This window comes from Zhongshania aquimaris, assembly GCF_019312595.1.
Lineage (GTDB): Bacteria > Pseudomonadota > Gammaproteobacteria > Pseudomonadales > Spongiibacteraceae > Spongiibacter > Spongiibacter aquimaris.
This window is the reverse complement of record NZ_JAHWDQ010000002.1, coordinates 345195-402865: the sequence shown is the minus strand read 5'-3', so window position 1 is coordinate 402865 and position 57671 is coordinate 345195. Positions and strand designations below refer to the sequence as shown.

Annotated in this window: 53 protein-coding genes (2 of these 53 cut by a window edge); 27 read left to right on the top strand and 26 right to left on the bottom strand. The window is 50.3% G+C overall.

What is annotated here, in order from left to right:
* Positions 1–941, bottom strand: partial view of a glycosyltransferase family 4 protein gene (locus tag KXJ70_RS10655; RefSeq protein ID WP_219043485.1) — the 5' portion only. 379 nt of this gene lie to the left of the window's left edge; the window shows 941 of its 1320 coding nt (coding positions 1–941); its start codon is at positions 939–941; its stop codon lies off the left edge, out of view.
* Between the two features lie 307 nt (positions 942–1248).
* Between KXJ70_RS10655 and KXJ70_RS10650 the strand changes: the two genes are divergently transcribed.
* Entirely contained in the window at positions 1249–1644 is a 396-nt protein-coding gene (locus KXJ70_RS10650) for a hypothetical protein (protein ID WP_219043484.1), read from the top strand.
* Between the two features lie 41 nt (positions 1645–1685).
* On the opposite strand, the gene KXJ70_RS10645 is transcribed toward KXJ70_RS10650, so the two are convergent.
* From KXJ70_RS10645 to tfpB, 3 genes are all read right to left on the bottom strand, one after another.
* Positions 1686–2612 carry a branched-chain amino acid transaminase gene (locus KXJ70_RS10645; RefSeq protein ID WP_219043483.1) on the bottom strand — a complete coding sequence of 309 codons (927 nt, stop codon included), beginning with the start codon at positions 2610–2612 and terminating at the stop codon, positions 1686–1688.
* A gap of 36 nt (positions 2613–2648) precedes the next feature.
* The gene (gene glnE / locus KXJ70_RS10640; protein WP_219043482.1) at positions 2649–5570 is read right to left on the bottom strand and encodes a bifunctional [glutamate--ammonia ligase]-adenylyl-L-tyrosine phosphorylase/[glutamate--ammonia-ligase] adenylyltransferase; all 2922 of its coding nucleotides are present in this window, start codon (positions 5568–5570) and stop codon (positions 2649–2651) included.
* Positions 5571–5902: 332 nt separating this feature from the next.
* The gene (gene tfpB / locus KXJ70_RS10635; RefSeq protein WP_219043481.1) at positions 5903–7681 is read right to left on the bottom strand and encodes a type IV pilus assembly ATPase TfpB; all 1779 of its coding nucleotides are present in this window, start codon (positions 7679–7681) and stop codon (positions 5903–5905) included.
* A gap of 163 nt (positions 7682–7844) precedes the next feature.
* Here tfpB and KXJ70_RS10630 point away from each other — a divergent pair, with 163 nt between their 5' ends.
* From KXJ70_RS10630 to argE, 3 genes are all read left to right on the top strand, one after another.
* Complete coding sequence (locus KXJ70_RS10630) at positions 7845–8522, top strand: TIGR00153 family protein (RefSeq protein ID WP_219043480.1); 678 nt, start codon at positions 7845–7847, stop codon at positions 8520–8522.
* Positions 8523–8554: 32 nt separating this feature from the next.
* On the top strand, positions 8555–9817 hold the full coding sequence (locus KXJ70_RS10625; protein WP_219043479.1) for an inorganic phosphate transporter: 1263 nt from the start codon (positions 8555–8557) through the stop codon (positions 9815–9817).
* A 102-nt stretch (positions 9818–9919) separates the two neighbouring features.
* The gene (gene argE, locus KXJ70_RS10620) at positions 9920–11080 is read left to right on the top strand and encodes an acetylornithine deacetylase (RefSeq protein ID WP_219043478.1); all 1161 of its coding nucleotides are present in this window, start codon (positions 9920–9922) and stop codon (positions 11078–11080) included.
* A 111-nt stretch (positions 11081–11191) separates the two neighbouring features.
* Here the strand turns inward: argE and KXJ70_RS10615 are convergent, their stop codons facing one another.
* Complete coding sequence (locus tag KXJ70_RS10615) at positions 11192–12232, bottom strand: AraC family transcriptional regulator (RefSeq protein ID WP_219043477.1); 1041 nt, start codon at positions 12230–12232, stop codon at positions 11192–11194.
* A gap of 166 nt (positions 12233–12398) precedes the next feature.
* Between KXJ70_RS10615 and KXJ70_RS10610 the strand changes: the two genes are divergently transcribed.
* The 3 genes from KXJ70_RS10610 (at position 12399) to KXJ70_RS10600 (ending at position 17484) form a co-directional block, all read left to right on the top strand.
* Positions 12399–14009 carry a GMC family oxidoreductase gene (locus tag KXJ70_RS10610; protein WP_219043476.1) on the top strand — a complete coding sequence of 537 codons (1611 nt, stop codon included), beginning with the start codon at positions 12399–12401 and terminating at the stop codon, positions 14007–14009.
* Positions 14010–14063: 54 nt separating this feature from the next.
* The gene (locus KXJ70_RS10605) at positions 14064–16559 is read left to right on the top strand and encodes a TonB-dependent receptor (RefSeq protein ID WP_219043475.1); all 2496 of its coding nucleotides are present in this window, start codon (positions 14064–14066) and stop codon (positions 16557–16559) included.
* Between the two features lie 313 nt (positions 16560–16872).
* Positions 16873–17484: a histidine phosphatase family protein gene (locus tag KXJ70_RS10600; protein ID WP_219043474.1), complete on the top strand. Its 612-nt coding sequence runs from the start codon at positions 16873–16875 to the stop codon at positions 17482–17484.
* 23 nt (positions 17485–17507) lie between these two features.
* Here KXJ70_RS10600 and KXJ70_RS10595 read toward each other — a convergent pair whose 3' ends face one another.
* From KXJ70_RS10595 to KXJ70_RS10585, 3 genes are read right to left on the bottom strand one after another with little or no spacing between them, the layout of a single operon-like run.
* The gene (locus KXJ70_RS10595; protein WP_219043473.1) at positions 17508–17825 is read right to left on the bottom strand and encodes a hypothetical protein; all 318 of its coding nucleotides are present in this window, start codon (positions 17823–17825) and stop codon (positions 17508–17510) included.
* 2 nt (positions 17826–17827) lie between these two features.
* Positions 17828–18271 (bottom strand): hypothetical protein, encoded by a 444-nt coding sequence (locus KXJ70_RS10590; RefSeq protein WP_219043472.1) that lies wholly within the window; start codon positions 18269–18271, stop codon positions 17828–17830.
* A 5-nt stretch (positions 18272–18276) separates the two neighbouring features.
* Positions 18277–18570 (bottom strand): ElaB/YgaM/YqjD family protein, encoded by a 294-nt coding sequence (locus KXJ70_RS10585; protein WP_219043471.1) that lies wholly within the window; start codon positions 18568–18570, stop codon positions 18277–18279.
* A 156-nt stretch (positions 18571–18726) separates the two neighbouring features.
* Here KXJ70_RS10585 and KXJ70_RS10580 point away from each other — a divergent pair, with 156 nt between their 5' ends.
* From KXJ70_RS10580 to KXJ70_RS10570, 3 genes are read left to right on the top strand one after another with little or no spacing between them, the layout of a single operon-like run.
* Positions 18727–18903 (top strand): DUF1328 domain-containing protein, encoded by a 177-nt coding sequence (locus KXJ70_RS10580; protein ID WP_219043470.1) that lies wholly within the window; start codon positions 18727–18729, stop codon positions 18901–18903.
* A 55-nt stretch (positions 18904–18958) separates the two neighbouring features.
* Complete coding sequence (locus tag KXJ70_RS10575) at positions 18959–19159, top strand: CsbD family protein (RefSeq protein WP_219043469.1); 201 nt, start codon at positions 18959–18961, stop codon at positions 19157–19159.
* 48 nt (positions 19160–19207) lie between these two features.
* Positions 19208–19765: a BON domain-containing protein gene (locus KXJ70_RS10570; protein WP_219043468.1), complete on the top strand. Its 558-nt coding sequence runs from the start codon at positions 19208–19210 to the stop codon at positions 19763–19765.
* A 102-nt stretch (positions 19766–19867) separates the two neighbouring features.
* On the opposite strand, the gene rpmG is transcribed toward KXJ70_RS10570, so the two are convergent.
* From rpmG to radC, 3 genes are all read right to left on the bottom strand, one after another.
* Entirely contained in the window at positions 19868–20038 is a 171-nt protein-coding gene (gene rpmG, locus KXJ70_RS10565; protein WP_008252729.1) for a 50S ribosomal protein L33, read from the bottom strand.
* A gap of 11 nt (positions 20039–20049) precedes the next feature.
* The gene (rpmB, locus tag KXJ70_RS10560; protein ID WP_219043467.1) at positions 20050–20286 is read right to left on the bottom strand and encodes a 50S ribosomal protein L28; all 237 of its coding nucleotides are present in this window, start codon (positions 20284–20286) and stop codon (positions 20050–20052) included.
* Between the two features lie 337 nt (positions 20287–20623).
* On the bottom strand, positions 20624–21298 hold the full coding sequence (gene radC / locus KXJ70_RS10555) for a RadC family protein (RefSeq protein ID WP_219043466.1): 675 nt from the start codon (positions 21296–21298) through the stop codon (positions 20624–20626).
* Positions 21299–21408: 110 nt separating this feature from the next.
* Between radC and coaBC the strand changes: the two genes are divergently transcribed.
* The 4 genes from coaBC to slmA all read left to right on the top strand — a co-directional run bounded on the left by coaBC (position 21409) and on the right by slmA (position 26743).
* Positions 21409–22614, top strand: a complete 1206-nt coding sequence (gene coaBC, locus KXJ70_RS10550; RefSeq protein WP_219043465.1) for a bifunctional phosphopantothenoylcysteine decarboxylase/phosphopantothenate--cysteine ligase CoaBC — start codon at positions 21409–21411, stop codon at positions 22612–22614.
* A gap of 91 nt (positions 22615–22705) precedes the next feature.
* The gene (locus KXJ70_RS10545; protein WP_219043464.1) at positions 22706–25156 is read left to right on the top strand and encodes a phosphomannomutase/phosphoglucomutase; all 2451 of its coding nucleotides are present in this window, start codon (positions 22706–22708) and stop codon (positions 25154–25156) included.
* Between the two features lie 41 nt (positions 25157–25197).
* Positions 25198–26109, top strand: coding sequence for an acetylglutamate kinase (argB, locus tag KXJ70_RS10540; RefSeq protein ID WP_219043463.1), 912 nt, complete (start codon positions 25198–25200; stop codon positions 26107–26109).
* A 49-nt stretch (positions 26110–26158) separates the two neighbouring features.
* Entirely contained in the window at positions 26159–26743 is a 585-nt protein-coding gene (slmA, locus tag KXJ70_RS10535) for a nucleoid occlusion factor SlmA (RefSeq protein ID WP_219043462.1), read from the top strand.
* 14 nt (positions 26744–26757) lie between these two features.
* Here slmA and KXJ70_RS10530 read toward each other — a convergent pair whose 3' ends face one another.
* The gene (locus tag KXJ70_RS10530) at positions 26758–27411 is read right to left on the bottom strand and encodes a hypothetical protein (protein ID WP_219043461.1); all 654 of its coding nucleotides are present in this window, start codon (positions 27409–27411) and stop codon (positions 26758–26760) included.
* Between the two features lie 48 nt (positions 27412–27459).
* Positions 27460–28113: an orotate phosphoribosyltransferase gene (pyrE, locus tag KXJ70_RS10525; protein WP_219043460.1), complete on the bottom strand. Its 654-nt coding sequence runs from the start codon at positions 28111–28113 to the stop codon at positions 27460–27462.
* A 336-nt stretch (positions 28114–28449) separates the two neighbouring features.
* Between pyrE and KXJ70_RS10520 the strand changes: the two genes are divergently transcribed.
* Positions 28450–29232, top strand: a complete 783-nt coding sequence (locus KXJ70_RS10520; RefSeq protein ID WP_219043459.1) for an exodeoxyribonuclease III — start codon at positions 28450–28452, stop codon at positions 29230–29232.
* 101 nt (positions 29233–29333) lie between these two features.
* On the opposite strand, the gene rph is transcribed toward KXJ70_RS10520, so the two are convergent.
* Positions 29334–30059, bottom strand: coding sequence for a ribonuclease PH (gene rph, locus KXJ70_RS10515; protein WP_219043458.1), 726 nt, complete (start codon positions 30057–30059; stop codon positions 29334–29336).
* A 242-nt stretch (positions 30060–30301) separates the two neighbouring features.
* Between rph and KXJ70_RS10510 the strand changes: the two genes are divergently transcribed.
* Positions 30302–31153 carry a YicC/YloC family endoribonuclease gene (locus KXJ70_RS10510; protein WP_219043687.1) on the top strand — a complete coding sequence of 284 codons (852 nt, stop codon included), beginning with the start codon at positions 30302–30304 and terminating at the stop codon, positions 31151–31153.
* Positions 31154–31178: 25 nt separating this feature from the next.
* Here the strand turns inward: KXJ70_RS10510 and KXJ70_RS10505 are convergent, their stop codons facing one another.
* On the bottom strand, positions 31179–31946 hold the full coding sequence (locus tag KXJ70_RS10505) for an HNH endonuclease (RefSeq protein ID WP_219043457.1): 768 nt from the start codon (positions 31944–31946) through the stop codon (positions 31179–31181).
* 323 nt (positions 31947–32269) lie between these two features.
* Here KXJ70_RS10505 and gmk point away from each other — a divergent pair, with 323 nt between their 5' ends.
* The 4 genes from gmk (at position 32270) to KXJ70_RS10485 (ending at position 35923) form a co-directional block, all read left to right on the top strand.
* Positions 32270–32887, top strand: coding sequence for a guanylate kinase (gmk, locus tag KXJ70_RS10500; protein WP_219043456.1), 618 nt, complete (start codon positions 32270–32272; stop codon positions 32885–32887).
* Positions 32888–32970: 83 nt separating this feature from the next.
* On the top strand, positions 32971–33234 hold the full coding sequence (rpoZ, locus tag KXJ70_RS10495) for a DNA-directed RNA polymerase subunit omega (protein WP_219043455.1): 264 nt from the start codon (positions 32971–32973) through the stop codon (positions 33232–33234).
* A 24-nt stretch (positions 33235–33258) separates the two neighbouring features.
* Complete coding sequence (locus KXJ70_RS10490) at positions 33259–35442, top strand: RelA/SpoT family protein (protein WP_219043454.1); 2184 nt, start codon at positions 33259–33261, stop codon at positions 35440–35442.
* Positions 35443–35539: 97 nt separating this feature from the next.
* On the top strand, positions 35540–35923 hold the full coding sequence (locus tag KXJ70_RS10485; protein WP_219043453.1) for a RidA family protein: 384 nt from the start codon (positions 35540–35542) through the stop codon (positions 35921–35923).
* A 38-nt stretch (positions 35924–35961) separates the two neighbouring features.
* Here KXJ70_RS10485 and KXJ70_RS10480 read toward each other — a convergent pair whose 3' ends face one another.
* Positions 35962–36828, bottom strand: coding sequence for an NAD(P)H-binding protein (locus KXJ70_RS10480; RefSeq protein WP_219043452.1), 867 nt, complete (start codon positions 36826–36828; stop codon positions 35962–35964).
* 122 nt (positions 36829–36950) lie between these two features.
* Here KXJ70_RS10480 and KXJ70_RS10475 point away from each other — a divergent pair, with 122 nt between their 5' ends.
* From KXJ70_RS10475 to KXJ70_RS10460, 4 genes are all read left to right on the top strand, one after another.
* Positions 36951–37940 carry an NAD(P)H-quinone oxidoreductase gene (locus KXJ70_RS10475; RefSeq protein WP_219043451.1) on the top strand — a complete coding sequence of 330 codons (990 nt, stop codon included), beginning with the start codon at positions 36951–36953 and terminating at the stop codon, positions 37938–37940.
* Between the two features lie 222 nt (positions 37941–38162).
* On the top strand, positions 38163–39089 hold the full coding sequence (locus KXJ70_RS10470; protein WP_219043450.1) for a hydrogen peroxide-inducible genes activator: 927 nt from the start codon (positions 38163–38165) through the stop codon (positions 39087–39089).
* The gene (gene recG, locus KXJ70_RS10465; RefSeq protein WP_219043449.1) at positions 39089–41179 is read left to right on the top strand and encodes an ATP-dependent DNA helicase RecG; all 2091 of its coding nucleotides are present in this window, start codon (positions 39089–39091) and stop codon (positions 41177–41179) included. Before KXJ70_RS10470 ends, recG begins: the two co-directional genes overlap by 1 nt.
* Positions 41180–41272: 93 nt before the next feature.
* On the top strand, positions 41273–41689 hold the full coding sequence (locus KXJ70_RS10460) for a hypothetical protein (RefSeq protein ID WP_219043448.1): 417 nt from the start codon (positions 41273–41275) through the stop codon (positions 41687–41689).
* Here the strand turns inward: KXJ70_RS10460 and KXJ70_RS10455 are convergent.
* The 10 genes from KXJ70_RS10455 to KXJ70_RS10410 are packed head-to-tail and all read right to left on the bottom strand — an operon-like array spanning position 41683 to position 50171.
* Entirely contained in the window at positions 41683–42402 is a 720-nt protein-coding gene (locus KXJ70_RS10455) for a hypothetical protein (RefSeq protein ID WP_219043447.1), read from the bottom strand. The genes KXJ70_RS10460 and KXJ70_RS10455 overlap by 7 nt on opposite strands.
* A complete protein-coding gene (locus KXJ70_RS10450) occupies positions 42392–43204 on the bottom strand; it encodes an FTR1 family protein (protein WP_219043446.1) in 813 nt (270 codons plus the stop codon). Before KXJ70_RS10450 ends, KXJ70_RS10455 begins: the two co-directional genes overlap by 11 nt.
* 33 nt (positions 43205–43237) lie before the next feature.
* Complete coding sequence (locus KXJ70_RS10445; RefSeq protein WP_369409770.1) at positions 43238–43591, bottom strand: cupredoxin domain-containing protein; 354 nt, start codon at positions 43589–43591, stop codon at positions 43238–43240.
* Entirely contained in the window at positions 43588–44952 is a 1365-nt protein-coding gene (locus KXJ70_RS10440) for a sensor histidine kinase (RefSeq protein ID WP_219043445.1), read from the bottom strand. Before KXJ70_RS10440 ends, KXJ70_RS10445 begins: the two co-directional genes overlap by 4 nt.
* Positions 44949–45611 carry a response regulator gene (locus KXJ70_RS10435; protein WP_219043444.1) on the bottom strand — a complete coding sequence of 221 codons (663 nt, stop codon included), beginning with the start codon at positions 45609–45611 and terminating at the stop codon, positions 44949–44951. Before KXJ70_RS10435 ends, KXJ70_RS10440 begins: the two co-directional genes overlap by 4 nt.
* Before the next feature lie 26 nt (positions 45612–45637).
* Positions 45638–46309 carry a tetratricopeptide repeat protein gene (locus KXJ70_RS10430; RefSeq protein ID WP_219043443.1) on the bottom strand — a complete coding sequence of 224 codons (672 nt, stop codon included), beginning with the start codon at positions 46307–46309 and terminating at the stop codon, positions 45638–45640.
* A gap of 30 nt (positions 46310–46339) precedes the next feature.
* Positions 46340–47131, bottom strand: coding sequence for an SDR family oxidoreductase (locus KXJ70_RS10425; protein WP_219043442.1), 792 nt, complete (start codon positions 47129–47131; stop codon positions 46340–46342).
* Between the two features lie 28 nt (positions 47132–47159).
* Positions 47160–47831 carry an iron-containing redox enzyme family protein gene (locus tag KXJ70_RS10420; protein ID WP_219043441.1) on the bottom strand — a complete coding sequence of 224 codons (672 nt, stop codon included), beginning with the start codon at positions 47829–47831 and terminating at the stop codon, positions 47160–47162.
* 11 nt (positions 47832–47842) lie between these two features.
* On the bottom strand, positions 47843–49408 hold the full coding sequence (locus tag KXJ70_RS10415) for an AMP-binding protein (protein WP_219043440.1): 1566 nt from the start codon (positions 49406–49408) through the stop codon (positions 47843–47845).
* Positions 49401–50171: a thermostable hemolysin gene (locus tag KXJ70_RS10410; protein ID WP_219043439.1), complete on the bottom strand. Its 771-nt coding sequence runs from the start codon at positions 50169–50171 to the stop codon at positions 49401–49403. Before KXJ70_RS10410 ends, KXJ70_RS10415 begins: the two co-directional genes overlap by 8 nt.
* Before the next feature lie 233 nt (positions 50172–50404).
* On the opposite strand from KXJ70_RS10410, the gene KXJ70_RS10405 reads away from it, so the two are divergent.
* The 3 genes from KXJ70_RS10405 to KXJ70_RS10395 all read left to right on the top strand — a co-directional run.
* Entirely contained in the window at positions 50405–52579 is a 2175-nt protein-coding gene (locus KXJ70_RS10405) for a molybdopterin-containing oxidoreductase family protein (protein WP_219043438.1), read from the top strand.
* A 532-nt stretch (positions 52580–53111) separates the two neighbouring features.
* On the top strand, positions 53112–56111 hold the full coding sequence (locus KXJ70_RS10400; protein WP_219043437.1) for a chemotaxis protein CheB: 3000 nt from the start codon (positions 53112–53114) through the stop codon (positions 56109–56111).
* 9 nt (positions 56112–56120) lie between these two features.
* Positions 56121–57671, top strand: partial view of a sensor domain-containing protein gene (locus tag KXJ70_RS10395; protein ID WP_219043436.1) — the 5' portion only. It continues 528 nt past the right edge of the window; only the first 1551 of its 2079 coding nucleotides appear in the window; its start codon is at positions 56121–56123; its stop codon lies beyond the right edge, outside the window.

Genomic DNA, 57671 nt, shown 5'->3' with positions numbered 1-57671 from the left:
GCTAAGCCTAGCTCACTAATTAATTTTCCGCTTTCGCCATCTTCTTTTGGTGTACCGACCAACAGCAACTCAAGGTCGGGATAATTTGGCACCACCGCCGCCACCGCCTCTAATAAATAACGCATACCCTTAAGCGGCTGATCAGAGGATACCGTGGCCATGATTCGATTCGGGTTTTTCTGGACATTCTCGAGGGGTCTGAACTCCTCGGTATCAATACCGCAGTGTACTAAACTGATCCCCGCTGGCTGAATATCGAATGCCGCGGCAATATCCGTTCGCGAACGCTCAGACACTGTCACAACATGATGCAGCTCACGGGCAACCTTGCGCTGCATAATTAAAAAACTGTGCCAGCGACGAATAAGTAGGCGCTCCGACCAGGATTTAGCGGCGCTCAGCGCAATCTTCAGGTCACTTGTTATGGGGTGATGAATGGTAGTGACTAAAGGGAAGCCCTGCTTTTGAATATCTAACATGCCATAACTCAGGCACTGGTTGTCATGAATAATATCGTAGTGACGGCCATGCTTTTTAAGGTATTTCAATACCCGCCGACCAAAGCAATATGGCTCAGAAAAGGCGCCGGTGAGCTTACCCATCCACTCATATATATTCGTTAACGAGGTCAGATGATGCGGGCGAATTGACATTAAGCCGGTTTCAAACAAGTTCATACCCGGCATTTTGATCAGATTAACTCTTGGATCGAGGTGCGGGTAGGGCTGACCTGAGATTACGTCAACCTGATGCCCTGCCTCTACCAACGCCTTACTTAAATACTTTAGATAAATTCCCTGCCCGCCACCATAAGGGGCGCTGCGGTAACCCAGTAAACACACCTTTAATGCGCGACGAGGTTTAGTATCAGGCAAGTGGGTGACACTGGCCGGAACAATATTGAGATGGGGCGCACTAGCAATGGCTGGTTCTGACGGCATAAAACGGAGTCACTATTATTCGAATTAAAGTATTTGGACTACTATTTTTAGGGCTATTGTTGCTGGAATAGTAAGTACCGTGGAATTCCCCTGTGCCTGCAACCTGTTAGGTACTTTGCGGTCATACCCACGCCATGTCGACGTTATAAGGTAAAAAGGAAGAATGCCGTTCGTCTAGTAACAGGATTCTAACCACGGGGTGAGCATAAATCCACCGGCGATGGTCGGGGACGCCCTGTTCTGGCATTAAGACTTTGTCATGTTAAACTCGCCAAGGCCCGAATTTAGCCACGAGAATAAGATATCTATGCGGACACACGCCTATTTTAACACGTTATTTAGCCTCATTTTAATATTGAGCACCCTCAACGGCTGTGCCAGTGGCCCCACCCAGAAAAAACCTATCGGCAAATTTGAAACCACGATAAAAGCCAGCGATATCCGCTTATTTAGCTATAGCCAGCCACTATTTCGAGAAAAGGCACGCCCGATAACAGCAAACAATCGGCGAGAAGACGGCACCAGCAAACCCATGGAAGACAGCGAGTCACAGCTAAAGCGGACCCTGCACGACTTAGAGCAAGACAGCCGACTGAAAGAGTATTGCCCACTGGGCTACGTGATCATTGATCAATACGCGGTATTGAATGACGTGGTTATTCGCGGAGAATGCCGATATACCGAGGCGCAGGCAAAACAATAAACGCCGCAACAGCGCTGCTGTCACGGCGTTTTGAGGAGGACCTAGTTAACTGACGTCAACCATTCAGGAAACTCTTCACGACGACCCTTAACTTGGTCAAAATACATATTTTGCAGCAGGTTAGTTACGGGACCACGCGAGCCCGAACCTATGATACGACCATCGAGTTCGCGGATTGGCAAAACTTCAGCGGCAGTACCGGTAAAGAAGGCCTCATCTGCCACGTACACTTCATCGCGGGTAATGCGCTTCTCTTCAACCTTCAAACCCAGCTCATTGGCAAATTCAAAAATAGTATTACGGGTAATACCATCCAAGCAGCTGGTCAGCTCAGGGGTGTAAAGCTTGCCGTTGCGAACGATAAAAACGTTCTCGCCACTACCCTCAGCAACATAGCCTTCGTTGTCTAAAAGCAGGGCTTCTTCACAACCGCTATCGAGTGCCTCGCGCAGCGCCAACATCGAGTTGATGTAATGGCCATTGGCCTTGGCTTTGCACATAGAGATATTGACGTGGTGGCGCGTGTAAGACGAGCAACGCACTTTAATACCCTTGTCACGAGCCTCCGGGCTCATATAGCTAGGCCAATCCCAGGCGGCGACAATCACGTGCATTTTGAGGTTGTCGGCACGCAGACCCATGCCTTCTGAACCATAAAAACACATTGGGCGCAGATAGGCTTCTTCTAAGCCGTTTTCACGCACAACCGCGCGCTGCGCTTCGTTAACCTGCTTTTTGGTCACCGTCATTTCCATACGCATAATATGCGCAGAGCGGAACAAGCGGTCTGTGTGCTCGTTCATACGAAAAATGCAGGTGCCACGGTCATTTGTTTTGTAGGCGCGAACGCCCTCAAAAACACCCATTCCGTAGTGCAAAGTATGGGTTAAAACATGCACCCGCGCATCACGCCAAGGTACCATTTCACCGTCGAACCAAATCAGGCCGTCACGATCAGCCATAGACATCGTGTGTTACTCCTCAACAAATTCAGGCAAATACCATTATGGAGACAACATCAGTTGCTGCCAGAAACGGCTGACAATTTCCCGCTCTGTACCCAATGCCGTTTCGGCTATCAACCCTTTTTGCTCTTGTAAGCTGAGGCGATGCGCCTGACTGCGGAACGCCTTGTAAGCGTCAATCAGTGTCCGGGTATCCGATGCTAAAATTAGGCCCTGTTCAGCCAGTGATTCCAGTATACGAATATTATCAGTGTAGTAGGTAAGCGGTGGGTGCTGTTGCGACCATGCTAAAACCGCATATTGCACCATAAATTCAATATCAACGATACCTCCAGCACCCTGTTTAATATCAAATTCCGCATTTTTATCGCCGGTAGACAGCAGATGATCACGCATTTTCTGGCGCATTTTCACCACTTCGTCTTTAAGCACTAATATGTCGCGTTTTTTTCTCAGAATATCAGCGCGCAAAGCTTCAAATTTTTGCGCCAGTTTTTCATCGCCGGCCACCGCGCGAACGCGCACTAAGGCTTGATGTTCCCATGTCCATGCCTGCGTGTTTTGGTATTCGCTAAAGGCGGTAAACGATGACACCAATAGGCCCGAATTGCCAGATGGCCGCAGACGCATGTCGACCTCGTAAAGTGCACCTAAACGGGTGGTGACGGTAAGAATATGAATAATGCGCTGCCCGAGCCGAGTAAAGAATGTGCCTGCGTCCAGCGGTCGATCACCGTCACTCACATTGCTTGATGGCAGGTCATGCAAAAACACCAAATCTAAATCAGAGCTGTAGCCCAGTTCCAGACCTCCCAACTTGCCGTAGCCCAGAATAAGGAAATGACGCTGATCATCCCCCGCTGGCACCGGACTGCCGTGTTTAGCGAGTAAGTGCTGCCACGCGATATCAAGCACCGCATCTAATACCACTTCGGCGATATAGGTAAGGTAATCACTCACTTTCATAAGCGGTAAACCACCGGTGACTTCCGACGCCGCCACCTTAAGCACATGAGCTAAACGGAAATGCCGCAAGGCCTCCATTTGCGTCTCGAGATCGTCGCTGTCGATACGCAGCAAGCGCTGGCGAAGCTCATCAGCTAGGCCTATCTTTTCGGGCACCGAATACAAGCTGCGCGCATCTAACAGTTCGTCCAGCAAAACCGGCTGCGCCGCTAATTGCCGCGCGATCCACGGGCTGGCATCACAGAGTTCGACCAAGCGACTGCGGGCGCCGGGGTTTTCAATCAGCAAAACCAAATAGGCCGTGCGGCGCAGTACCGATTCAATTAGAGGAATCAATCTCAGCAAGGTCGATGCCGGCGACGCCGCTTCACATAAATCTTCTAATAAGAGCGGCAGAAAATCGTAGAGTCGATCCCGCCCCGTGCCCTGCATACGCAATACGCTCGCGCCATTTAGCAGTGCCACCAGCAGACGCGCCGCCTCTGCCGCATCGTCAAAACCCGCTTCTTCCAAGGTTGCTCGCACGGATTCCTGATCAAGATCATCGAGCATAGCTCGCCAGCGATTATTGCTGAGGTGCTGTCCGTCTGGCTCGGACTCCGGCGGAGCAATCACATTACTAAAGTGGGTAGCAACACATTGCCGGTGTGCCGCCAACACCTGCTGAAAACTGGCAATATCGTCACCAAAACCCATACCAAAACTCAGCGCGACCAGCGCTGTGCCAGCTTCGGGAAGCTGCTGCGTCTGTTCATCTCGCCAGGCCTGGACAACGTGTTCAACATTCCTCAAAAAGCGATAGGCACTGCGCAGATCATCAACCACCGCGGCCGGTAGATAGGCCATTTTTTCTAGCTGAGACAGCACTAGCTGCAGCTGCAAAACCTGCAAGGTCGGCTCCTGCCCACCGCGAATTAATTGAAAGCACTGCGCGATAAATTCAACTTCGCGAATGCCGCCAGAGCCGAGTTTGATATTATCTTGCAACTGGCGACGCACCACCTCGCGCTGAATCATTGCTTTCATATCGCGCAGTGATTCTATGGCGGAAAAATCTAAGTAGCGCCGATACACAAAGGGACGCAACTGCGCTAATAAACGCTGCCCCTCTTCGCGATTGCCGGCAATGCAACGCGCTTTGATAAGCGCATAGCGCTCCCAGTCTCGCCCCTGCTCCTGATAGTATTCTTCGAGGGCGTCGAAGCTAATTACCAGCGGGCCGCTCTGACCATAAGGCCGCAGGCGCATATCAACTCGGAATACAAAGCCATCGGCGGTGCGGGTGTCTAAGGCTTTTATAAGACGCTGGCCAAGACGAATAAAAAAGGCCTGATTGTCATCGCTACGCGGACCGCCCACGGTGGAGCCGGCGTACGGGTAGGCAAAAATCAGATCGATATCGGACGACAGGTTTAACTCCCCCGCACCCAATTTCCCCATGGCGATAACCACTAATTGCTGCGGCGTACCCTCTGCCGAGCGCGGCTCACCACGCTCGGTGATAAGCTGTTGATGTAGGTATGCCAGCGCAATCTCGACGCAGGCATCGGCTAAATAAGATAGATCACTGACGGTCTCCTCCATCGCCGCCAAGCGATTAAGGTCTCGCCAAACAATACGCAGCCAATGGCGGTTGCGAAAGTCGCGAAGGATTTTGGCAAGGGCGTCGGCGTTCTCACACTCGGCGCATAAAACGCGCAATTCCTCTACCCAAGCATCTTTGGCTAAACCGGTCTGCAGCGCCTGGCTCGCGACTAAGCTAGGAAGCCAGGCCGGCTTCCGCACGCACAAATCGGCCAGTGCGGGGCTACAGGAAAAAGCGGTTAGCAATTGCTGGCGTCGTTCTGAAGCTGCAAATTCCTGGTACCAATTACGCTGCTGCTCGTCACAGCGCTCGAGGAGACTTTGCCAGTGAATTTCAACATCAGCCACCAACGCTGCCGGCAACTCCCCTGCCGCAATTTGGAGACTGAGATATTGATTCGACGTGGTCATTAAACTGTCCTTTACCGCTTATTATTCGGAGCTCGCTCACAAAGTAAATTTGTAACTAGTACTCCTTCAATTCGATGTTACCTAATGCCAAAGTTCGCAGGTTGGGCTGAGGAACGACAGGCCTTCTGCTGGACGCCCGACAGGGCGCCCCGAAAGAATTTATCAAACCCAACATCGCGGGATGCTCTACCATCGTTCGTTGGGTATGACTCGGCGCATCCGCGCCTCGGCCTAAGGGCCAGCAGAGCTGCCCAAATTTGTTCCACACAAATTTGTCGCTACCGCTCAACCCAAGCCACAGAGTAACACGCCATTTTCAAATTGAAGGAGTACTAGCCAGTCTGCACGGGCGGCGCCACCCGCAAAACCTCCGCAATAGTGGTTTCACCGCGCGCTACTTTTTGTGCGCCACTGAGACGAAGTGTGCGCATGCCATTCTTCATTGCCACTCGACGCAGTTTATCTAGCTCGACATCATCGCCAATGGCGGCTTGCACCTGGCCTTCAACTGGCAGTATTTCATAGATGCCCTGGCGGCCATAAAACCCGGTATTGCGGCATTCCAAGCATCCGGGAGCGTGATAAATATTGCTGGGCGGGCTTACCTTCCAAGGCGCGGTAAGGGTGGCCCACTCGGTTTCATCCAGGCTCACCGGCTCTTTGCAGTGCGGGCACAAACTCCTTACCAAGCGCTGCGCCATCACACCTAGCACGGTGGCGCGAATCAAATAGGCGGGCACACCCAACTCTAGCAATCGGGTTACCGCCGACGGCGCGTCGTTGGTGTGCAAGGTAGAAATCACCAAGTGGCCGGTCAGCGCCGCTTGAATCGCCATTTCTGCGGTTTCTAAATCACGAATCTCGCCAATCATGATGATATCGGGATCTTGCCTAAGCAAGGCGCGCACGCCGCCGGCAAAATCGAGATTAATATTGTGCTGTACCTGCATTTGATTAAAGGCGTCTTCCACCATCTCAATTGGATCTTCGATGGTACAAACGTTCACTTCGCTGGTCGCAATCTGCTTTAGACTGGAATATAAGGTGGTGGTCTTTCCCGAACCCGTCGGCCCAGTCACCAAGACAATACCGTGGGGAGCGCGAATCATACCGTCCCAGCGCTGGCGATCTTCGCCGCGCAAACCCAGCTCTTCAAAGCTGCGCAGCAAGACCTCGGGGTCGAATATGCGCATCACCATTTTTTCACCAAACGCGGTGGGCAATGTCGACAGCCGCAATTCAATCTCATCCCCAGAGGGGTTTTTAGTTTTTAATCGGCCATCCTGCGGCCTGCGCTTTTCAGCGACATCCATACGGCCCAATATTTTTAAACGGCTAACAACGGCGGTAAGCACCGAGGCGGGTAGTTCATAGACGTTGTACAACACCCCGTCGATACGAAACCGCACATTGCCCAGCTCGCGGCGCGGCTCTATATGGATGTCACTGGCACGCTGATCATAGGCGTATTGCAACAACCAATCGACGATATTGACGACATGGCCGTCGTTGGCATCCAAGTCTTTTAAATTACTAATTTCGAGCAATTGCTCAAGGTTGGCGTTGGCTTGTCCGCCACTGCGGCTGTCGCCACTGGCACCGCGCACCGACTTTGCCAAGCTGTAAAACTCGACCGTAAAACGGTCTATCGATTCGGGATCAGCGAGCACACGACGAATAGGGCGGCGCAACACCTGCTGTAAGTCTTTCTCCCAGCCGCCAATAAACGGTTCAGCACCGGCGATAACGACCTCTTGCGGTGTGACCGCTACCGCCAAAATACGGTGACGCTGAGCAAAGGCAAAGGACATCACCTCGGTCACCGCCGGCACGTCAATTTTTAATGGATCGATCCGCTGTGAGCGCTGCTCACAGTGACCCGATAGCCACTCTAATAAACGGTCCATACTCAGCGTGCGACCGGGACGGCTAGCGTCAGGCAGTTGCTCGGCGGCGAGATAATTAAGAACATGCTGAGATTTATCGCCAATACGAGGTGGTGTTGGCCGCACGCGCTTAGCCACGGCAGGGTCCAGAACGCCGTCCTCGATCAATTGCCGCATTAATCCGCCCGCCTCTAATGCCGCGGTTTTATTGATGTTACTCTGCATAGCTGGGGCAATCCCATTGTTATCGTCAATGTCATTATGGCAAGCGATACGCTCATAGCGCCAGTGCGCATATTAAAAGCTTCTATTTAAAAACTGGTTAGCCTCGACAGACCTCCGTATAATTCGGCCTACTTAACGACCGACGACAAACAGGAGTCGCACCGTGCCTTTAAATTCACTCGGTAATTTGTTCGGAAAATCCCCCTTCGAGCCAATTCAAGAACACATGAAGCAGGCACAAGCCTGCGCCGCCGCCCTCAAGCCCTTTATTAACGCCGCCCTCGAGGGTGACTGGGAGAAAGCCAGCGCCGCGCAAAGTGTTATCGTCGATTTAGAAAACGAGGCCGACAAGCTCAAGAAGCAAGTTCGCCTGCAACTCCCAAGCAACCTTTTCCTGCCAGTACCGCGCTCGGATCTGCTCGATTTAGTGAGCATGCAAGACCGTATAGCCAACTGCAGCAAAGACATTGCCGGCCTGATGCTCGGCCGTCAAATGAAAATACCTGATTCCCTGGCAGCGTCGATGAGTGAGTATGTTGACCTCGCCATCGCCACATCTGCTCAGGCGATGAAGGCTATCGAAGAACTCGACGAACTGCTCGAAACCGGCTTCCGAGGCCGCGAAGTAAACTTGGTCGAAACCCTAATTGAAGAGCTGGATCGCCTGGAGCATTCCGCCGACAAACTCCAAATCGATATCCGTGCAGCCCTATACCTTATCGAAAAAGAACTTCCCCCCGTTGACGTCATGTTCCTGTATCAAACGATTAACCTGATCGGTGAACTGTCTGATAAATCACAAAAAGTCGGCTCGCGCCTGCAAATTGTTATCGCCCGCTAACGCGCCGGCCTCCGCTTTTATAAGGATTACACATGTCAATTATTGCTGAACACGGGCAACTATTGCTGATTTTGGCTTGTCTGTTTGGTTTCTTCATGGCTTGGGGTGTTGGCGCCAACGACGTGGCCAATGCCATGGGGACCTCGGTCGGTGCCAAAGCACTGACTATTAAGCAGGCGATTTTGATCGCTATGCTGTTCGAATTCTGCGGCGCCTACTTAGCGGGCGGCGAAGTTACTGAGACCATTCGCAAAGGCATTATCGATCCGGCGTATGTCGCCGATAGTCCCGATTTATTGGTTTTCGGAATGCTGTCATCGCTGCTCGCTGCCGGGGTGTGGCTATTTGTTGCGAGCATGATGGGGTGGCCGGTATCGACCACCCACTCTATTGTCGGTGCACTAGTAGGTTTTGCCGCGGTCGGTATCGATAGCAATGCCGTCGCCTGGGGCAAGGTTGGGCAAATTGTTGCGAGCTGGGTGGTGTCGCCAGTGATGGCGGGCACGATATCGTTTGGTTTATTTCTCAGCGCCCAGCGCTTGATTCTGAATGCCGCCAACCCCTTTGAAGCAGCCAAAAAATTCATTCCCTACTACCTGTTCTTAGTCGGCTTTATGATCGCCATGGTCACCATGACCAAAGGGCTTAAGCATATCGGTTTGGGGCTGAACTTTAACGAGTGCCTAGCCTACTCAGCAGTCGTCGGCGTTATTGTTGCAGGCCTTGGCCAGCTGTTCCTGCGTCGGATCAAAGATGTACCGTCAGGCGACGGTCGCTTCCGCTTCGCCAGCGTCGAGCGCATGTTCGCGGTGCTTATGGTATTTACCGCCTGCGCGATGGCCTTCGCCCACGGCTCTAACGATGTTGCCAACGCCATCGGCCCAGTCGCGGCGATCGTTAGCGTCATTCAATCTGGCGGTGAAATAGCCTCTAAATCAGCACTGCCAGGCTGGATTTTACTGGTTGGTGCGGGCGGTATCGTCTTTGGTCTTGCCACCTACGGCTTTAAAGTTATCGCCACGGTGGGCACCAAGATCACTGAGTTAACACCAAGTCGCGGTTTTGCGGCTGAACTTGGCGCGGCATCTACCGTTGTTGTTGCATCGGCGACCGGCCTGCCTATTTCGACTACCCACACACTGGTGGGCGCGGTACTAGGGGTGGGCTTAGCGCGCGGTATTGCGGCGCTAAACCTGAGCGTTATCCGCAATATCTTTATGTCTTGGATAATTACGCTACCGGCCGGAGCGGGACTGGCAATTTTGTTCTTCTTTACTTTAAAGGCGCTTTTCTAGTTCGCTCACGGTAAGCCTCCCGCAGCGCAAACAAAGCCACTGGCTTTGTTTGCGCGACTCGCTACAATGATCCGCTACTCAGCAATATAACGCGGACTCATCGTGGCCAAACCAGCAATCACTCCCAGTGTTCTGTCGATGATGACAGAGCTAGTCAAACTCCCCTCGGTCAGTTCCACACTATCCAGTTGCGATATGGGCAATATCCGCGTTATTGAGCGACTCGCCTCTTGGCTTGAGCCACTGGGATTCAAAATTCAAATTCAGCCCATACTCGGTCATAAAGACAAGGCCAACTTAATTGCCACCCTCGGCTCCGGCAGCGGCGGTTTAGTGCTCGCGGGTCACACCGATACCGTGCCATTTAACGAAGCCCTGTGGAATAGCGATCCCTTTACACTCACCGAGCGCGACAACAAACTATACGGCCTCGGCAGTACCGATATGAAAGGCTTCTTTGCCATCGTCATCGAAGCATTACAGCCCTTCCTAGACAAACCATTAAAAGCACCTCTTATCATCTTGGCCACCGCAGATGAAGAAAGCAGCATGGATGGCGCTCGCTCGCTTGTGCAAGCAGACCTTTCCGGCGCCCGCTACGCGGTGGTGGGAGAACCCACTGGTCTAAAGCCCATGCGCGCCCACAAAGGCATCGTAATGAAAGGCATCACCATTAAGGGGCGCTCAGGGCACTCCTCAAATCCCTTGTTAGGCAACAATGCCATGGATGCCATGCACGAGGTCATGACCGGCCTTATCCAGCTTCGACAAGAACTGGCGCTAAAATACCAGCACCCCGGTTTCTCTGTGCCCACTCCCACTATGAACTTCGGCTGTATCCATGGCGGCGACAACCCGAACCGTATTTGCGGTCAGTGCGAACTGCATTTTGATATTCGCACCACACCAGGCATGGACAACGATGAGCTGGACACACTGATACAGAAAATCCTTACCCCCGTTGCAGAGCGCCGCGCCATCAATATTGGCCTGCGCGCTTTAATGCCAGGCTTAGCCGCCTACGAAGAACCCGCCGATTCAGAAATTGTAAGCCTAGTAGAACAGCTTACTGGACAGCCCGCTGGCACCGTCGGCTTCGCCACAGAAGCGCCGTTTTTTCAGCAGCTGGGGATGCAAACTATCGTGATGGGACCGGGCTCAATTGATCAGGCACACCAGCCAGATGAGTACATGGCGCTGGATCAAATTCAGCCGACAATTGATGTGTTACAGCAAATGATCAATCGGTTTTGCGTAAGTTAATACTGCCGACATGAAGTAATACTGCAGATGGCCCATTGCGAGCACTAAGAAAACATCAATAGCCACGACCATGAACCCTTGTGCGCGGCAATATTATGTAAAAATTTCCACTCAACTATCGGCTACTGCGCGAAGCCTATAATCCGTTGGCGAACATTCAAACCAGCGTTTAAATGCGCGACAAAATCCCGCGCTATTGGCAAAGCCCAACAAGAAAGATACTTCGGTAATACTGTAATTGGTACTGGTTAAATACTTACTCGCCAATTCTTTCCGCGCCTTGTCGAGTAATTGCTGATAACTGGTGTTTTGTTGCTGTAGCTTGCCCTGCAATTTCCGCAGACTCATATTTAGGCTCGAGGCCAGTTTATCTACGCTTAATTCACCATTGGGTAATTCATTTAAAATCTGCCTGTAAAGTTCGTCTTCAAAGGCCGGCGACATATTCTTGATAAATGATTCGGTAATCTGATCATGTTGTTTGGCAAGTGATTCATTCGCATAGCGAACCGGTTGCGCCATGTCTTTTATACTATACATAAGTGTTTCTTTAGGCCTGTCAAATTCGACTGGGCATGAAAATGCCTTTTCATATGGCGACGTATCTAGGGGCTTAGCTTCGCATAGCTCAACGCGGACTGGGCTGAGGTCAAAATCCTCAGTAATTTCCCGCATCATATTCACGACACCGAACATAAAGGCGTTAATTGCGTCGTAGGGCAGCAACCTGACACCGTGAATATCTCGATCCACATTAACGTCAAAACGACAGTTATCCCCCACATAAATCATATCGATATAACCCGAGTCCGAGATAATTGCACTGTGACGTTGGAAGCGTTGCAAGGCATCACCGACGGTTTTACTCACCAGAATAGCCATGCCCAGCGCGTGAAAGCTATGCGCCTTGACGTATGCGCCGAGCTGAAGACTGAAACTATCGGAGTTCGTTGCCTGTATTGCTAGGGGGTATAAATGCCGGAGCTTTGCATCGGGAATGCGTGTATCAGGGGCTATCGATTCGTCATAGTCTAAATCCACCTGTTCGAATAGCGGGCGTGGATCCACGTTCGCATCCTTTAAGCACTCACTCAGAATACGACCCCATGTACCGGTGGTGGTTTGTGTCCCAGGTAACCATGGCTTGCTCATTATAGGCATTAGCTCTTTATATTTTTGCGTAAAAGGATAACAAGTCTGCGCTAAAGGAAAAACGCCTAGCTAATTTAATCTTTATTATCTCCCCACATAAAACTGGTCGGCGTTCTCAATTTACGCAAATTTCCACCAGCACATAATAAGTTAGGGGAAACACATCATGCCCAGCGAAACCTTTGACTACATTATAGTAGGTGCTGGCAGCGCTGGCTGCACATTAGCAAACCGCCTTACTGCCAATGGTAAATACAGCGTTTGCTTACTTGAAGCTGGCGGTAACGGCAATAGCCCTGTTGTCAAAGCACCTGCAGCATTGGTTCTAATGATGCGCTCCAAAATCAACAACTGGGCCTACCAAACCACGCCCCAGGTAGGTTTGAACGGTCGTCGCGGCTACCAACCCAGAGGTAAATGCCTCGGCGGCTCCAGCGCCATCAATGCCATGCTATATGTACGCGGTCACCGCAATGACTACGATTCTTGGGCCGCGCAGGGCAATGAGGGCTGGTCTTACAATGATGTACTACCTTATTTTATTCGCTCAGAATGCAATGAAACCTACGGTCACGATAGCGAATTTCACGGCAATGCCGGCCCCCTGAATGTTGTCGATTTAGTTTGCCCCAGCCCCCTAAACAAGGCCTTCATCAGCTCGGCTCAAGAGCAGGGACTCCCTCATAACCCCGACTACAATGGCAAAGAGCAGCACGGCTGCTTTCAATACCAAGTCACCCAAAAAAATGGCGAGCGCTGGGGTGCTAATGCGGCTTACTTGCGTCCGGCCATGTCGCGAAGCAATCTCAAAATTATCACCCAAGCACCGTTTAATAAAATTATTTTTAATGGCCAGCGCGCTGTCGGTGTTAGCTACTTTCAGGGCAATCAGCTTCATGAAGTGCGCGCTCGTCGAGAAGTCATTGTCTGTGCCGGTGCGTTCGGTTCGCCGCATTTGCTGATGTTGTCCGGTATTGGGCCTGCGGACACTTTGCAAAAACATGGCATCCCGGTACAAAAGCACCTCCCCGGCGTTGGCCAAAACCTCCAAGACCATATCGACTACACAGTTGCCTATAAAACCAATTACAACCGCGACACCTTTGGGGTCTCCCTGCGCGGCTCTGCCCGTGTAGCCGCTGGCGCCGCACAATGGGCCGCCAAGCGCGAAGGAATTGTGACCACACCTTACGCCGAGGCCGGCGCGTTTGTTTACTCCGGAGAGGGCCTAAGCGCACCGGATTTGCAAATGGTATTTGTCGTCGCCGTTGTGGATGATCACGGCCGCAAAATGCATCTAGGCCATGGCTATAGCTGCCATATAGAAGTACTGCGCCCCAAAAGCCGTGGCGAAGTTAGCCTAAATTCTGCAAACCCCTTAGACGCTCCGCGCATCGACCCTAAATTCCTGAGCGAGCGCGACGATCTCGAACTGCTTGTTAAGGGCGCAAAAAGGCAGTCCAAAATATTAGAGTCAGCGCACTTTGCAAAGTATCAACCCGAGCTTATCTACCCTGTGGACTGGCGGGATGATGCCGCCATTGAAGCGGACATTCGCAACCGCGCTGACACCCAGTATCACCCAACAAGCACCTGCAAAATGGGACCAGAAAGCGACGCTATGGCAGTAGTCGACAGCACATTGAAAGTTCGGGGAATTGACGGTTTGCGAGTCGTTGACGCGTCTGTTATGCCCAGCATCATCGGAGGCAATACGAATGCCCCTACCATTATGATTGCAGAAAAAGCCGCCGATATGATTTTGCAATCCGCTTAAAAAGATAAAGAAAAAGACAACACACTTTAATTGTCATACAGCCTGGAGTAAGCAATGAGTTATTTAATAACAAAAAAGCCATTCAAAAAATGGGGACTGCTGCTAGCAATAAGCAGCGCCTACACACCCAACAGTTACTCGCAAGCTTTAGAAGAGGTAGTGGTCACTGCTCAACGGCGCTCAGCGAGCGTGCAAGATACACCGGTGGCGATTACCGGCTTAGCAGATAGTGCGCTGGAAAAACTGGGTTTTGAAAACGCCAACGATATTTCTGCGCAAGTGCCCAATATGCAAGTTAGCGGCCCCTATGGCGAGGTCCAGCCCATATTCGCCATTCGCGGCGTGAGCATGTCTGACTACAGCTCCAACCAGGCCAGCCCCATCGGGGTTTATGTAGACGAAGCATATTTAGGCGCCGTATTTACCCACGGAACTAGCTTCTTCGATGTCGAGCGATTAGAAGTTTTACGCGGCCCACAAGGCACGCTATACGGCAAAAACACCACAGGCGGCGCCATCAACATCATTACCAAAACTCCAATGATAGGCGACCCGATGGACGGTAAGATTAAAGCCGGCCTAGGTAACTACGGCATGACTAATCTCGAAGGCGCCATTGGTGACACCCTAATTGACGATAAACTCGCGGGGCGCTTTGCGTTTAAAGTTAAAGAAAACGACGGTGTTCAGGAAAATCTCGGCGAGGGTAAAGATCGCGGTATCCTCGACTTTAGCGCTGCTCGAATTTCATTAAACTGGCAAATCACCGACTCGCTAAATGGGGTATTCAAATATACCCGTGCGAAAAACAGAGGCAATATGAAAGTGCCGCGCGCAGAGGCTCGCACTGATGTCCGCGGCTTAGAGGCTATAAAATTACCGACCAACCCATATAACTCTAACGGCTATATTGATTACACCGGCTATGATCGCAGTGCGCGCAATCTCGACTGGAATCAGGTAGAAGATAATACCGGCGATCGAAACCGTAATAATTTCGACATGGATCTCTTTATCGGCACCTTAACCTACCAAGCCGATAACTACTCGCTGATCTCGGTAAGCTCGTTTTACGATACCCAATTAGATAAATTTACTAATGACGACGGCGGCCCCACTCGACTACTCGAAATTGATTGGTTTACCGCAAGCCGATCGTTCTCCCAGGATTTCAGATTTGCATCGAACTTCGACGGCAATTTCCAAATTATCGGTGGCCTCTATTACGGCCTCGAAGAATTGGAAATGCAAAATATTTACGAGCTATTCGGCGATTTATTAGATCCGCGCGCGGCGATCGCCAAACCCGATCTCGCTGGGCAAGCACCCTTTGTTCTTAATTTTGGTGCAGTCGATCAGCGCCAAGATACCGAAAAAGAAACCATCGCCGCCTATACTCAGATGCGCTTTGACATAACAGCGAATTTTGGCGTCGACCTCGGCATGCGTTACACCCAAGACACCAACCGCCTAAGCTATATCAACGTCTCTCGCGTTGGCTTAGACGGCTCACCACGTGGTACATTTTTACCGGGCAACACCACTGGCTATGACCAAGCCTTTGTACCGGTATTCTTACCACCCATTGTCAGTGGCGACCCAAATGCCATCATTGGCTTTCTTACAGATCCAAGCAGCTATCTCACCCAGCTAACCGCCTATGGACTACCCGGCTATACCGAGGGATCCTACACCCTGGATAGTGGCCCAACACAAGAAGCGACTGAGCGCGAATGGACGGGGAAAATAGGCGCGGATTACCGCTTTAACGACGAGTGGATGGTTTATGCAAGCTACAGCAAGGGCTATCGTGCCGGCGCTTTTAACAGCGGGATTTACTATGAGGCGCGCCCTATAGACTCATCCTACGCATCGCCTGAGTATATCGACGCCTATGAGATCGGCTTTAAAGCCGACTTACTCGACAACAGTCTTCGCATCAATGCCGCGGCCTTTATGTATGAATACACGGATCAGCAATTCATTAACGTAGTGGGTATCTCTAACTTCCTGGAAAATGCCGGCGCCTCAGAAATTTTAGGTGCAGAGGCCGAAATTTGGTGGCGTGCCACCGAGCGTTTAACACTTCAGCTGGGCATCGGATTGCTGGAAACCGAGTACACCGAATTGGAACTGCGCGACACCAGCACCCTAGCTGACCTCGATGACACGATCCGATTAGATGGCAACGAATTGATTTCCGCTCCACCGCTCAATGTCAGCATATCTGCAGACTACGATATCTATACCGGCGACAGCGGATACCTTTCTTTAAACGTAAACGCTAACTACCAAGACGAGCAGTGGTTTAGCGCCTATAACGACGCCGCTGGCTATGAGTATGGTCGTGAAGACGCTTACACCGTGTATAACGCTCGCATCGGCTGGTACGACAACGACGGGCGCTATCAAATTGCGCTGTGGGGCAAGAATATCACCGACGAGCAATACAAAACCTACAGTATTAATTTACAAGCCAGCTTCGGTTTAGACTACTACATGATCGGCGATCCAATGATGTACGGGCTCGAAGCGACATATAACTTCTAAACCGACTTACCCTCCAGGCTTTGGGGCGCGACTGCCCCCTTTTTCTATTCAACCCTGGCGGGGCACAGCCGATGTTATCACTAGCTGTACAAGCCTCCGCCACTGACCGTTTAATCACGAGCAGCAACAGCGCCCCTGCGGAGTATGGCAACAACACTCACTCGGAATTACTTACGCTAGCCGACATTAGAAAGCCGGTTCTCTACGTCACATTTATAGCAAGGAAAGCCAGCTTGGCTTACTATGTAGCGACTCTAGCCGCTGTGAAGATTTGGTAACACAGCATAATATGATGGTTGCTGCGTAGAAAATAATGGAACTCGAAAAAATTTATTTTGTTCGTCACGGGCAAACTTACGCCAATATCGACAAAGTATGGCACGGCCAAACCGACACCGAGTTAACACCGGAAGGTTATGAACAAACACGTAAACTCGGTGCGTATTTTAGCAACTACATCACACCAACTGTTATCTATAGCAGCCCACTGCAACGCGCGCGCATTACCGCCGAGGCAATAGGCCAAGGTTTTAATCTAGAGGTAATTCAAGATCCGCGCTTAATGGAATTGGATCTTGGTGATTGGGAAGGTCAAACCTTTGAATCACTGAGCAGTACGGGCAGCAACACCCTGCACGAGCTAGTACATAACCCAGATTTTTGCAGCCCAAATGGTGAATCTCAGAATGTCGTAAAAGCGCGAATGCTTGCGGCGATTAAAGAGATAGGTGAAAAACATAAAAATGAAAGCGTGGTCATTGTTTCACACGGTGTCGCGATCAGTATTGCACTGGCACATTATCTCCACGATGACACAACGCAGTGGCCAAAATACAGTAAAAGCAATACTGCTTTTTCGGAGCTTTGCTTAAATAGCAAACAACTTCTTCGATTCAATCAAAGCGATCATCTTACTACAGAATGATAGTCGCGTTGATTAGCGGGTTTTTATCTCCGGCGACGCATCTCAAAAAACAGCCGACTTAGCTGCCGATCTAAGACATCGACAACAATCTGCCTCCATACTGGGTTTCCGGCGCTGACGTTTTTGCATTGCTCATTATCGCCACAGTCATTTTTTTTTTTGCGAAGAGAAAATAAAAAACCAAGACAAAGTCCGCCAATAAGATACTCAGGCTTAGCCAAGTTATTAGCTAACTGCTCGCGATACAACTTGCGCCGATGCTGAAGCACCTCTCGGTCTTGCGCTTGTTGTGCCCTCTTTCGCTCAATAGCTTTTAATAGCTGAGTTTCTGCACTCGCCATGGCTAAACCCCTCCGCCGGCCACTGGACTCGAATCGCGAGTAGACTCGGCCAGAGACGATGGCGAGAATTCGCCAATACATCGACGCAAAGCTCGCCAACAAACCCAGCTCAGCGCAAGGCTCGCCGCACTTGCAAGCAACATCGCTCCAGCAAGTGACAAGCCCGCCTGCATCATTACGCCAACGAGCGCAGTCAGCACACTAAGCCAGCCGGCGAGCAGCAACATAAACACCGCCAGACTTAGCACCAGTATTTTGCAAAGCAGCAGCATCCAGCGCTGACCGTGCATCTCAGCCAAGCTTAAATAGCCTGTCAAATGATCGCGATACGCGTGAACCAAGCTAGCCATAGATTCGTTCGAATCTAGCGACTTCGACTTTGCTTCCGCGTGTATCCGCTCACCAGCTAAGATCTGCTCGTCGCCCTTGCTCACATTTAAAGTCATTTCTTTTATTTACGAAATAAAAATGCGAGAACGGCGCCTAGCAAAAATGCGATGCCAATACTTTTTGCGGGGTTCTCACGCGTGTAGTCACCTACCGCAGAGCTAACCGCCTCTGATCGTGATTTAGCAGATTGTGCGAGCCTGTCTGCATGGTCGCGCAACTCATTCGCCAACTCAATTAAGCGATCTTCACTGCTACCCGCCACCGCAGCCGCACGATCGACAGCCTCATGTATTTTCTCGGCAGCACCATCTACTTTTGCATGCGCTTTATCACTCGTTGCAGCTGCATTCGCCATACTGTATCTCCCTTTAATTAACAAATTACTAACTATTGGCTTCACAGTGTGGACAATTCATTTCAGACAAAGTTTGTATTTTATAAAAAAAACAAACTTTGAACTTATTATTTAGTCGAGGTCAGAATTATCACTGCAACAAAAAAGGAAATTATCATGCTGGGATGGTCACTTGTGTTTTTTATTGTTGCCATAGCTTCTGCAGCACTTGGCTTTGGCGGCATAGCAGGTACAGCAGCGAGTATTGCTAAAATTTTATTTTTCATCTTTTTAGTGCTACTTGTTATTTCTTTACTAATGCAAGTTTTGCGAGGACGGCCACCGCGGTTGTAATCGCATCTTACTTTGCCCAAGAGGGCAATAATTCACTATCAAGAGGAGTATTTTTATGAATCAAGATATCGCTGAAGGAAAATGGAAGCAGTTGAAAGGCCAAATAAAAGAGAAATGGGCTGATTTAACTGACGATGATATTAACTACGCTCAAGCCAACAACGAACGCTTTATAGGTGTTATACAAGAGCGCTACGGCTTGGCCAAGGACGAAGCAGAAAAGCAATTTGACGAGCTGAAAAAGAAAGTTTCTTGAAACTAATTTCACATATAAATTTTATCTTTCAAATTCATGGAGAAGAATATGACTATCAAAAAAACGCTAGCAAGCGCTATTGTACTTTCAGCTATTAGCATTACGCCGGCATTAGCTAATGATTGGCAAGGTAAAACAAATGATGCGTGGCTGGATGGGAAGATTGAAACTGCCTTAATGCTAAACAGTGAACTTAACAATTTCACCATCGACACTGACGTTAAAAAATCAAACGTAACGCTCAAAGGCACTGTAAACAGCGAAATTGAAAAGGACTTAGCAGGACAGATTGCTGAGAATGTCGACGGTGTAAAGTCTGTAGACAACAAGCTAACTGTAGATAAAAACTACACAAGCAAAATGGAAGCTACTGGCGAGAGATTTAGCCGCACCTGGTATGACTTAACCACCACCGCCGGCATCAATATGAAATATGCTGCCAATGACGACATTGAGGCCACCAGCATTGATGTCGACACTAAAAACGGCATGGTGGTGCTAACAGGCACGGTTAAAAGCGATGCTGCTCACGACTTAGCCATAGAGATTGCTAAAGGTTTTGATCACGTTAATGACGTTGAAGACAAGCTAACTGTCGTTAACTAAAGGGCGAACCAGCCGCTCTCGGCGCCTTAGCTCTGCTCATTTCTGCAGACATAAAAAAACCGCGCATTGCGCGGTTTTTTTATGGAAGCACGAAACCAAGAGTTACTTGATTTTAGCTTCTTTATACATCACGTGCTTACGTACCACTGGATCGTATTTTGAGAATTCAAATTTATCCGGAGTGTTACGCTTGTTTTTAGTGGTCGTGTAGAAGTGACCAGTACCCGCGCTAGAAACTAAACGGATTTTATCGCTTGCGCCTTTCTTAGCCATGACCAGTCTCCTTAGAATTTTTCGCCACGGGCAGTAAGTTCTGCTAACACAGACTCAATACCTTTTTTGTCGATGATACGCATGCCTTTGCTAGAAACACGCAAAGTGACAAAACGCTTCTCTGCTTCAACCCAAAAACGGTGGCTGTGCAGGTTTGGCAAAAAACGGCGACGAGTGCGGTTCTTTGCGTGTGATACATTGTTTCCGGTTACCGGACGCTTGCCAGTAACTTGACATACTCTAGACATGATAGTCGCCTCTTCAACCCTTATCCGCGTTTTGCGGTGCAAAAGGTTTATAAAATCAGGTTCAAACCGGGCCGCCGTGTGGTTCTGACAATACTCGGGTGCCCTGAGACGTTTTGCATCCCGGACACGGCCCAAATGGAGCGCGACTTTATACCAGAAGGTCGGGCAGCAAGCAAGTTTTGTCGCGAAATTTCCCTTAAAGAATCTCCAACCATTCTCGCCCCGGGAGCTAACTGAGATACCTCGCCACCAGAGAACAAGCTGCCTGCAGGCACGTAGGCTGCCAATCTGGCCGCGGCCACGCCGTAAAATCTAGTGGCCCGTATTTTCCATCGCGTCAGATCAAACCCCGCTCAGCTAGCGAGATAACTTCTGGCCCCGCCACCACGCAGTGGTCCAGCAAGCGCATATCCAATAATGCCAAAGCATCCCTGATTCGGCGGGTAATTTTGATATCCGCCTCGCTCGGCTCCGCCACTCCGGACGGATGATTGTGCACCACGATCAGGGCGGCAGCGTGTAATTCTAGCGCCCGCCGCGCTATCTCACGCGGATAAACCGCTGCCCCATCAATGGTGCCGTAGAATAACGGCTCGTAAAGGAGCATCTGATGCTGATTGTTGAGATACAGCACCGCGAACACCTCGCGAACCTCATTACGCAGCTGAGCCAGCAAAAACTGCCGTGTCGCAGCCGCACTAGCAAATACCGGCTTGTTCAGCAGCGCCTCTGCCAAATAACGACGCGACATCTCCACAACCGCCTGTAATTGCACAAACTTGGCGTCGCCTAGGCCGTGAGACGCGCAGAATCGTTCGCGGCTTGCCGCTATCAAGTCAGCTAGCCCACCGTGCTCCTGCAGTAGCTCTCGGGCCAAATCCACCGCGGATTTCCCCCTGACACCGGTACGCAGGAAGATGGCCAATAACTCTGCATCTGCCAAGGCAGCGGCGCCGCGCTGCAATAACTTTTCCCTCGGCCGTTCATCTTCCGGCCAATCTGTAATTGCCATAACACCCTCCTTGGTGAACATGGTTTATTAGGGCAGCCAAACCACGCGGTAGTCGGCGGCCTCGATAAGCTTCATAATAACGCCATACTGACCAATAGCGACACGGTGATATGAAACAACTGAGCAACCGGCATATTCTTCTCGGCGTTACCGGCGGCATTGCAGCTTACAAGAGCGCAGAGCTTATCAGGCGCTTAAAAGATCACGGCGCCGATGTGCGAGTCGTCATGACTGCGGCTGCTATGGAGTTTATTACACCGCTCACACTCCAAGCGCTGTCTGGCAACCCGGTACACACCACCTTACTTGACCCCGAAGCAGAAGCGGGTATGGGGCATATCGAGCTAGCGCGCTGGGCCGATCTTATTTTAGTCGCTCCTGCCAGTGCTGACTTTATGGCCCGCCTAGCCAATGGTCGTGGCGACGACCTGCTCACCACACTGTGTTTAGCAACACCCGCACCCATCGCGCTAGCACCAGCAATGAACCAGGGCATGTGGCGCGACCAGGCAACCCAAGACAATATCGCCACCCTGAGCGCCCGCAAAATTGCCCTTTTCGGCCCCGCTGCGGGCGAGCAAGCCTGCGGCGATATCGGCCCCGGCAGAATGCTCGAAGCGGAAGAACTTGCGACACACGCAGCCAGTATCTTTAACTCCCGAATATTAGATGGCGTACGCCTAACGATTACCGCCGGCCCAACCCGAGAAGCCATTGACCCCGTGCGCTATATTAGCAACCACAGCTCTGGGAAAATGGGTTACGCCCTAGCGGCGGCAGCCGCAGATGCCGGCGCGATAGTGACACTGATCAGCGGCCCAACAAACCTAAACTGTCCAGAGCGAGTAAGCCGAGTAGACGTGATTAGCGCGCAGGATATGCTGGACGCCAGCACTGCTACCCTAGGCAAATGCGAGCTTTTTATTGCCTGCGCCGCGGTCGCTGACTATCGCCCAGCTAAGGCCGCAGATCAAAAAATTAAAAAAGACAATGACAGCATGCACATCGACCTAGTCCGCAACCCGGACATCGTGAGCACGGTTGCCAATCACAGTGAACGGCCGGTGACAGTCGGCTTCGCGGCAGAAACCCAGGATCTCCTGCGCTACGCGCGGGGCAAACTGGAACGAAAGAATCTCGATTTAATTATCGCCAACGATGTCTCGAATAGCGCCATTGGCTTTAATGCCAATGACAATGCGGTCACCGCAATATGGAAAGACGGGCAATGTGATATCCCACAAATGGGTAAAAACCAGCTGGCCGCTCAACTCATAACGCTAATCGCACAAAAATTCTTTGCTGAGACTCGCTAGACAGACAGGGTGCGCTCTACCATTATGGGAGCATTGCGGCGATTGACTACATAATAGTGCCAAGGCCATCAAGGATCAGATAACTACGACAATGAGAAAAAAAGCGTCCGAGACCATCGCCACCAAACCAGCCGTCGCCCAACGATTTTCCGCTAATCAGCGTGACATCCTGCTATCTGCCATATTTTCCATCGGCCTGGTATTCGCTGCGTTCTACTGGATACAACACTATGAAGAGCCGCGCGCCTTAACCCAGCGTATCGATACCGTCACATCCAACATCGCAGATCATCAGCGCGGTATCGTGCGCGACGCAATAGACCAGCTTGGGTCCCGCGTCACAGAACAAAGCAAGAGCCAAGAACTTATAGATGCTTTACAACAAGGCAATATTAGCGATGACAGTGTGTTGTCGAAAAACCTCAAGCGCGCATTTCCCGAAGCCCAAGATACCAAAATCATCTACATCGGCAATCAGGGTATTGCCGACGAGCGCAGTGAGACCTTGCGGCTACGGAATAATATTGAAATCGATATGCTGCGCAAGAGCATTGAGCAGCAAAAGCTAATTATCGAAGCCTACAAACATAACGATGAGTGGCTAATCTCCTTCGTTAAAACTGCCAGCAAACGCGGCGCAATATACGTCACATTCAACGCCAACTATTTCGAAAAAATGTTAAATAGCCTAGCGGGCAATGCCGTTAGCGTTGAGCTAATCCAAACATATAAATCGCGCAGCGACAGTGTCATCAAACCATCGGCAATTGCTTACCCAAATGTCATGCAGAGTCGACCACTGTCGGTTCCCGGCTGGACACTACAGATTTACCCGCAAGAAAATACGGTGCTAAGCCTGAGCTCAGACAGCACCCTACTGTGGTTAATCTGCGTGCTTTGTGTCGCATTGATTGCCAGCAGTCACGCCATCTTTTTCCTGCGTAGTTATCAAATTCCGGTAGCGGAGAAAAGCCCGAGCAAGACGCCAAAATCGGATCTCGAAAAAGCGGATCCCGAACCCAGCCTAGAACAGGTTCTAGCGAAAAAACTTAGCGCAGACCGACAAAATAGAACCGCCAAACGTGATAATTTCCCCGCGCCCGACGGCGCACCACCACTTCCCGAGTTAAGTACTGAAAAGGCCGGCAGTAAAAATAAAGCGGCCACATCGACCATCTCAGTCAACTCGTTTCGCGCCTACGATATTCGCGGTATCGCCGAAACTGAACTAGACGACAACGCTTGCTTTGCCATTGGCAAATCGGTCGGCAGCGAAGCTTTAAGTCGAAGCCAAAGCAAATTGCTTTTGGGCCGCGATGGCCGCTTAAGCAGCCCCAGAATTCATGAGGCACTGGTCAAAGGCTTACTCAGCACCGGTATTGACGTTATCGACCTCGGCCTCATCGCCACACCAATGCTGCACTACGCCTGCCAAGATTTAAACATTGGCAATGCCATCATGATCACCGGTAGCCACAACGCCGGCGAGTATAACGGCATGAAAATTAGCTTGGAATTTAAGTCCTTAACGTCACAAGACATCCAAACGCTGCGACAGCGCATAGAGGCTCAAGACTTCACCAGCGGCAACGGCAACCGCACTAGCGACAGCATTGAGCAACGCTATATCGACCGTATTATAGGTGACGTCGTCATCGCCCAATCACTTAAAGTCGTCATCGATGCCGGCAATGGTGCAACCTCTAATATTGCGCCCGCCCTGTTTGAAGAGCTCGGCTGCGAGGTCATCCCACTCTTTTGTGAGACTGACGGCAACTTCCCAAATCACGCGCCAGACCCAACCATTGAAAGCAATCTGAGCGCACTTAAAGCCGCAGTAGCAGAACATGGCGCCGACCTTGGTATCGCCTTTGACGGCGATGGCGATCGCGTCGCCATCGTCAGCGCCCAAGGTCGCTGCCCTTCAGCAGACCAGTTATTGATGGTGCTCGCCAATGACATCGTAACGCGCAATCCAGGCGCTGAAATCCTATTTGACGTCAAATGTTCGCGCCTACTGCCTGAACTTATCGTCGATTGCGGTGGCCGCCCCACTATGTGGAAATGCGGCCACTCCTATATGAAACAAAAAATGGCAGAAACCGGCGCCTTGCTTGGCGGAGAATTCTCAGGTCATATTTTCTATAAAGACCGCTGGTATGGTTTTGACGACGGCATGTATACCGCCGCCCGCTTATTGGAAATACTCACCTTATCAGGCCTAACAATGGATGACGCATTAGACAGCCAAGCCAGCCTCGTTAGCAGCCCAGAGATTTTGATTCCTGTTGCCGATGAGCGTAAATTCGCCATTATTGAAACCTTCACCGAGAACCAAAAATTCGCCGATGCAGGGCTTATCAATATTGACGGCCTGAGGGTAGAGTTCAGGCACGGCTGGGGCTTAATTCGCGCCTCAAATACTGGCCCCGCTATAACCATGCGCTTTGAGGCGGATAGTGAGTCCTCTATGAAACGCATACAAAATGACTTCAAGGAATTGCTGCTAAGGATTGATCCAACGCTAGTAGATAGTCTTTAATAGGCGTCCTTTTTTTGCCACCGACTTTACGAGAACACGCCATGTCTATGAGTCGCTCCGCCGCAGGTGATGTCGCCCGCGTTCTTACCGAAGCTTTGCCCTATATCCAACGCTTCACCAATAAAACGATTGTGGTCAAGTTTGGCGGCAATGCCATGATCGACGACAAACTTAAGGAACAGTTTGCCCGCGACATCGTGCTCATGAAGTTGGTCGGTATGAACCCGATTGTCGTGCACGGCGGCGGACCGCAAATAGGCGACCTACTTAAGCGCCTGGCGATTGAATCGCATTTTGTCGACGGCATGCGCGTTACCGACACCGCCACCATGGACGTAGTTGAAATGGTACTCGGCGGCTCTGTTAACAAAGAAATTGTTTCCCTGCTAAACCGCAATGGCGGCAAAGCCATTGGCTTAACCGGTAAAGATGGCCAGTTAATTCGCGCCAAAAAGCTCAAAGTAACCCAGCGCACCCCCGACTTAGCAAAAACCGAAATTATTGATATTGGCCACGTCGGTGAAGTTGAGGCAATTAATACCGAAGTCCTGGACATGCTAATTAACAGCGACTTTATTCCGATTATTGCACCAATTGGCGTGGGCCCCGATGGCGCCTCCTACAATATCAACGCTGACTTAGTGGCGGGTAAGATTGCAGAAGTATTAAAAGCCGAGAAGCTGATGCTGTTAACTAACATCGAAGGCCTAATGGATAAATCAGGCAAAGTATTAACCGGCCTGAGCACTGAGCAAGTCGACGCGCTGATTGCCGATGGCACCATCTACGGCGGCATGCTGCCAAAAATCGGTTGCGCGCTATCTGCCGTAAACGCCGGTGTGACCAGCGCCCATATCATTGATGGCCGCGTTCCCCACGCCGTATTGTTAGAAATTTTCACCGATACCGGCGTTGGCACACTCATCACCAACGTCAAAAAATTACTCGATTAATCAAGCTATTTAGAGAGGGCCTAGCGCCCAATAAGGTCAGCTACGCCCTATGAACAAACGTCCTTCACGACGCGATGAAATTCTCCAAGCCCTCGCCACCATGCTGGAAACCCAACCGGGCACCCGCATAACCACCGCCAAGCTAGCAGCTGAGGTTGGGGTTTCGGAAGCAGCCCTATACCGGCATTTCCCGAGCAAGGCAAAAATGTTTGAAGGGCTTATTGAGTTTGTCGAAGAATCTATCTTCAGTCGTGTCACATTGATTATGAATGAAGAGGATAAAAGCCTCGCTCAGCTCGGTCATATTCTGCAGCTGTTGCTGACCTTTACTGAACGCAATCCTGGCATTACCCGAATTTTTAATGGCGACGCCCTCGCCGGTGAAAACGAGCGCCTGCGCAATCGGGTTGTGCAATTCTATGATCGTTTAGAAACGCAGCTAAAAACAATATTGCGAGAAGCGGAGTTGCGTGAGGGCTTGCGCACCGTGATTACCGCCAATAGCACCGCCAATCTGCTGCTGTCGGCAGCCGAGGGGCGCATTGGCCAATTTGTACGCAGTGATTTTAAACGCCGCCCAACAGAGCACTGGGACGAGCAATGGCAGCAGCTAAGCGCAGCAATTTTTCGCTAAACTAACAGTCGAATTTATTCGGCTGGATCGTAGTATTGCAAACGCTTCTGAGCTTGAGCTTGCAAGTGCGAGAAGCGATCTTTATCGCGCTCGTAGTTTTTAGCAACATCACTTAGATCTTGCACGCGGCTATTAATATGCTGCTCGGTTGTCGTCACTTCGCGTCGCAACGACGCCAGAGTGTCCACTAACGCCGAAGGGACATCCTGTCCTCGCCGCTCTAACTCAGCGGCTTCGCTCTGATTGTTTAGGATCTGCTGCTTAATCGTCGACAAATTGCTTTTCAGAATCGATATACGCACTTTTATATCGTTAATGGCGCGCACTTTCGCCACTTCAATATCTTGTATGCTGCTGTAGCGCAGCAATAGTGACTGATCCCATTTACGTGTTTTAGCGTCGGCCTCAGCCCTTGCCGCCGCAACTTCCTGCTCTAACTCGCGCGACTTAAGCTCGGCATCGCTCAACTTAGGTGCCACGGTTTTAACCACCGAGCCGTCAACACGAATTACATCATAACCGCGGGGAACCGCCTCTGGCGGCACACTGCTATCAATCACCACCGTGCCGTTAACGCCTGGATAACGATAATAGAGGGTTTCCGCCGACAACTCCGACGCTCCCACAAAAATCATTGCACCCAATAATACCCAGCGACTCACAGCCACACCCTTGCTCCACAAACTCAGATCCTAACAAATATGCTCTATTGCGCCTTATACCTCAACACCGTAGCGTTCGCGATAGGCATTGATACGACCCACTAAGTCATCATCAGTCGCAGCAGTAGACAAGTAATTAACAATATCATTCAAACCGACAATGCTAATGACCGAGAGCGAAGCATCTTGCTCCAGCTCCTGAATAGCCGAGCGCTCACCCTGACCGCGCTCCTGCCGATCCAAACCGATTGCCACACCTGCTACGTCAGCACCCGCTGACTCGATCATTGAAATGGCTTCACGAATGGCAGTGCCAGCCGTAATAACATCGTCAATAATCAGCACCCTGCCCTGCAAAGTAGCGCCCACAAGCGTGCCGCCCTCACCGTGATCCTTTTTCTCTTTGCGATTATAGGCAAAAGGCACATCGCGCAGATGATGATCTGCCAGCGCACACGCTGTAACGGCTGCTAATGGAATACCTTTATAAGCAGGGCCAAATAACACGTCAAACTCGACGCCAGATGCCATAATGGCATCGGCATAACAGCGACCAAGTGCCGCCAATGCCACGCCGCTACTAAACCGGCCTGCATTAAAAAAATACGGACTAATGCGCCCCGACTTCAGTGTAAACTCGCCAAAGCAAAGCGCCTCACTCGCAATGGCCTGCTCAATAAATTGCTGTTGGTATTTCTGAATACTCATCTGCACCCTCAAAAAAACTCGGTGAACGTTTCGGCCGCCATTTTACGCACCTGTTTTAGAAAGCTACTACTAAAAATCTCACAATAGACGGCAATTGCACACAAATGCCCTGATCTGCGCTGGGTGGCAGTGAGAAATGAGGTGTTTTTTGGCAGATATTAGCCGCCGTGATTGTTGTCGTTGGGGTTTCATTGTAGTCTAAGCCCCTGTTTATATCTAAAACCCTGAATACGCTCACTTAATAGTATTTAACCATCTTAGCTTGGCCCACCTTGCCGCTGAGACTGCTTACACTGAAGCCAAGACACTGGCCCTGATCGACGCGATAGGAAACACATGAGAATCATCAGCTTTTGTGCTGACAGCATTGTAGATGCCGCCAAGAAAGGCTTTTTTGACTGGGTCACTAAACAAGACGCGGATATTATCTGCATCCAAAATCTAGGCATAGCCGAATATAAACTCCGCGACGACGTTTACTTCCCCCGCGACTACAACCCTTACTTCTTCGATGCCGCCGACGGCAAACACAACGGCGTGGCGATTTATTGCCGTCAACTACCCAAAGCCATCATGACCGGCCTCGGCTTTTTAGACTTCGACATGGACGGCCTCTACATTCAGGCTGACTACGACAATATTAGTATTGGCAGTTTGTTAGCGCCGTTTGCCGAAGAGGGCGACAGCGCCGGCTTAATCCGTAAAAATCAGTTCTTTGAACAGTATTTGAACCACCTGACCAAAGTGCGCAATAAGCGCCGCGACTTTATCATTTGCGGTAACTGGAATATTGCTCATCGCGCCATCGACATCCAAGATGTCCGCGGTAACCACGGCAAGCCAGGCAGTCTGGCAGAAGAACAGCAATGGCTGGATCGCCTTTTCCGCGAACAGCACTACGCAGACGCCTTCCGCCTTGTAAACACCGATGCCGATGAGTTTAGCTGGTGGCCAGATGGCGAGCCCGGCACCAACGGCTGGCGAGTAGATATGCAGATTACATCCGAGCACATAACGCCTCGGGTGGAATACGGCGCCATCTACAAAGTGCAAGAATTTGGTAAGCACGCGCCTGTCATTATGGATTACGACTTTGAGCTACCAGAGAGCCCGTTTTAAGCTGGCTTGATGCTGAACAGAAGGCGGGAGAGGTAAGGCCACGATCCTCGCCTTTCCCGCCTTGCGCGGCATTATTCTGGACTCCGGAATCACCGCTCCCGTCAAGCCTTCAGCGCCTCCTTCTGCGCCGCAATAAGCTCAGCAATCCCTTTCTCTGCTAAATCCATCATTGCGTTCATTTCGGTGCGACTAAACGTGGCCCCTTCTGCGGTTCCCTGAACTTCAATAACACCGCCCTTATCATCCATCACCACATTCATATCCGTTTCAGCGGTAGAATCTTCGGCGTAATCCAAATCCAGTACCGGCGCGCCCTGATAAACACCAACAGAAATTGCCGCCACCTGCTGCTGCAGGGGGTTGCCAGTAATCAAGCCATCGGCCTGTAATTTTGCAACTGCATCGGCCAGCGCAATATACGCGCCGGTAATTGACGCCGTGCGCGTACCACCGTCAGCCTGAATAACATCGCAATCCAAATAAATGGTGTTTTCGCCCAACATCGTCAAATCAATCGCGGCGCGCAAAGAACGACCGATAAGGCGCTGAATTTCTTGTGTGCGGCCGCTCTGCTTACCCCGCGCGGCTTCGCGATCCATGCGGCTGCCGGTAGATCGCGGCAACATGCCGTATTCCGCCGTTACCCAACCTTGGCCCTTACCTCGCAAAAAGCCCGGCACACTGTTCTGTACAGAGGCCGTGCAAATAACTTTGGTGTCACCCATCTCAATTAACACCGAACCCTCGGCGTGGCAGGTAAAATTGCGCGTAATTCGCAATGCCCGTTTTTCATCGTAAGCGCGCTCACTAGGCCTTACTACCGTCATATTGCTCTCCTTCTTCTGAAGCCCACAGTATAACCGCTAGCCGCAGCCAACACGTCAAAACCTGCCAGAAAGCACAAGATATATCCGCCAGAATTGCCAGCAAACATAAAAACCTCGTCAACCATTTCATTCATCACGGGCTAACTTTCCCCACGAACTTTTCGCCATTGCAGGGCGTTTAGGCTTACACTATGTCGCCTAAACACTGACAAAAGCAGGGGAATCCTTTGACTACCAGCAGTATGACCGCCTTTGCCCACCAACGTTTTGAATACCCTTGGGGCAGTGTCACTTGGGAGCTGCGCTCTGTTAACCACCGCTACCTAGAACTGTCATTCAAACTTCCCGAGAACTGGCGCCAGTTAGAACCCAGCCTGCGCGACGCCTTGCGCAACAAGCTTCAGCGCGGCAAAGTAGAATGCGCACTGCGCGTACAGCAGCAAAATCAGCAACAAGCATTGCAGCTCAATGACGAACTAGCCAATCAAATACTCAATGCTGCCAACGGCCTAAAAGCACACATCGCCCATACCGCGCCCGTCAACATCTTAGACCTACTGCGCTGGCCCGGCGTACTCGAACCACAAACGCTAGACAACGACGCACTTAGCAAACAACTGTTAGAAGGTTTCGACACCGCGTTGAACGAACATATTGCCACCCGCCAACGAGAAGGCGACGCACTCGCGCAATTGATCGAACAACGCCTGGATACCATCAACGACATCGTCACCGATATTCGCAGCAAAATGCCCAGTATCGTCGCCGCGCAACGCGACAAACTTCAACAGCGCCTAGCCGAACTCCAAGTCGAACTCGACCCAAGCCGACTAGAAGCCGAAATCGCACTAATCGCCCAAAAAGCCGACGTAGACGAAGAACTAGACCGCCTAGACACCCACGTCAAAGAAGTGCGACGCGTCCTTAAAAAAGGTGGCGCCAGCGGCCGACGCCTAGACTTCTTTATGCAAGAGCTCAACCGCGAAGCCAACACCCTGTCATCAAAGGCAGTGGTTGCAGAAAGCACGCAGGCGGCAGTGGAATTGAAAGTATTGATAGAACAGATGCGGGAACAGATTCAGAATATTGAGTGATCGAGTCAAAACGAAAACGGGGCGACTACGTTAAATAAACATTATCTCTATGCCACTCCATGAAAGCAGAAGTTGGCATAAACCGCTCGGGCATTTCGATTGCCTGTCCCTCTATGGCAATAAAGCTTGCTTGAACTACAGCGCTAGACCGCTGCTTTAGTTCACCAGACACAAGCAAGCGCCAGTTTTCATCCACCGTAATAAAGCCCTGATCAAAAGCCCGATCATAAAGCGCCGATAAGCAAAGGCCATTCCCCGGATTAAGCCGATTCAATTTATCCTCACTCCAGGGCACAATATGACTAGCAACTAGTAACTGGGGAACATCTAGTCCGGAAATACAGCATCGACTTTTATAAGCGGCCAAAACCGAACGTCGGAAAAAACGCTGCCCTATTCTTTGCTCAGTCAAGACTGATCTCATCTCCCCTTGGAAATCACTTACAGCTTCAGCTCCCGCAACATCACCGCTCCCCACTTTACCTTCTCTCCACTTAGCGATCAGTTGGCTACACTCATCTAATAAGCCTTCCCAATCAGCATGAAATTCGTCCCAAATCTCTCGATCTAATTTAGAAACGTTCATCATGCCGCTCCGACCTGAATTACGAATTGCAGGATCAAGACTGGCTAAATTTACCAACTTCAAGCTAACTGCGGACGGTGTTCGTCCAATCATTTCAGCCAGCTCGACTATGTCGTTAGTTCCCCGATGTAGCTTCCCAAAGGGGAGCTGGCAATAAAGATAAAATGCTAGTTTAAGCTGCTCTTTTGTCCATAAGTTTACCGCCATTAAATACCTCAGCTACCTTGCTACAATGTGTTCAATGCCCTAAAAATACTCGTGAGAAACTAGTAACTTCCGACCAAATAGCAAAGTCAGTTTAAGCACTAATAACTATTCGAAACCTAAATTGCGTGAACTTAGCGACACGACCCATCATTTCGACCGAAAAATCTATACTGCCTTTTATTCACAGCAAAATACATAAACACGTTGCCCCGCGCTATCTTTCGCTTTAACAGCCCGTGACGCCCCACCAATCAGGTCGTATAATCCCTAATCTCTCTCGCGCCCAACGACGCGAACACGATACAAAGGACGCCCTTTTCGCTATGCACAGCCAAGGTACGCTCTATACTATTTCTGCGCCGTCTGGTGCTGGCAAAACCAGCTTAGTTGCCAAGTTACTGGCGCGCACGCCGAGGCTTGGTGTGTCGGTATCGCATACCACGCGACCGATGCGGCCCGGTGAAGTGGATGGTGTGAACTACCATTTTGTTAGCCACGCTGAGTTTGAGCAGATGCTAAATTCGGCTGCTTTTCTTGAGCACGCGCAGGTCTTTGACAATTTCTATGGCACATCGCAACGCTGGGTTGAGTCACAGCTTGCTGCGGGTGAGGATGTCATTCTGGAGATTGATTGGCAGGGCGCCCAACAAGTTCGGCATTTAATGCCCGATACCGTAGCCATTTTTATTATGCCGCCATCGAAAGAGGCCTTGAATGAGCGCCTAACGGGTCGCGGCCAAGATGACGGCGCTGTGATTCAACGCCGCATGGATGCCGCCGTCGCGGAAATGTCACACTTTGTTGAAGGCGATTACGTGGTTATCAACGATGATTTCGATACCGCGCTTGCCGATTTAGAAGCCATTGTTCGCAGTCATCGCCTCACGCTGGCGAGCCAACAGCAACGCCACGCCGCATTACTTTCTGCACTACTGTCATAAGCGCTGGCTATTTGTTAAACTATTGTCTAATTAACAGCGCGCAATTTGTGCGCTGATTTTATTTAGTACGCAGGATATACATCATGGCCCGAATTACTGTTGAAGACTGCTTGCAAGCCGTCGATAACCGCTTTGAATTAGTTATGGTTGCAAGCAAGCGCGCCCGCGCTCTAGCCACTGGTGGCAAAGACGCGCTGGTTCCTGAAGAGGGTGACAAACCAACAGTTATTGCCTTGCGCGAACTTGCTGAAGGCAAAATTACCCGTGAAGAAGTGATGGCAGCAAACACTGCTGTAGAAGAGCCAGAAATGGATCTTAGCGCTGAGTTAGGCGCTTCTGCACTGTAATCCTGCGTCTTACTAGGGGCGCCAATGCATCAGTACAGCTTTTTCAATCCCAATCCCGGCAAAAAAGAGCCGGCGGGATCGATTGACGCCCTAGCAAAATCTCTCTCCGATTACCTTTCCGCCGAGCAAGTAGATCAAGTTCGGCGCGCTTACTATTACGCCGAACAAGCCCACGAAGGTCAGAACCGCCGCAGCGGCGAACCCTACGTTACTCACCCCCTGGCCGTGGCAACCATTCTTTCTGAAATGCACATGGACGCTCAAAGCCTAATGGCGGCAATGCTCCATGACGTGATTGAAGACACCAATGTCACCAAGCAGGGCTTAAGCGATCAATTCGGTGATGTGGTCGCAGAGTTAGTTGATGGCGTATCTAAGCTGACGCGGATTGAGTTTCAATCGAAAGCAGAGCAGCAAGCAGAGAACTTTCAAAAAATGGCCCTGGCAATGGCCAAGGACATACGCGTCATTTTAGTGAAGCTCGCTGACCGGCTTCACAACATGCGCACGCTCGGCGCTATGCCCCCGGAAAAACGTCGCCGCATCGCCCGCGAGACACTCGAAATTTACGCACCCATTGCCCAGCGACTGGGTATGCACAATATTCGCGTGGAGTTTGAGGACTTGGGGTTTATGTCGATGCACCCCATGCGTGCTCGACGAATTCGCAAATCGATTACCACCCGCTTTGGCGACCGCAAAAAAACCATCACCAGCATTCGCGAAAATATCGAGAACTGCCTCACCGAAGAGGGACACTCCGCCAACGTCATCGGCCGCGAGAAACATCTCTTCAGCGTTTACAGCAAAATGCGCAACAAGCGAAAGTCGCTGAAAGAGATTATGGATCTCTATGCGTTTCGCATTGTGGTCGACTCAGTCGACAGCTGTTACCGCGTGCTCGGCTGCGTACACGGCTTGTACAAGCCGGTGCCAGGGCAATTTAAAGACTATATCGCCATTCCCAAAGCCAACGGCTACCAATCACTGCACACTGTGTTGTTCGGCTTGGAAGGGGTGCCGATTGAAATCCAAATCCGCACCCACGAAATGGAAGAAATGGCCAATAACGGCATTGCCGCACACTGGCTATACAAATCCAATGAGCAAGAACCCAAGCGCAACTCCAGCCATGCTCGCGCTCGCCAGTGGGTGCAGGGCTTATTAGAAATGCAGGAGCGCGCCGGCGACTCCCTAGAGTTTATCGAAAGCGTTAAAATCGATTTATTCCCCGACGAGGTCTACGTTTTTACGCCCCGCGGCGACATTATGGAGCTACCCGCCGGTGCCACCGCCGTCGATTTTGCCTATTCAGTACACAGCGATATCGGCAATAGCTGTGTGGCATGCCGCATTAATCGTCGCCTAGCGCCCTTGTCAGAAACCTTGCAAAGCGGACAGACCGTCGAAGTGATTACTACGCCAGGTGCGCAACCCAACCCCGCTTGGCTCCACTTTGTGGTTACCGCCAAAGCGCGCACCGGTATTCGTCACTACCTGAAGTATCAGCGCAAAACCGAAGCGGTTACCCTCGGCCGTCGCATGTTGGAGCGCGCGCTTGCCAGTATGGACGAAAATCTGAGCGACATTGAAGACAAGCATTTGCTGCAACTGGTCGACTCCACCCACGCCAAATCCACCGACAATATTTACGAACAGATCGGCATGGGTAACCGCGTCGCGTATTTAACCGCGCGCCAACTAGTCAATCTGCGCGATGAAATCCGCGAAGGCGATGACAAACTCCGCGCGCCGCTCACCAGACAGTCAATGGTCATTCACGGCACTGAAGGGTTTTTGGTCAACTTCGCGCGCTGCTGCTACCCCATTCCCGGCGACCATATCGTCGGCATCGTCAGCTCAGAAAAGGGCGTGGTGGTGCACTGTGAAAACTGCCACAACAGCATCGAGCTTAGCAGTCAGCCTGAGCGCGTCGTGCCGCTGAGCTGGGCCGACAATATCGACCGCGATTTCTCAGTAGAAATGAAAATTGAAATCAGCAAACAGCGCGGGATAATTGCCGTGTTGGCAACGCGTGTAAACGGCGCTGACGGCAGCATAGAGAAAATCAGCGTAGAAGAAGAAAACCCCAAAATCAGTACCATTCACCTCGTGGTTGGTGTGCGCTCGCGGGTACACTTAGCCAATGTAATGCGCAGAATTCGCAATATTCCAGCGGTGATTAAAGTAACAAGGGAAAGACATTAGGGGACAGTCAGCCGTCTGGTGTCGGACGCCGCCAGCAAACCCGCTTTTTCGTCTGACGTCCGACTCCCGACATCAGACTTATCAATCAGGAGCCACCATGAGCAAAAAAGAAATCATTAGCACCGCCAACGCCCCGCAAGCTATCGGCACCTACTCCCAGGCCGTTAAAGTCGGTGACACGGTATATCTGTCAGGCCAAATTCCCTTGATTCCAGAAACAATGGAAATGATTGAGGGCGGGATTAAAGAGCAGGCGATCCAAGTGTTTAAGAATTTGTCTGCCGTGGCCGAAGCGGCTGGCGGCGCATTAAATGACGCCGCCAAGGTCAATATTTCGCTGACCGATCTCAGCGTATTCGCACAGGTTAACGAGGTCATGGCGCAGTTTTTTGCCCAGCCTTATCCTGCTCGCGCCTGCGTTCAAGTCGCGGCACTACCCCGCGGCGCCATGATTGAAGTTGAAGTCATTTTGGCACTGTAAAATGCATATCGGGCCGAGATAATCGGCCCAACGCCCTGCTATTTTTCCTCAGATTTACGCCACTCTTCCAACACAGGTACAAATCCCTGCCTAAACGTTGGGAATTTTAATTGGTAGCCACTTTCTCTTAACAACGTATTTGAACAGCGCTTACTACCGGTCCTTGCAACCGGCTGACCTTTGCTTGCATAGACCACATTCAGCTCGTCAGCCAACCACGACTGTACGTCTTGAATACTCGCTGGCTCATCATCGACACCCAGATAACAAGGCTGTATGGCCTCTGCTGCCTCGGCTTTGTCGATTAAATGACTTAAAAACCCAACACAATCATCGCGGTGAATTCTATTGGTGTAATGTAGGGGCTCAGCCGGCGCACAATCACCCTCCAGCACCTTACCTAGCATTTGCAAACGCCCGCTGCCGTATATGCCACCAAAACGAATATTGGTATAAGGCCACTGGGTGGCGGCGACAATTTGTTCGGCCTTCAATAAATTCTGACCTGAAAAACGATCTGGCTCAGTTGCACTTTGCTCATCGATCCACTCGTGGTTCGCTTGGGCGTACACCCCGGTGCTCGACACAAACAACAGCAACTTCGGTGGCACTGCCATCGCCGCCAATACATTGTTCAGCCCGTCTTCAAATACCTTGCGATAGCCCTCTGGGCCGTAACCGGCGGGCGTCAGTGTAATCACCACATAATCGGCACGTAATGGCCCCAACTGCGCCACACTTTGCGGATCGCAAACGTCTGCGCTTAGCGCTGTCACCCCCATTGCAAGTTTATCAGTGTTGCGGCGCAGCCCGTCGACCCGCCAATCTCTGGCCAGATAAATGTCTGCCAAACCATTGCCGATATCACCACAGCCGACAATTAAAAGTGATTTTTGCTCAGCCATACCAAAATACTCCCCGCTGTGAATGCCTGCTGTAGTCCGTCATAATCATCGTCAAATCCAGTATCAGATCGCAGCTAAAATTCCGCGCTGATCTTACCACCTTAACAATCAGGAGGACGACTATGAGCACCCCCACTACCCGCCGTATTGTTAGTGTAAATAAAGATGACCACAGCCTAAGCATTAACACCGAAGCAATGCCCAGCCCCGACGCCAACGAAATACTGATAAAAGTTGCGGCTGCCGGCATAAACCGCCCCGATCTAATGCAGCGCTACGGCTTGTACCCGCCACCAGCGGGCGCTAGCCCCGTGCTAGGTTTAGAAGTCTCCGGCGAAGTTGTCGCCGTCGGCAGCGAGGTTAGCCGCTGGCAAGTGGGCGATATGATTTGCGCGTTATGCAATGGCGGCGGCTATGCCGACTATACGGTGGCACCTGCCAGCCAATGCCTGCCTATCCCAAAGGGCGTTAGTATTCGCGACGCCGCCGCCTTACCCGAGGCTTTGTTCACGGTTTGGCACAATGTGTTTCAGCGCTGCCATTTAAAAGCCGGGGAAAACTTTTTAGTGCACGGTGGCAGCAGTGGCATCGGCACCACCGCCATCCAACTTGCAAAAGCCATTGGCGCCCATGTTTACACCACTGCCGGCAGCGCAGAAAAATGCGCCGCGTGTGAAACGCTGGGGGCAATGAAAGCCGTTAATTATAAAACCGACGATTTTGTCAGCGAACTGGCAGACACCCCAACAGGCGAAGGCATGGATGTCATTCTCGATATGGTCGGCGGTGATTATGTACAGAAAGATCTGAAGCTTGCCGCCAACGACGGCCGCATTGTATTTATCGCTTTTCAAGCAGGCTTTAACACTGAGGTGAATTTTGTACCTGTGTTAATGAAGCGCCTCACCATCACCGCATCTACACTGCGCGCCCAAAGTGGCGAACAAAAAGCGCTAATCGCCGCAGATATTGAAAAGCAGGTGTATCCGCTCATTGCTGCGGGTAAGTTTGCCCCACTCATCGATAAGGTATTTAGCTTTGAGGAAGTGGGTGCCGCCCACACCCGCATGGAAGGTGGCAATCATATAGGCAAAATTCTGCTGACCTTTTAAGCACAAGCTAGCACGCTGAGTCAGACTGTCGCGAATAGCAATTGCTGCTCTTGACCTTCGCAAAATTTACTGTATTTTTATACAGTAAATTGCACAGATCAAATTTACGTTAAAAACATACGACGACACGTGAACCGCGACTTGGCTATTTTAAATTGTGTTTTTGGGGCCAGCATGTACTATTTAGCGCCATAGCTATTAACTATCAACTTAGGTTTTTTTATGACGCTTACAGAATTGCGCTACATTCTCGCCTTAAAAGAGACCGGCCATTTCGGCAAAGCCGCAGAAAAATGCCATGTCAGCCAACCCACCCTAAGTGTCGCGATTAAAAAATTGGAAGACGAATTAGGCATATCTCTGTTTGAACGCAGCCGCAGCCAAATACAAACCACCCCAGTAGGCGAGCAGGTTATTCAACAAGCCAAGATTGTGTTGGAACAAGCCGATCATATCCGCGAACTTGCCAACCAAGGTCGCGACCCGCTGGGCACGCCGCTGGCGATTGGCGCCATTCACACCGTGGGGCCGTATTTATACCCGCGTTGCATTCCGGTCATCCGCGAACTCGCACCAGAGATGCCTCTTTATATAGAAGAGAATCTCACCGGCACACTGAGGGAAAGGCTACGCGCATCTAAACTAGACGCCATCATCGTCGCACTGCCCTTTAATGAAAGCGATGTGGTTACCCAGGCCCTTTACGAAGAACCCTTCGTGGTATTACTGCCCAATGATCACCCCTTAACGAAAAAGACAAAACTACAACACGACGATCTGCTCAATGAAAATGTACTCCTGCTAGGAGAAGGTCACTGCTTCCGCGATCAAGTCATGGCCGCCTGCCCCGGCCTGCGTCAAACCTTTGCCAATGGCGACCGCCTATTACAATCAGTTGTCGAAGGCAGCTCTTTAGAGACGCTAAAGCACATGGTGGTATCTAAACTAGGCATTACCATATTGCCGCTGTCGGCGGCTCAGGTCGCCCCTTACGGTGACGGTGTATTGTGTATTCGACCGTTCGCTATTCCGCCCACCCGCACCGTCGCCCTTGCCTGGCGAACGAGTTTTCCACGCCACCAAGCCATCGATGTGATTAGCAAAGCGATTAAAGCCGCCGCGCCCGAATTGACGGCCAGCACCGCTTAATGACCCAAGCTCTCCATCAAGTTAGTGTAAACACCTTAAAAGGTGTTGGACCACGCCTACAGGAAAAGCTAGCGGCGCTGGGCATCAACTCGATTCAAGATTTACTCTTTCATTTACCGCTCCGCTATCAAGACCGCACTCGCATTACGCCGCTAGGAGCGCTGCAATTAAATACTGACGTGGTTTTTGAAGGTACGGTCTTGCTCGCGGATATTGTATTTGGCCGACGGCGCAGTCTTGTCTGCCGACTACAAGACAATACCGGCACCACCACCCTGCGCTTTTTCCATTTTAATGCCGCCCAGAAAGCGCAACTCACTCCGGGCACCAAGTTGCGCTGCTATGGTGAAGCGCGCCGTGGCAGTGGCGGTTTAGAATTTTATCACCCCGAATACAGCGTTATTAGCGACGACGCCCCTGTTGCAGTAGAGGAGCGACTCACGCCGATCTACCCAAGCACCGAAGGCTTTGCTCAAACCAGCTGGCGTAAATTATGTGATCAAGCGCTGCACTATTTAGATAGTCACCCCATTAGCGAATGGCTGCCCAACGGCACACTACCGGCGCAACTCAGCCGCGACCATTGGACGCTAGCAAACGCACTGCGCTATTTACACCACCCACCAACAGATGCGTCTATCAGCCAATTACAAGACGGCCGCCACCCCAGCCAGCGACGCCTCGCGTTTGAAGAACTGCTTGCCCACAATCTTGCATTGCAAGAATTGCGGCGCGAAACCCAGCGCTCCGGTGCACCAGCGCTCGACGGACCTAAGAAACTACAAAAGGCCTTTTTAGAGCAGCTTGGCTTTACCCTCACCGGTGCGCAAAAGCGAGTCGCCGCAGAAATTGCCAAAGACTTACACGGCCACATTCCGATGCTGCGCTTAGTACAGGGCGATGTCGGCAGCGGTAAAACCGCAGTGGCGGCGCTGGCCGCACTGCGGGCAGTCAGCAGCGGCTATCAAGTCGCGATAATGGCACCTACTGAAATTCTCGCCGAACAGCACTATCAAAACTTTAGTCAGTGGTTGGAGCCGCTGGGCCTGAACGTGGCGTGGCTCACCGGCAAACTCAAAGGCAAGGCACGGCAGCTGCAAAGCGAGGCGATAGCCAATCACGGCGCCCATGTCGCGGTGGGCACCCACGCCCTGTTTCAGAGTGATGTGGAGTTTGCCAAGCTGGGCTTGGTCATTATCGATGAGCAACACCGCTTCGGTGTTCATCAACGCCTCGCCCTAAAGCAAAAAGCCGCCGCCAATGTGGGACAGCCCCATCAATTAATCATGACCGCCACCCCGATTCCCCGCACGCTGGCGATGACGGCCTATGCCGATCTTGATACCTCAATCATTGACGAATTACCCCCTGGCCGCAGTCCTGTAAACACCGTGGTGCTCGCCAATGATCGCCGCGACGATGTGATGGAGCGCCTGCGCGCGGTTTGCGCCAGCGGCCAGCAAGCGTACTGGGTGTGCACGCTGATCGAAGAGTCAGACAAATTGCAGGCCCAAGCGGCCGAGGCAAGCTGGGAATTATTGAAAGAAACCCTGCCCGAACTCCGCGTCGGTTTGGTACATGGCCGTATGAAGCCAAAAGAGAAGGCCGAGGTCATGGCCGACTTCAAGGCGGCTAAACTAAATTTACTAGTGGCAACCACCGTCATCGAAGTCGGGGTCGATGTACCCAATGCCTCCTTGATGATTATTGAAAATGCGGAGCGCCTGGGCCTCGCCCAGCTGCATCAATTACGCGGTCGCGTTGGCCGTGGCAGTCGGCAAAGCTTTTGCGTATTGCTCTATCAATCGCCGCTTTCACGCAATGGCAAACAGCGCCTGACCGCGCTGCGCGACAGCACCGACGGCTTTGTGATCGCCGAGCAGGATTTACAGCTGCGCGGACCAGGTGAAGTTTTAGGCACACGGCAAACAGGTTTAATGAGCTTTAAAATTGCCGACTTACAGCGCGATACCGACTTACTCGATGACGTGCGAGAGCAGGCCCAACACATCATGCAAGCCCACCCCAGCCACGTTAAGCCACTGATACAGCGCTGGCTTTCAAATCGCACGGTCTACGCCTCGGTTTAAGAAATCCTCACCGCTGCCGATAATAGAGTAAGGTCACCGTGATGATGGTTCGACAAGCCAGTCACTTTGCTTTACAAAGAAGATGAGATAACGATGCTAGGTAACCATAAAATAGCGATGAGTGACCGTAAAGACAGCCAGCGGCGGCGATTTTTTCGTCTTCCCTACCCAAGAACCGCGCAGCCGCCCTTGAATACCAATACTGGCGACTCGTATAAGGTATTGGAAATTTCAGAAAAAAGTGTGGTGATTGAGCTACAGCATGGCAAGCCGTTTCAAGTCGGCGAGGCCATTTGCGGCAAGATACTTTTTCACGATCAGGAATCTGAATTTATTGAAGGCACTGTTTATCGCCTAGACGAGCGCGGCGCGGTCGTGACCTTAAACAATAGCATCAGCTTTCACCATGTGATGCGCGAACAATCGTATATCAACAATCGCTTCCCGCTGTTTTTTAGGCAAAAAATGGCGGGTAGGCGCAATCCAGAAGACAGTTCAGATGATCAGTAAAACTCGTATTCCAGCATAAGACGAAAGCTGAAATCCGCACTATCGTCATCTAAACCAAACACCGTTCCCACTTCCCAGCGCAAACTATTCGCCCCACTCAAACGAGCAGCGCCCACCAATACAGGGCCAATGCCGCGATAATCCTCCGCCGAATAAAATTCTAACGCCGGTTCTAACATCGGGCGATAGCGGTAGCGCGCCTGCAGCGACAAGGCGGTTTCAAACTCATCACCCCTTGTCTCACTGGATTCATAAATGATACTGGCGTTGGCCGTTCCAACAAAGGCACCCCACTCCTTTAAGGCTATTATTTTTCCAGCAAGCTCTTCAACATCGCTGTCGCGACTATGCTCATACTCAACAATTGCACCCCAATCAACCGCATACTCGCCCTGCTCCGTAATTTGCCAACGCGCCTCTAATTCATAGCCACTTAGTCGATTGGCATCGTCTTGACCCTGCGCGCTGAGGTAGACCTCTAAGGCAATGCTGTCTGTAATGGCGGCACCAAAACCAAGGCGTTGAATAATGAAACCATCAGGTGCCTGCAAGCCGCCCTCCGCCTGACTTAAGCGGTATTCCAATTCCTTTTCTAAACTGTTTACATAGGGCGCGTATATTTTGTCCACCGGTAAGCCGTCGGCACTAGCCAATGAAGCCGCGCCCATTACTACGGCTATCGCTGAAAAATAATTGGCGCAATTATTCTTCATAGCCAGCCACCTTTGCGCTTACTTTACGTCGCTGCCAATGCCAATAGCGCGTCAGTACTACCGCCGCCATACATACCACGCCAAACAGATAAAGCACTAGTTGAGCCGGAGCGGGCGTTGCCTCATAGCCGGCAAGCGCATAGAGCAATTGTCCCGACAGACTCTCTTCTGATAGCACTGCACTGCTATCCCATAGCTGGCCGTCTGGCAATAAATCAGCCTGAATCAGCATTTTTCCCGCTTGCAGTAACATGCCACTAGCGACCACCGTTAATAACATGCAACCTAAAATCAACGTTCGCAGCAATGAAAAACTTAACAAACAATAGTAAAACAGCGCACAACAGCTAAGCCCGATGCCTAAACCAATAATCGAACCACTATATAAACTTACACTAGCGTGCGGCAGGCTTTGAAAGGCAGACAAATAAATATATATCTCCGAGCCTTCTCGCGACATTGCACAAAGGATAATGATCACCAGCACAGCTCGTAATGTCCCACTAACAGCGTGCCGCTGATAGTAATGGTTTATAAATTCAACACAGATATAGAGAAGACAGATATAAATAAATATTTGCAAACCCGCATCGACAACTTCTTGGCCTATACCACCAAATAGACTAGATATAAAACCTAGCTGACTACCTAAGCCAATTGACCCCACTACGCCACCGAGCACGCCCCACTTAAACCAACTACGTTCGATGCCCAGTTTGAAGCACAGCGACATTAATATGCTAACCAGCAATGCAGCCTCTAGCACTTCGCGAAGTACGATGATCACACTGGTTAATAGCATTGACACCAACCTGTATAAAAGCGATCTGCAAATTTATTCCGCAATGATTTTCCCCTGTGCACTTTTGGGATTAAATTCGCCAAAAAAAGGATATTCACCGGCGGGCAACGGACCGATAAAGATGAGCGACCGCTGCCCACCTAACACGACCTTTTCTCTGTTTAATTCGTAGCTTTCAAACTCTTCGGGTGTAGTATCTTCATTGCTGACCCACAATTTAATTTTGGTATTTGCTGGTATTACAATAACCGACGGTTCGAATAAATGTTGTCTAATCGCAACTTCAAACTCTGGCTTACCGGCAATGGCCGGCATGTAAAAAAGCACGCTTACGGCAAATAATACGAGTCGAAAAGCTGCCGTCATTAATACTCGTAAACTGCTCACTTTTTCTCTCCGTATTTTTCCATCGCTAAACTCCTGCTGGCTTTTAACGCAGTTCTTGTTTTAGGAAAATCAACGGTGACCGCCAGACCACAATCATTATCACCGGCGGCCATAGAAATATTTGCGCCATGCAATTCGGCAATATGCTCTGCGATCGATAGACCAAGACCACAACCGCTAACGCCAGAGCTATGACGATCACCGCCAACGCGATAAAACCGTTCAAATACGCGTTCTTTTACGTCAGCGCTAATACCCGGTCCATTGTCAACAACGACTAAACGATTTCGGTTTTCCAGGGCCTCTATTTTTACTTGAATCGTGCCACCATGCTGTGTGTATTTTGACGCATTTGTGAGTAAGTTTTGCAATAATATGCCGATTGCAAAACGATCTCCGTCAATATCACCATCACTGCCAAGCAACTCAATTATTTGATCCTTACTTACAAAATCACCGTAACGCTCTGCAATAACTTCACGCGCTAAAGCCGCCAACGAGATACGTTCAAATTTGGCAGGATAGTGATCGGGGGTAGTTCGGTGCAGCAGCAACATCTGTTCTACCAAATGCGCCAAGCGATCAACATCGCGCTCCAAACTAAGCAAAGATTCATTGTCTTGCCCATATTCATCGCGCAAATTATGTAAATGGATTTTAATCGCGCTAATCGGTGTTCGCAGCTCGTGGGCTGCATCCGCCGAAAAACGGCGCTCGCGTTCAAAGGATTCAGCAAGCCGTCTCAGCATGGAATTTACCGACTCAATAACCGGCATGAGTTCATTTGGCGCTTGTCCCACGTCTACCGCGCTTAAATCGTCGGCTGCTTTGCCTCGTAAAATTTTCGCCAAAATCGCTAGGCTTTTTAGCCCTTGCCCGATGATCAACCAAATCAATAAGCCCGCCACCGGCAGCACAACAACTACCGGTACTATCGATTCAAGAATGACGCTTTCTGCCAACCGGTAGCGGAGGTCTAACCGCTCCGCAATCATAATGCGATGACCGTTCACAAAATTAAAATAACTCAAGGTACGCCAGCGATAGCCATTAAAATTATTCTCGCTAAAGCCTTCATTCGCGGCGATGTATTGATCTGGCGCGTGTACCGAATGCCACACTAATTTGCCGTCGGCATTGAACAACTGAAACACCATACTCTCGTCGTCCGGCGCCGGTGCATTGTTTGTCGTGCGCAAGGGTACCGATGACAATTGCAGTGCCATCGCTTGAAGTTTCTGATCAAATAAATTCTCAGCCTCTACCATGCTAGAGCGATAACCATGAAGTGCGGCGATAAAATTAACCAGCATTAATGCCGACAGCACACTGACCAATAAAAATCGGCGCAGTGAATTCACCCAGTGCTCCCGAGTATAAATCCTACACCGCGAATATTTTTAATAAGGTCGTGGCCCAGTTTTTTCCGCAAATTATGCACATGAACATCAACGGTATTACTCGTCACCTCATCTCCCCAGCTATAGAGTTTTTCCTCTAGCTGTTCGCGGGAAAACACCTGCCCAGGACGATCGGCCAGCGCCCGCAATATCGCAAATTCGCGACGGGATAATTTTTGCACTTCGCCATCTAAGCGAACTTCGTGACTAGCAATATTAATAAGCACATTGCCAAATTTAAGCTCCGGCTCCCGAACGGGTGTATTGCGACGCGACAGCACCCGAATTCTCGCCAGCAATTCTTCAAACGCGAAAGGTTTGGTGAGGTAGTCGTCTGCGCCCGCATCTAATCCGGCAACCTTGTCGGTGAGGGCATCCCGCGCAGTTAAAATCAGTATGGGTAAACCGGACTGCAATAGTCGCAGCTCACGCAGCAGTGCTAGGCCATCAATATCTGGCAGGCCTAGATCCAAAATTACAATATCTAATTGACCGGCCTCGACATACCGCCGCCCGTCACCGCCGGTCGCCGCATGATCAACTGCATAGCCAGCACGGCGGAGTGCTTTTACGGTGCCGTCGGCCAGCGATATATCATCTTCAATTAACAACACGCGCATGAATTCGGCGTACCACCCTAACTAAGTCATTTTTGTTTTTGTTGCTCGGTAATTAATTCTAGCACTTCTCTGCGACGTTCTTGGTCAGCAAAAGCACGCCCCAAACGTCTAGGTGCAGTATACGCCCGTTCTAGATATTGGCGCGCCTTTTCACCCTGCCTTTGATCGATCAAATACAAGGCGTAAAAGTAATTGCTATCAATATCGTCTGGCGCCATCGCCAAACCTTCCAGCAAATAGGTCTCTGCCTTTTTATCACTGCCAAAGCCAATAGGCCAACCCGGTACTTGAAAGTACAGCGAGCCAAGGCTGGTGCGCGCGGCCGCCTGCAATGTGCCGCCGCCCAGTGCGATAGCTCGCTCTAAATCGACTTTCGCTTCTTTCACCAAACTCAGTGCGCCCAAGCCACCTTTTACGCCAGCATAGCTCGCTTTGATAATACCCCGCCAAACGTAAAGATCTGGATTATCTGATTTGGCACTTACCATGTTATTGGCTCTAAGTAGTAGTGATTCAAAATCGTGTTCTTGCTGACTCTTATCCTCCTGATATTGCGCCGCCGCCCAGCTCGTCTGTAGTTCAGCAACGGACGCACTAGCGGCTAATTCACTATTTATAGCGCCGTCGTCACCGAATGCGGAAAGCGCTGCCGTAAATATCAACAGAGCGAAACCAAGCCTAAGAGTGATTATTTTCATTTTCGCCAGTCCTTTCATGGTGAATGAGATCTAGACGGATTTTGCGTGGCGTAAAATCGCGCCTAACTGCTTTTTCAGCGCGCCCGACACCACAGTGGGGAACAGCGCATTGAGACGTACGAAGAAGCGTTCTGGCCAACCCAAATAGCGATTGCTACTTTTGTTTAACCTCAGCATCGCTAGCGCCGCAGCGGCAACAACTTCTGGCTCGTCGGCGGTATTGCCAAGCTCCGCATTCATGGCAACCACCTTGTCAGAATTCATTGCGGTATTTACCGCCCTCGGCGCTAGGTAGTGTATGGCGATTTTTTCATTGGCCAATTCGCGCTGCAGCGCCTCGGTAAATCCACGCAAGCCAAATTTGCTAGCACAATAGGCGGTAAAGCCCGCGTAGCCGATGCTGCCAAAGCCCGAGCCAATATTGATAAGCGCTGCGTTCTGACTTTTTAACAACAGTGGCATTAAGCCTTTGCACAAGCGCATTGGCGCCAATACATTCAACTGCAGCATGTGTTCTACTAACGCATCATCGGTTTCTACAAACAGGCCGAAGGACGATACGCCGGCGTTATTAACCAGCACATCTATCGGCGGACCGTCTGCGATATCGGTGCACAGCTCGGTAATTGCCGCAGCCGACGACAAGTCCGCCACTAGGTAACGGTGACTGCGCGGCCTTACTAAACCTTCGCGCAAGGCCGCCAGAGCATCGGGACTCCGGCCAACCAACACCAGGTTATGACCGGCGTTGGCGAAGGCGACAGCCAAGGCTCGACCAATGCCACCACAGGCACCAGTTAACACAATGGTTAATGTTGTCATGGCTTAGCTATTCCTTAGTCGCAATGGTTTAGGCCGCATGTTTTATGCCTCCGCGCCGACCCAGTTCACGAAAGATATTGCCGTATAAACCATAGAACATATTTGCACTGTGGATAATTTGCTCTTGATCGCGCTTATCGTCGATTCGGTTCATCAAGCCCTTAAAAAAATCGACATGCTCAATATCTAAGGCGCCGTGAGAAGTTAAATAACTGAAGGCCTTTTTGGGCAGACCTAAGCTCTGCTGAATTGCCCCTGCGGCATTGTCGGCAATCGCGATACTAGTGCCCTCTAACACCTGAACCATGCCAAAAAAACCTACTGGATTAACTCGATTGATCATGTCGTAGGCGTAGGACACCATTAACTCAGTCGCGCCTGCGGGGCGACTATTGCGCACCTGCTCGGCGTCGCCACCGCAGGCGGCAATGTCATTCAGTATCCACTCTTGGTGACCTAGCTCTTCTTCAATGTATTCCGCCACCGCACTGCGCAGCCATTCATAGCGCTCATCAAGGCGACCGCCACAGGTCATTAGCAAGGGCACGGTGTGTTTTACGTGGTGATAGGCCTGGGTCAAAAATTGAATATAGTCGTTTAAACTCAGCTTGCCGCTAACGCCCTCATTAATAAAGTCGATGCGATACAGCGACTCCCTCGCGGAGGCTGTTTCTATTTGTAGCTGCTCATAAAATCCCATTGTGTACTCCTTTAACATTTTAAGCTTGGCACGTCGTAGCCCAATGCAGAAACCGTGGTCTTAGTTTTGGGCAAGACGTCGAGATAGCACTCATTCACTAAATCAGCGTAATAGGCCAAAATCTCTTTGCGGCGCAAGCGTCCATTTGCGGTCAATAGGCCGTCTTCAACACTGAGCCGCTTAGGTAACACTAGCCAGCGCCGGATCTGGGCATAGTCTGGTAATAGCGTGTTGCATTGATTTATTTCGTCGGCGATTTGCCGCTTACTTACGCCTGGTGAAGGGAAAACCAGCGCACTGCAATAAGCTTGGCTGTCGCCGACCACCATGCACTGCTGAATGCTCGCCAAGGCCGACAACTCACTCTCTGGCCACTCCGGTGAAATATTGCGACCATAGCTGTTTACCAATACGTTTTTGCTGCGACCACGCAGCCACAAAAAGCCATCGTCGTCGATTTCGCCAAGATCACCACTTGCGACCTCAGTCAGCAACGGCTCGCCAGAATCCTGCAACAAATACCCTTGGTATGCATTGCCGGCAACCATAACCTGCCCCTCTACAATACTGACATCGCAATGGGCTAAGGGCTTGCCAGCAGAACCCGGCTTGTCGGCGCCAGGCCGATTCACACACACCACCGAGCCGCATTCTGACAAGCCATATCCCTCATACACTGGCAGACCAAGCTGTCGTCCCCGCGCAATCAACTCTGGTGCCACCCGCGCCCCACCAACAGCAAGAAATGTAAGGCTTGTCGGTGCACGCCATTCTCCGGCTTCGCTATAGGCGATAAGACCTTTCAAGATTTGCGGCAGTATTACTGCGCTATCGGGCTGCGATGCGGTAATCGTTGCCGCTAAACGCGAAATATCCAGACCAGAGCTACCCGCCCAACCGAGTGTTGCCAAGCCGGGTAACATCACCAGCGCGCCGCGCAATAGTGCGCTGTATACACCCGCCACATTTTCCAACAGCGTGGCAAGTGGCAAAACAGCGAGATAGCGACTCAGCGGCGTGTCTATTAAAGACTCATTTAAGGCTGACGCCGTTGCGAACTGGGCGGTATTTGATAAACACACCCCCTTGGGGTGGCCAGTAGAACCCGAGGTATACGTTATTTTTGCGGTGTTATCAGGCAAGACACTTTTGTTTGATGCCGCCTCTAAGCGAAAAACACGGATTGTTGATAGACCCGCAAGTGGCACTGAGCTATGGCTAATCCTTGTTCCAAATAACGCCGATCCACTAAGACCGAGGTCTTCGCAGTCACTAAGCAAGGCATCGACACCGCTGCTGTCGAGCGCGTGACGCATTTGCTCTGGTGTAAAAAAGCCAGGGAGCGGAATTAGGGGGATACCCGCTAACTGGCAAGCTAAGTCGACAATAATCCATTCTGGGCCGTTGTCTGCGGCGAGGCCAAGCCGCTCAAGACCTAAGGTATTCAATTGCGCGGCTACTCTAGCCACCGTATTAAGCAAGTCGCTGTAACTCAAGGTCAAACTCTCACCTTGAAGAGCAGGCGAGTCGCCAGACACGTTCGCCACCTGCTGCAGCGCGTCAATTATTTTACTCATACAGCGCTCGCAGATTCAGGCTGTCATCTACCTCTGCCAATTGTGCATCGCAGCTGCTTAGCAACATGGCCATCATCGGCTGCTTGGCAAAAACAGACACGGCATGGCGGGCATTAACGGCAATAACTGTGGGTTTGGTGTCGTAATATGTGCCCCAATCGGCCAGCTGAACACCTAGTCGACGACCATCGGCCTCGCACAAGGTATGCTGCTCCACCCGCAAGCGACGCAGTAATTTTTGTACCTCTGGCGTTGCGGTAAATACGGCCCACTCGGCTCCGGCTCGACAAATTAGGGACGCTAGTGCGATAAACAACATTTGACTGCTACCGCGCCAGGTCGACACTAAATTGCCTATTTCGACCAAGCTGCTGCGCTCAACGGGGCGACCTAATACCTCCCCCAGAAGACGCTCTGCGGGTTTGTCCATATACTGCTCTACAAACAAAGCATGACCATGACTCCCGCGACGCATACCAAGTACACCGGATATCTCGCGGCGAGCTCGCATAACAAGAAAGAAAGGTAAAAATTCCCGCAAGGTAGCGCCGTAAGTGCTGGAAAATTTGTTGGCGATATATGCCTCTATTTGAGCCCGTTCAGGCGCTTTACGGCCGAGCAGAAATAATTGCGGGGACATGTCGAGTGCTTCGCTAGACTGAGAACTAGCAGCTTGAACACCATCTAATCCGTTTTGACCTGAATCTGTCTGTGGACACTCTGTCTGTGTATACATCGTTGCGCGCTCATTCCGAGATTTCATGCTTGCAGCCTAAAGGGCGACATTTAAGAAAGACTTAAGAAAATGAGCTCGCCACGCATTTACGAAGATTTTTGATTCACTCGCCCACATGCCACCATAAAGAAACTATTTCCTGTTGACACAATTATTCGACGCAGTAGTATGGACTCAAATATGTGGGGCCACGTCAGATAAGGTCGGCGCCCTTACGCAAGACCAGCAAGTCATAACGATAAAAAGCGTCGGAGCGTGAAATGAAAACTAGCTACACCGTGTGCGGTATTTGCGAACAGGCCTGCGGCCTAAAGGTAAGCTCTGAAAACAATCAAGTTTTAAAAATAGAGCCAGATAAGGAGAACACGTTTAGCTGGCGGGATTATTGTATTAAAGGCGCCAAGGCCCACCTCGCCCTGACCCATCCCAAGCGCATCACCAAACCGATGAAACGGGTTGGCGACCACTATGTAGAATCAAGTTATGAAGAGGCCATTAGTAATATTGGCTCGCGCTTCAATGCCATTATTGATAAACACGGCGCCAACGCCGTCGGCAGCTACACCGGCAACCCCAACGGCTTCAATTTTGGCAGCGCGCTATTTCAGGCCATGTTCCTAGATGCGATTGGCACCGAAAGTCGATTTTGGGTTGGCTCGGTAGACCAAAACGCGCTGCATGTGGTGTCAGAAAACCTGTACGGCAATCCTTGGGTTAGCCTGCAAGCCGATATCGATTACTGCGATTACTTCCTCCTTATCGGCACGAATCCTCAAATCAGCGGCATGTGCTGGATAGGTTACTCTCCCGACGGCTGGAAGCGGGTACTTGCCCGTAAAGACGCCGGCGCAGAATTGGTTATTGTTGACCCGCGCACCACGGAATGCGCGTCTAAAGCCAGTCAGCATATCTCCCCTTTGCCAGAAACAGATTGGGCATTGGTGTTGGCGATGATCAAACTCATTTTTGATAATAACTGGGACAATGCGCCGAGCCAGCACCTTCACGGATTAGCCACATTAAAATCCCACGCCCAAAGCGCGGACTTAAACGCCCTTAGCCAGCTCTGTGATATACCATTGGATACCATTTATCGCCTCGCTGAAAAATTTGCTAAGGCACCACGCGCCATGGCCATTGGTCGAACCGGTGTTAGTCAGGGCCGCAATGGCGTTCTCGCCTTATGGCTTGTTCAAGCATTAAATCTAATTACCAACCGCGTAGAACAAGAAGGCGGTGTTTACTACGCCGTTGGTGTTCTCGATTTACTGGCCGCAGGCGATAAACTATTTCCAAAGTCCGACGCCGTTAGTCGTGTGCGCGGCAATAAAAACGTAGCCGGCTCACATAGCCTCGCCGAACTGCCAGATGAAATCACCACGTCGGGCGAAGGCCAAATTCGCGCTTTAATAATGAATAGTGGTAACCCAGTCGTGTCGGGCCCGGATGGCGACAAACTCGATGCGGCACTTTCGCAATTGGAATGTTTCGTCGTCATAGATCAATTCCAGCGTGAAAGTCACCGTCATGCAGATTGGTTAATTCCCGGCGATCACTTTTTAGAACGTTCTGAAATCAATCCCTTGCTGCAAGCGCTTAGCCCAGCGCCACGGGCACAAATAAGCCGCGCCGCCGTTGAGCTACCGGAGGGTATGCGTTACGAATGGGAGTTTCTACGCGACCTTACCATTAACATGAACAAACCGTTTGTGATGGGTAAGCAATGGTTAAACCCCGTAGTAAAAGCGACAGTGAAATTAGCGAATTGGACGGGTAATAAAAGTCACGGTTTTTCGCCAATGTGGCTATCTCGGGTGCTCGTTAAATCCGGCGGCATGTTTAAATGGAAAGACATTATTAAGGCCGAACATGGTCTTGGCAGTGTAGATACCCGCCCCCAGTTCGGCGCGCTATTCAAAAAATTGAGCACCGCCAATGGCAAAGTGAATATTGCGCCAGAGATATTTGTGCAAACCCTCGTCGAGCGTTTAAACGAAAAGCCCGCTGATACCTCCGTCTACCCACTTCAACTTATTGGCCGTCGCCGCATGAAAATGATGAACTCGTGGTCGGTGGAAACCAGCATGAGCGGTATGAAAGAACAGGAAATGAGCGGCGGCACCATTGAGATAAATATCGCCGACGGCGAAAAGCTTGGCATCATCGACGGCCAAACCGTTACTGTCAGCTCAGCGACCAACCAGCTACAAGCCAAGGCGAAACTATCGAAAGACATTCGCTGCGGCGTCGCGGTAATGGAACACGGCTGGGGCCATCGCACATTCGACCCCAAAACTGGAGAAGGTACCTACAACGGCGGAGTAAACCGAAATATTCTGGTTTCTAATACCGACCTTGACCCACTGTCGCGGGTGCCAAGATTAAATGGCACCCGGGTGAATGTCACTAGTGCAGTGTCCGGTATAAATGCATGATATACGGGGCCAGCCGCAGAGCGCGTTTCCGAAGGCATAGTGGGCCGGATGCCTGCTGAATTCAAAAAATCCATTGCAAAACGAATGCCCAGCAATATAAAACTCAAACTAGCAGCATCGAAATTACAAATAGCGATCTGCGCGCTGGCTTATAACAACTGGATCAAATCGCTCGCTGGAACAGGCAAAAGCCCGCTCCTTAACCAAGGGGTATGCGGCTTTTAATCTAATATTTATCAAATACTTAATCAATTCTCGCGCGCAATTCGCATCTCGGAAAATACTTATTTTCACCAAGCATAAACCCCATATACTAAGGGAGCTACTGAGTGGCACTCCAAATCTAGCCAAGACATACAGCGTCCAAAAGAGGCGCCTATCAAGTACCTTGGTGCTAGTTTTTTGCATTAACCTACTGTCAAAATACTTAAACGGCCGATTTAAGTAAATTTCCCCACGGAAACTTTGGAGGGGAATTCGCAGCATTCTACTAGCTATGTGGTCTGCATAACGAACACAAGGGATAGGTAACGTGCCCGAAGATAAAGATACCACCGCCTCTGTAAACACAGCAGCGGATAAGCCATTAATTATTGTCGGTGTCGGCTCCAGTGCCGGCGGCCTTGAAGCCCTGCAGATGATGATTTCGAATCTGCCCGATGATACCAATATGAGCTTTATCGTCGCCCAGCATTTATCACCGTCGCATAAAAGTATGATGGTTGATTTATTGCTAAAGGATGCGCCCATTCCCGTCTTTACCGCCGTGGACGGCGATGTCCTGCGTGGCAACACCCTCTATATATGCCCACCCAATCACAATATTGAAATGTCGCGCGACAACAAAATTGTGCTGACTAGCTATGTCGAAGCGCGACACACTCCGCGACCGTCAATAGATATGCTGTTTGAGTCTATTGCCACTCATAAAGGCGACGATGCCATTGGCATTATTCTGTCGGGCACCGGTAGTGACGGAAGTCGTGGCATACGCGCTATTAAAGCCGAAAACGGCTTTGGCATAGTACAAGACCCAAACACTGCCAAATACGACGGCATGCCCAATTCAGCAATTAACTCAGGCAATGTCGATTTAATTGTGCCACCGGAGCAGATCGGCGCAGAACTGAAAAGTATCGTGATGTTTCCCCGCGACAGGATCATTACTAGTGAAAAAACGATCCCCAGAGAAACCTATATCGGGATTATTCGCCTGCTAAAACTACACTCCAAAGTCGACTTTAGCCTGTATAAAGAGAACACCATATTGCGGCGTATTGAACGCCGCATGACCTCACTCAAAATCGCGAGGTCAGAAGACTATCTCCATCATATGGACACACACCCTGAAGAAATAAGACTTCTGTTCAACGATATGCTGATCGGGGTAACCTCTTTCTTCCGAGACGTCCGCGCATACGAGGTCTTGCGCCGCGAACTGAAACTCTATCTGAAAAACAAAACCGACAATATTATCCGCATTTGGTCAGCAGGCTGCTCCACCGGCGAAGAGCCTTACACGCTGGCCATGATCATCAGCGAACTATTGGGTGACAGAAAAAACGAATACAAAATCCAAATATTTGCCACTGACATTGACGAGCAATCCATCAACTTTGCCCGCGATGCGGTCTATCCAGAAAGCGCACTACTCAATTTACCCAAAGAAATTAAGGCCAAATTTTTTACCGTTAAAGGCGATCAATACGAAGTCATCAAGCCGATTAAATCAATGGTGATTTTCTCTATTCACGACATAAATAAAGATCCGCCATTTCTGCGCTTGGATTTGATTACCTGTCGTAATTTGATGATTTACTTCACCGCTGAATTACAGCGTATGCTATTGCCGACCTTCCATTACGCCCTCAACCCAGGCAGCTTACTAATGCTGGGAATTTCTGAGTCTATCGGCCTGTTTCAGGAACAATATCGCGTAATTTCAAAGAGCACCAAACTGTATCAATCGGTTTCAATCAATAAGTCCCTTCCCCCGGAGCGAGTAATGCACAATCGCCGGATTCCCGACTATATTGACCCAATACCGGCAGCCGAAAAGCAAGTCATATCACCAACCAAGCAACTGGATCAGGATTACAGTGGCCTTATCATGGAGGCCCTAAAAAATCGAATATTGCCGAATGCACTTCTCGTTAACGAAAACCAAGATATTGTATTTAGCGAAGGCCGCAATGAACTTCTCATCAGAAATGAGGGCATTCCCAGTAACAATGTGTTTAAAAATTTTCACCCTAAGTTGGTAGTAGAGCTGCGCTCTTCACTGCATGAAATAGACATCGGCAAGCCCTTTGTCGACACCGGCTATCAAAACATTAAACTCAATGACGAAAATGTTTGGGTAAGAATGATGCTGGTCAGAGTAGACCGCTTGCCACCACTGGGCAGATTCACGGTTGTCTTTACCGATATCGAACGTCCCTTTGCCCTGCCAGCGTTAAATGATCTTGAGGGAAACATTAGCACCGAAGTCGTTAAAGAGCAGGAACGTCTTCTAAACCGCACTAGAGACCAGCTGCAGAATGTTATTGAAGAGCTGGAAACCTCTAACGAAGAAATGCAGGCGATGAACGAAGAGCTGCAAAGCTCCAATGAGGAATTGCAGAGTTCAAATGAAGAATTAGAAACCACCAACGAGGAGTTGCAGTCCACCAACGAAGAACTGCAAACAGCCTATGCCGAACTACGCATGGCTTACGAAGAAAAAGAACAGCAGCAAAGCGAGCTGCAAATTTTACGCACCGATTTAATTCAATCTAACAACCTCTTGCACGAGGCCGAGAAAATAGGTCTCAGCGGTTCCTGGATGTGGGATATTGAAAACCGTCGTCTAACTTGGAGCAACGGCTGTTTCGCGTTATTTGATGTAAATGTCGAGGATTTCCAGCCGTCATTTGAAGCCTTCATAGGCCTGATTCATCCCGATGATCGCAACCGCCTCGAAACCCAAATGAAAGAAATGCTGCTCAAACAGGTCAAGCTCCCTATCACCTTTAAAGTTACCGGCGCGGATCAAGAAGTTAAAATCATTTCACTTGATGCAGTGGTTTCTTTCAATGAACTGAAGCAAGCAACCAAAGTCATGGGCACCATGACTGATATCACTGAAAAAACTCATTACGAAAAAAACACCAGTGCCTATAAAGACAAAATTAACTACATACTCACCAGTAGCCTAAATTGTGCCTATATCTACAATTTTATTGATAAACACATAGAGTATATCAATCCAACATTGACCCAGCAGTTTGGATTTAGCCTTGCCGATTTAGAAGACTATAGCGGCGACGCCTTTTTCAAGCTTTTTGCCAGTGACGAGCAAGAAAAAATTAAACAACATTTTGACCGAGTCAGGACCGGCTCACCGGGTGCAACCTACCCCAGCAAATACGCGTTTAAAAAGCGGGACCCGAATGGCTTTACCCATGTTTACGCCAATCACACCGTTTACGACGTAGACGAAGCCACCGGCTTTGCTAGCAAAATGCTAGTGACGTTTTTTGCGGCAGAGTAGGCTGAATCTATGCGACGACATCCTGCATACAATCCAAGACCAAATGTATTAAATCGACAAACCGAAGCCCATTCCGGTAGTGGTGAAAATTATGATCGCTATCCGACGCCCTACCTAATCATTGATGAAAAATACTGGATACTCTACGCCAATAGTGCAGCCCTGCGCGAAATAGACACGAACCTGCTAGACGGTATACAAGATATTAAGCGCAACAATCTACTTCGCTACATCAAACGTGGAACCACTGAATTCTTAGATTGGATAGACGCAGATCTGCATGAGCCATTAGAACTTCTGGTACGTTGCAATAACCAAGCCCGACGCTGCTTACTCTATAAAAGCATCGTGGAAGAAAACGCCTCACAGCAAATTCACATCACTTTACTTATTGTCGATTCTCAAAATTTTGCCGACGCAGAATTCAACACACACCGTCTAGTATTCACCAATACCAACCAAGCAATTTATGTATCGAATAGTGCTGGCAAGATCACGGCAGTAAATCCTGCCTTCTGTCATATGTTCAAATATACCGAACAGCAAATTATCGGCTGCGACGAAGCCATACTCTTTGACGACGCAACCAAAATGGTACGAAGTGACGAGATCAAAGCCAATTTAGAACACTCGGGCTCTTGGATGGGACGCATCAGTATTGTCGACAGCAAAGGCAATATATTTCCGTCGTCCTTACACGCCAGTACAGCAACTAAAGAAAATAGCAGTGATTACTTAATCGTCGGCATTATCAAAGACATCAGTCAACAACTGCTAATGGAAAAGCAGCTAAAAGACCATGCCGAAATAGACAGCCTCACCCAACTTCAAAATCGCTTAGCATTCAATCGTTACTTTGCCGACACCTTTAAAGAAGCCCAGCGCAATGATGAGCAACTGAATTTGTTATTTATCGATCTCGATAAATTCAAAGAACTTAACGACCAGTTCGGTCACGACTACGGCGATGAATTACTGATTAATGTCAGTCTAAGGCTACAAAATACCCTGAAGAAAACAGACTTTATAGCCCGACTCGGTGGTGATGAGTTTGTGGTACTTTTTCGTGGCGAACTACAAAAGGAAACACTAATTACGCTGGGGAGTAAACTAATAAATGTCCTCGCCGAACCCTTTACGCTAAAAGATATTCGCTATCAGTGCACGTCAAGTATTGGCATTGCGCGATACCCCCACGATGCAATAACGGCTGAGAAACTGGTACAAGCAGCTGACAGCGCTATGTATCTCGCGAAAAAATCGGGGCGAAATTGCTGCAGCCTATACAATGAAGATGCGCAACAGCGAGCTCACGCTGTAGTTGAGCAACGTGCAGAATTCAAAGACGCCCTTGCCAATGGGCAAATAAAGACCTATTTCCAACCAATTCACAATTTACTGACCGGCAAAGTAATCGCTTACGAAGCATTAGCCAGATGGGTCCGCAGTGACGATGACATTCGTATGCCCACAGAATTTCTACCTATTATCGAGAACGATGTATTAATGATAAAGCTGGGCTTGCAGGTCATAACGCAGGTCTATCAGCTTTCAGGTATT

Coding starts and splice junctions, on each gene's coding strand:
- KXJ70_RS10650 (WP_219043484.1), top strand. CDS start 1,249: ATGCGGACACACGCCTATTTTAACACGTTATTTAGCCTCATTTTAATA.
- KXJ70_RS10645 (WP_219043483.1), bottom strand. CDS start 2,612: ATGTCTATGGCTGATCGTGACGGCCTGATTTGGTTCGACGGTGAAATG.
- glnE (WP_219043482.1), bottom strand. CDS start 5,570: ATGACCACGTCGAATCAATATCTCAGTCTCCAAATTGCGGCAGGGGAG.
- tfpB (WP_219043481.1), bottom strand. CDS start 7,681: ATGCAGAGTAACATCAATAAAACCGCGGCATTAGAGGCGGGCGGATTA.
- KXJ70_RS10625 (WP_219043479.1), top strand. CDS start 8,555: ATGTCAATTATTGCTGAACACGGGCAACTATTGCTGATTTTGGCTTGT.
- KXJ70_RS10615 (WP_219043477.1), bottom strand. CDS start 12,232: ATGAGCAAGCCATGGTTACCTGGGACACAAACCACCACCGGTACATGG.
- KXJ70_RS10610 (WP_219043476.1), top strand. CDS start 12,399: ATGCCCAGCGAAACCTTTGACTACATTATAGTAGGTGCTGGCAGCGCT.
- KXJ70_RS10605 (WP_219043475.1), top strand. CDS start 14,064: ATGAGTTATTTAATAACAAAAAAGCCATTCAAAAAATGGGGACTGCTG.
- KXJ70_RS10600 (WP_219043474.1), top strand. CDS start 16,873: ATGGAACTCGAAAAAATTTATTTTGTTCGTCACGGGCAAACTTACGCC.
- KXJ70_RS10595 (WP_219043473.1), bottom strand. CDS start 17,825: ATGGCGAGTGCAGAAACTCAGCTATTAAAAGCTATTGAGCGAAAGAGG.
- KXJ70_RS10590 (WP_219043472.1), bottom strand. CDS start 18,271: ATGACTTTAAATGTGAGCAAGGGCGACGAGCAGATCTTAGCTGGTGAG.
- KXJ70_RS10585 (WP_219043471.1), bottom strand. CDS start 18,570: ATGGCGAATGCAGCTGCAACGAGTGATAAAGCGCATGCAAAAGTAGAT.
- KXJ70_RS10580 (WP_219043470.1), top strand. CDS start 18,727: ATGCTGGGATGGTCACTTGTGTTTTTTATTGTTGCCATAGCTTCTGCA.
- KXJ70_RS10575 (WP_219043469.1), top strand. CDS start 18,959: ATGAATCAAGATATCGCTGAAGGAAAATGGAAGCAGTTGAAAGGCCAA.
- KXJ70_RS10570 (WP_219043468.1), top strand. CDS start 19,208: ATGACTATCAAAAAAACGCTAGCAAGCGCTATTGTACTTTCAGCTATT.
- rpmG (WP_008252729.1), bottom strand. CDS start 20,038: ATGGCTAAGAAAGGCGCAAGCGATAAAATCCGTTTAGTTTCTAGCGCG.
- rpmB (WP_219043467.1), bottom strand. CDS start 20,286: ATGTCTAGAGTATGTCAAGTTACTGGCAAGCGTCCGGTAACCGGAAAC.
- radC (WP_219043466.1), bottom strand. CDS start 21,298: ATGGCAATTACAGATTGGCCGGAAGATGAACGGCCGAGGGAAAAGTTA.
- coaBC (WP_219043465.1), top strand. CDS start 21,409: ATGAAACAACTGAGCAACCGGCATATTCTTCTCGGCGTTACCGGCGGC.
- KXJ70_RS10545 (WP_219043464.1), top strand. CDS start 22,706: ATGAGAAAAAAAGCGTCCGAGACCATCGCCACCAAACCAGCCGTCGCC.
- argB (WP_219043463.1), top strand. CDS start 25,198: ATGTCTATGAGTCGCTCCGCCGCAGGTGATGTCGCCCGCGTTCTTACC.
- slmA (WP_219043462.1), top strand. CDS start 26,159: ATGAACAAACGTCCTTCACGACGCGATGAAATTCTCCAAGCCCTCGCC.
- pyrE (WP_219043460.1), bottom strand. CDS start 28,113: ATGAGTATTCAGAAATACCAACAGCAATTTATTGAGCAGGCCATTGCG.
- KXJ70_RS10520 (WP_219043459.1), top strand. CDS start 28,450: ATGAGAATCATCAGCTTTTGTGCTGACAGCATTGTAGATGCCGCCAAG.
- rph (WP_219043458.1), bottom strand. CDS start 30,059: ATGACGGTAGTAAGGCCTAGTGAGCGCGCTTACGATGAAAAACGGGCA.
- KXJ70_RS10510 (WP_219043687.1), top strand. CDS start 30,302: ATGACCGCCTTTGCCCACCAACGTTTTGAATACCCTTGGGGCAGTGTC.
- KXJ70_RS10505 (WP_219043457.1), bottom strand. CDS start 31,946: ATGGCGGTAAACTTATGGACAAAAGAGCAGCTTAAACTAGCATTTTAT.
- gmk (WP_219043456.1), top strand. CDS start 32,270: ATGCACAGCCAAGGTACGCTCTATACTATTTCTGCGCCGTCTGGTGCT.
- rpoZ (WP_219043455.1), top strand. CDS start 32,971: ATGGCCCGAATTACTGTTGAAGACTGCTTGCAAGCCGTCGATAACCGC.
- KXJ70_RS10490 (WP_219043454.1), top strand. CDS start 33,259: ATGCATCAGTACAGCTTTTTCAATCCCAATCCCGGCAAAAAAGAGCCG.
- KXJ70_RS10485 (WP_219043453.1), top strand. CDS start 35,540: ATGAGCAAAAAAGAAATCATTAGCACCGCCAACGCCCCGCAAGCTATC.
- KXJ70_RS10480 (WP_219043452.1), bottom strand. CDS start 36,828: ATGGCTGAGCAAAAATCACTTTTAATTGTCGGCTGTGGTGATATCGGC.
- KXJ70_RS10475 (WP_219043451.1), top strand. CDS start 36,951: ATGAGCACCCCCACTACCCGCCGTATTGTTAGTGTAAATAAAGATGAC.
- KXJ70_RS10470 (WP_219043450.1), top strand. CDS start 38,163: ATGACGCTTACAGAATTGCGCTACATTCTCGCCTTAAAAGAGACCGGC.
- recG (WP_219043449.1), top strand. CDS start 39,089: ATGACCCAAGCTCTCCATCAAGTTAGTGTAAACACCTTAAAAGGTGTT.
- KXJ70_RS10460 (WP_219043448.1), top strand. CDS start 41,273: ATGCTAGGTAACCATAAAATAGCGATGAGTGACCGTAAAGACAGCCAG.
- KXJ70_RS10455 (WP_219043447.1), bottom strand. CDS start 42,402: ATGAAGAATAATTGCGCCAATTATTTTTCAGCGATAGCCGTAGTAATG.
- KXJ70_RS10450 (WP_219043446.1), bottom strand. CDS start 43,204: ATGCTATTAACCAGTGTGATCATCGTACTTCGCGAAGTGCTAGAGGCT.
- KXJ70_RS10435 (WP_219043444.1), bottom strand. CDS start 45,611: ATGCGCGTGTTGTTAATTGAAGATGATATATCGCTGGCCGACGGCACC.
- KXJ70_RS10430 (WP_219043443.1), bottom strand. CDS start 46,309: ATGAAAATAATCACTCTTAGGCTTGGTTTCGCTCTGTTGATATTTACG.
- KXJ70_RS10425 (WP_219043442.1), bottom strand. CDS start 47,131: ATGACAACATTAACCATTGTGTTAACTGGTGCCTGTGGTGGCATTGGT.
- KXJ70_RS10420 (WP_219043441.1), bottom strand. CDS start 47,831: ATGGGATTTTATGAGCAGCTACAAATAGAAACAGCCTCCGCGAGGGAG.
- KXJ70_RS10415 (WP_219043440.1), bottom strand. CDS start 49,408: ATGAGTAAAATAATTGACGCGCTGCAGCAGGTGGCGAACGTGTCTGGC.
- KXJ70_RS10410 (WP_219043439.1), bottom strand. CDS start 50,171: ATGAAATCTCGGAATGAGCGCGCAACGATGTATACACAGACAGAGTGT.
- KXJ70_RS10405 (WP_219043438.1), top strand. CDS start 50,405: ATGAAAACTAGCTACACCGTGTGCGGTATTTGCGAACAGGCCTGCGGC.